Here is a 55,706-nt window from a genome sequence, read left to right on the forward strand (position 1 = left end):
TTCTCCGACTGATCAGTGAGACAAAGTACGTAGGTGAAATTGGGTTAGATGGAGGGGCTGCATCGGCTGCTCATATGGATCTACAGAAAGAAGTTTTCGAGCAGATCCTGAAGGGGTGTCGCAGTGCCGGAGGACGTGTAATGTCCATACACAGCCGTCACGCTAGCAGCGATGTAATTGATGCGCTTTCACATCACCGAGACGCAGGAATCCCGATACTTCACTGGTTCTCCGGATCCGATGCGAACGCTAGAAGGGCAGTCGATCTCGGGGCATGGTTCTCAGTCGGCCTGCCAATGCTGAAAAGCCGACGCGCTTCTAGCCTAATTTCGATACTGCCGCGCGATCGAATACTTACAGAAACTGATGCTCCATTCGCTGCGACCGGAGATGCGCACTACCCCGCGAAGGCGCTGGCTGAAACTGTGAGAAGGTTGGCGATACTATGGAAGTGTGAAGAGGCCGAGGTGAATCTACAATTGAAGCGCAACCTCAGAACGCTTGGAGCGCGAGTGGCAAGATTTAATTGAGAGCTGAAAACGGCACATTTTCAATCGCGGCCTCTCAGTCAAATGCATTAAATTAGTGTCGCATCCATGCATCAAATTAGTGCGCGAAACTTGCAGGATTAGTCACAGGGAAGGATTGACCAAGCCTGGCTACCTCGAGCAGATCATGCGTGGCTGGCTCGCCATCAACCCTCGAGCGTCCGACAGGCGGCACGTCGATGTGGCTTAGAGCACGGTCTACTGGAATTTCATACACGAGTATCTGAGCGATCTGCGTCTTGATATCACGAACGGTCCCTCAGATCGTCCCGCTTCGCCTTCAATCTATTTGCAACGTCCATCCTCGGTGATCCCCTGCAACCAGACCGCAGGGGCTAACAGATCAGGCGTTGAAGGTCTGGTGGCGGTTGCTGTCTAATGGCAGCTGGCTCCGGCCTCACATGGCAAAAGTAGAAAGCTTTAATTGTGAAGTTGCCGATATGACGGCTCCACAACCAGGAGAAATTCGGGCATGGTTCTGAGTATGGGGCAAATAATTCGCTGGATTTTGCTGTCTCTTTTGGGGCTCGTTCTCACAGCGCTCTTTGAGCCGCCGGTCATGGCCTTCTTCGATAATCTCGGATGGCACGACGCTCCTGTTCGAATGCCGGGCGACGTCATGAATTGGATTGTCGGCATCGTTGGCGAGGAAGCCCTCCCCTGGGTCGCGGGTGGCATAATCGGTGCAGCCATGGGCGTATGGCTTCATTGGGCCGCGGTTCGCTATGATAGGAAAACGGATCGGCCGTTAAGCCAAAAGGAAAAGAAGAAGCGAGTAGACACGTGGTTGGGAGAATTAGTCGATCACATTGGAGTGATAAAGGCGTACTATTGGACACCAGAGCAGAATGATGCCTATGCAGCCATTTCACGAGCGCAGAGTGCGCTGTTAGTCGCCGTCAACGCATTTGATAGCCTACAGGAAATACAAAATATGATGCGATGGCTTCGAAAGCCAAACGAACATAAGGATGAAGTGCTCTCTTTTGTAAGCGATGGATCCTCACAAAGACAGGCTCTACTTTCCCTTTGCAGCGAAGCAGAAGCTTCCATACAAAAAGTACGCGATCAGGTGCAAACTACAGCCGTATCTCAATTGCCCCGATCGCTCTTAGACACTGCAATAGGAAAGCAGCACTGAATTTTCTCCGTGAGAACCCCAAAGCGCTCCTTATTGGTGCGTGTTTTGGCTTCGTGGGTTTGAATTAGGCTGTTGATTATGCGTCCTCTTTTTGGGGACGAGCTAGAATACGAACCGACATCGCATCTTTAGATACCTTGGTGGAAGTATCTGACAAATTGCCTCGGCTGCTCAATCGCAAGCTCATTTCGGGCCTAATACCGACAGTTGACCGGTTTGATCAGCACCTTGCCTTAGGCGCTTTGACACTTCCATCTCTGCTTCTAGCTTCTGGAGAAGTATCAAACAATCCTGCTCTCGCTTTCCCAACCTCGAGCGCAATTCAGAGATTTCAGCCTTTAGTCGTGCTATTTCACTCTTCCGAGACTGAGTTCGGACCGAGCGAGGCGCAGGCCTCCGCATAAGGGAACCCACCCGTGTGAGCTCGTGCTTGAGCGTTTCGAGTAAATCACGATGGGTCTTGTAGAGCGTATCGGTTCCCATCCGGTGAAAAGAAAGGAAGCCTGCGACGGTGAAGGTGTCGAACCCATCAAGTAAGTGAAGGTCAGCAGAGCTTTTGACAGCCCGAAGGCGTGCAATGAAGCTCTCAATGGTCCTACGACAGTTAAGAGCGCGCTTACGAGCAACTGCTGGCGTATTGGGCGACAGTGCTTTTACGCTCCTGGATCGTCGCTGCGACATTTGCCTTCTTCCTTGATGCTAAGCTCGGCTGCCATCCGGTTCGCTGTTTGTAATCCTTCTGCAGCCGCTTGCTTCAACATTTCCGGAATATCCTCACGGGCTGCTATGGCTTCATGGCGCGTTTGTGCGTCCGCCCAGAAACCAGCGAAGACTTTTGTTACCATGCAGTTGATGCAGCCACTGCAGAGCTGAGCAGATTTAGGCCCCTCTGGACGTGATCGTATGCCGTGTCGGTCTGCTGGCTCTAAACATTTGGCATAGGCTGCTGCGTTACGCCACCAGGTGCAATAGCCCCACGGCTGTGGGTACAACAATACGTCCTTTTGTTCGATAATTTCCGAAATTATCTCTCCGACCTCATCCGGCGGCACCGCTTCAACCTGTATGCGCGCGGCAATTCTTTGCCACCTTTTCCCGAATGGGCCGACGATATCCAAGCCCTCGTATATTGATCGCTCGAGAATTGAAGCCGTTAGTTCACGCTGTTCTTCGGTCGCGAGCGCATCGCTAGTTTCATCTAAGCAATATCGCAGCGACATCGAAATATCCTCGTGCCGCAGATGCTGCCGCAGAGCATCCAAGCCTGGGCCAATTTCGAAGTACCAAACCCACGCGCTCGGTAGAAACCTACGGAGTTGGTGCGGAGCAAGTCGCCATTCTTTTCCGTCCTCGGATTTTGGCGCTCCAACATCGCGGCAGAAATCCGCGACATATTTTTGCACCGTACTTTGGTTCAGAACGCTTTTGCCCAAGCGGTTGCTAAACGCGAACAAGCGCTTCGTGTTAACTGCAGCTCTAGCGTCTCGCCCCAACCGTTCCGCGACTTCAACAGCTTTCACAACGATCTCAGGGCACGGCCTGAGATTTGCTTGACCGATTTGCGCATTCGTTTGCTTGTGAAAGGTGCTATTAAAGTAATATCCGTCCACACCTTCAGATATGCAATCAACAGTAAGTCCAAGACACTCGCCCAATCGATCTGACATGAACATGTCGATAACGATGAATATCGAGGTCCACAGAGTGGCTAGTGCCTTCTCGAGACTATTCCCCTCAGTCCTCCTCCGAGAGGCATACACGGTTGTGATCGGCCAAGGAGCGGCGCTGCCTCTTTTGCCGACAAACGGTAATCCTAAAGCATCGAAGTTGCCTTTGCGGGGGTAGCACAGGTCGCGTTTAACTGGTTCGGCCGTGGCGACCTTATGTAGACGATGCACGAGTTCTTCGGAGCGAGCGCTATCTCTTCTTGCCTGCTCGAACTCCGTTATGAGAGTTGGAAGATCGCGCTTATATAACTGCGTTACATGCAACCCTAGTTCTCGAGCAAACTCCGAACGTTGCACTATCCCATTCCGAACTGGAACTACCGGTTTCCCCTTCATATGATCCAGTAGGGCCTTCATGACGACACGATCAGCCTCTCCTGGAGCCCGACGCGATCGTTCTTTGATCGGGGGGATAGCCGTCACTTGCTGATGTAGGTTTATTAGATCGTCTGAGTAGTAAACGATGTACTGAATGGCTGCATCTAGGCAGTGCAATGCAATGGCAGAAGGAATGATTGGTGTAGTACCAGTTGAACGTCCTAGCCTGCGAGCAAGCTCTGCTGGTGAATTGCCCGCCGGGAAGGGATCAAACTCGAAGCCATCGAGCAAAAGGTATCCATTTTCGGTCGGATAAGCGTAGAGAAGATGTAGCGACTGTGCTACGCGAAATATTTCTAGTATGCGGCCGTCGGTGATACGCTTTTCGCGAGGTGCGCCTAAGCCTTTCGCGAAGTTCAGGCCGAAGGGCAGCTTGCCACAGAAATCTTCCCAGTCTGCACGAGTTACTTCGGAAAGGCTTCGATAACCGAGGCCTACAGTCCACTCAATGATTGAAAGTAGAGTAATCGAGCGTGCGATCGCAGTCTCGTGGGCCTCGATAGCGAATTCGGCCCGTGGATCATCGATTAAAACAGCAAGGAAACGCCGCGCATTCTCTAATAGTGAAGCGTGATGATCGTCCGTAAGTAATGCGCTATCCGGTAGATTTCTATCCCATCTGATGGCGTGCAATCCTGAGGCCTTCATTGTGTTGAAGCGCCATACGGCATCGCTCCAACCTGACTGCAAATCCGATGGAATTGCTAGAGGAGCTAAACGCTTGGTAGGTTCGCTGCTTGCGGTGGAGCAACTGTGGACGTTAGCCTCTGACTCTTTACGTGAAACTACTGTCGCTGAACGACTTGCGGTCATCTAGTCCAGCTCCATGTATAGCACCTGTAGTTGTCCCGCGAGCTCCTCGCCTTCTTCTTTTATGTCCGGGGGGATGGCCTCCCACGCTGCATTCAAAAACAGGAGGACGGGTCCCCATACTTCTGTCCATGAAGCAGGATAACGGCGGGCATGAGATCGCTCGCGGAGGTGTCTGCGGAACGCGAAGATTTCAGCAGCAACCTGTGGCTCTGCGAGAAGGATTTTTGTCCCGCTAGTAATCCACGACACCAAAACGTTTTCAGCTTCTGTCGTATCTGAACCTTTTTCCGCTGGCTTAGCTGACCACTCACCGAAACCCTTGCGGCGAGCTTTAGATATGATCGCCTTAGCTCGCTCCGGAGTGCCTACAAAGCGCTCTCTGAGGTCCGGAAGCCGCTCGGTGGCGTGGGCAAATACGAAGTCTTGCACTTCGCGCACTTGCTGGTGATTCAAGGAGGTGGCGGCGACTTTTCGTAGATAATGGACGGTTGTCTGGTAATTCTTGTGTTTCGCGCGTGCGTTGACTTGGACCAGATTATTCTCGGAGTTGAGCGCCTCCATAAATAGAACGCTGCTTCGAATTTGGTCTAAACTGATTGGGAAGGCGGAGAGAACTGGGTCCGCGTGGCGGATCCGGTGCCAAGCTCGGTTCTGTACCAACTCGTTCAGTACGCCAACGCGGTATGCTCCTCGAGATCCTCTCGGACCATAAAGATTGCTTACCAGGAACAGATGGTCTTGCTCGGATTCGATCGCGGACCGCGAAAGCCGCTGCTGCAATCTTATTAAACATTCAATGACATTTACGAGGCTGATGTGCTTGCTGCTTGATAGAGAAAGCGCAGAGTCATCGCCTCTTCTAAAAAGGTCATGAAGAGGTTCATTGCCAGATCTATGTTTGTGCCAATGCAAACGGTAGAGGTCTTCCTCGTTTACCTTTACGAGAGCTGAGGTAGTGAGCGACAACGCACTCGACACATTCATCGCAGTCTCCATGAGCACGATGATGAGGTAGTAGATTGAATCATCGCCCGTCAGGTGCAGCCGACGATCGAGAGCTCGGTAGCTAAAGCGGTTATAAATTAGCCTTGTCAGTTGCGGGTCGTCGTTGGTAGTCGGAAGGATGCCACCGCGAGCGTACTCTATATAGGAGAGTAGGCTGATCTCCGTCTCGAACGCAGAAACACTTCCTTTGCCAAATCCGGCGGCGCGGCTAAGCCGGCCATTGCTAGCACTTAGGAATGCTTCAACTTTTTCAAACTCAGACCGACTGATAGCTGCCATAGTCTGTTGGTGAGACGTCCAGTGTCGGCGTATACCTTGCTCTGCTAGCCGCCTAAGGTGGCGCAGCATTGTAGAGAGGCGAGCCTTCATCACTTCAGGGTCTGTGACATTTGTCAGCTGTGTTAGGAGCTCCCAGGTTTCGCGGGAATGTTTGTCGTCATTGAAAGCTGCATCCAATGCCCCGCTGTCGGCCGCCACGCGAGGCGCTAGCTGAGATATTGCTGGTTTGGGTGTGGCCGAGAGAAACGCGTTCGTTACTCCTGTAGGCAAGCGGAAGCTTGGTAAAACCCCCTCAGCTTGTAGTGAGGCGGCGAAGGCATTTGCATTAGCGATATACAGGTTGCGAGTGCCCGCCCGGAGGCTGGCATCTTCACGAACCGAACGAGCAGCCGCCTCGAAGTTCCTCTCCCAATTCGAGGGTGACCAGTCAATTTGATAAGATTTCGCGACGCTTCCAAATACACGTCGTATTGGCGTGAGGTACCCTCGAGCGGTTTTCGTCGACCGACTAGATATGAAACGCAGAAAGGCGTTGGCCATCTGGTGCGCAAGTCCGCCGAACGGCTTAAGCGCCGTAAGATCAAACCATTGCTGGTTCCTCTCTGTGCTGTGTGTTGGAGAGTGTAGAACTAGCGGAAGACGGGGGCTGATGGTGGCAGGCGCGGGGTAAAAGCCGTCCGCAAGGATGTCGACCGAGCGTGTCCGGCGATGGCGTGGCTGACCTTTAGTTGCCTGTGTCGTCTTGGTCACCGGTACCGCTCCAACATAATTAGTTTCTGGATCTCGGTATCCCGATCAAGCAATGCAGAACGCATTGCTCCAGTGGCAGCTGCAGCTTCCTCATGAGCTAGATGCAGGTAGATGGAGGCGGTAGACAATCGCTTTATGGCCGCGAAGGCCATGACTGCGATCAATGTCTCTGCCGGTGACTGTCCAGCATCTAGTCGGTATCTCGCAAAGTCTGTGATTGCTCGGTGTCTGTTATGATGAGGACGAATTTTTGCGAGTTCAGGTCGCCCGTGACGTTCTGCAGCAATATTCGCAGCTGATTTCCACCAGTTCGTTATGCTCTGTGGAAGGAGAGCTTTCCCGGTCTTCTGCGACAGAAACACGCTTTCGCAGGCGTGCTCTGAGATCCCTCTGCTAGCAAGGAACCTAGCTCTCGGGCCTTCAATAAACTTGCTAACGGCCTCCGCAAGACTTAACGGGATCTGGATATCCCTAGCCCCGGCCCTTTTCGCTCTTATGACCCTCAGCGTGATCAGCGGTAGCGCTCGCCCCTGAGCGACGGCTTCTCGATGTTCCCTGAGTTTCATTACCGAGGGGAACTGTTGCTTCTCGATTGCCACTACTTCGCTGCGCCTCAGCGATGCAATTCGCATCAGCTTTACTACAAGCAGGCGAGACTCCCGCGTAAATCGTGAATGCGACGAGCGGCTGATTTGCGCATCAACTAATGCAAAGTCTGAGTGGCTGATTAGCTTTGCCTCATTGCGTGAGGAGCGAAGCGGCTGAAGGTAATGGTTTACTCTGTTTTTCCCGTAAAGGGCCACCTTCACCCTGTAACTTGTGTCCTCACGCACTTCTCCAATAAGGCCACTAGCCCAACCCTTACGCTCTGCATAAAGAAAAAACTGAAGCACCACCCCCAGATTTCCGCGGAACGTGCTCGGAAGTACCTTCCTGCTCCCGAGCATCAGCAATTTCCAGCGAGTTAGAAAGTCGTCGTCAACTTCATCCCACTTTACAGGACGCGTGGGATTGGCTTCATCAAGTACGCACAAGAAATCAGCGATGATACGGGCGTACTGCCCCACTGTTTCGCGGCTTCGCCCAGTGCGCCTGAGAGAAAGCAAAAACGCCGTCGCCGCGAATTGCATGTGCCCCGCTGCGTCACATGGGTACCTGAAACGAGCCAGATCAAGACCACTTGGAAGTAGAGCGTCTACAGCGGCGCTTTGAAGCGTATGAAGCCGGGTGAGTCCGGATCCATCCTCAGAGAAACTCATTGCGCACACCAGGCAACCATCGTTGCTATACCGCGCACCTTCCTGAAGCTGTTATTCGTCACGATCCAGCGAAGGCTGGAGCCTTTGGGTCGAATTGATGGAGTTGGGTACTGAGGCTTGTACTTGCCACTAATCCAACACTTGCAACCACCCACCCACTTAGCCTTTCTCATATCAGTCTCCTGCACGTTGCAGCCTGAAGCTTGAGTGCGCTTTGAACGAAGCGCAAGCGCTGCAACGTTACCTACTTTTCGGCTGGCTACTCCTGTAGACCAGAAGGACAAGATCGGCAGAAGTAGAGTGATTTCAGAGCGTTAGGTTTGCTCGAGATGTAGGGCTTAAGGATTCCCTTAACCCGCCCTAAGGATCCGATTAAGAACTCGACCTCTTGATGCTCAAGGATCGTTCTTGTGGATAATGAGGAGCTCCAGCACCTTAGACGCGGGCCATGTGTCTGGGTCCCACGATCGGTGACATTCAAAGGGCGCACTGCTATGTTCCACCCATGGGGACGTGGCTATGGGAACATATTAAATCGGAGTGGGGCGTTCTGACGGCCGCCCCCGTCGCCTTCTCGACGTTGCTAGTCGGTGGTCTGCTTGTCGGCGGCAGTCTAAGCTGGTTTCTACTCGACAAAATGTATGTTCGAGAAATTGCAACTCTTAGTCGCGAGCTCGAGGTCAAAAACGGCACGATCCAAGAGTATCAGGATCGGCTTGAAGATCGAATGAACAGGATTGAGCGACGACTAGACGAGCAACAGGAAGCGGCCATTCGCAAGCAATTGAGCGGTGCGCCATCGGATGTTTCTATCGCCGTAGGCGACGGCGACGACGATCCTTTTGCATCGCAACTCATCGAGCTCTTCAAAGAAAGTGGGTGGAACGTCGATGCCAGCGTTAAACCTTCCGAATCAGATACTGTCGTGTTGCCAAAAGACCGTGAGGCAGCTGAAACCATTCAGCGCGCCTTCAGAGACGCGGGAATAGCAGTCAGTGAAGAAGCCGGTTCGGACGGCACGTTAAGCTACGGCGATTTTCTTGATCTCTTAGAACCTGAAAGAGGTGCACCTCAAAAATTTGAGCATGAGACATCTGGGACCGAAAACCAGTCTCAGAACTCGCCATCCTCGCCGCAGATGCAACCGCCACATATAAAGTACGCAAAGTAGGAATGATCTGGCTTATCTCTTTAGCGGCACTCGCAAGCGCCGCCTACGCTGTCTGGCAGCCTACACGGCGTTCATTCCTCTTGGCTGGAGTGCTGAATGCAGGGGCAGGCTTGTTGCTCTGGCAGCTCGTCTACTGACCGAAGTGATCTGATGTATTGCGAATCGGTGTGCGCTGCAGCATTCGACAGCTGCTACGAATCACGCTACTTCTGAGCAACAGTCGAGCGTGGACCTGCTTCGCTACGGCTTGGGAGGATAAGCCAGTCCCTTGATTTTAAAGGGTTTTTCTCGCGTAACTTGTGGATGCGCGCGAGGGCATTTCTTGTTGCCTTGACTCAAAACCCAGCATTCACTCATATCATCTATGACTTCGAACGAAGAAACCGCCGCCAACTCCCCAGCAGGCGACGGCTTCAAAGTTCACATCCCGCAATCATTTTAGCGATGGGCGCGGGACATGGCGATGATATGCAAGTGTGTTTTGAGTCAAAAACACGCCGTGGTCAAGCCCATCGTACATCACTTGTACGGAGACACCGACCATGAAAGACCCTTCTGCACCGAGCTACCGACTTACATTCGAAGACGCTGTCGAGGTTCACCGAATGCTATGGGAGGGCTGGCTTCAGAGCCGTATCGCTGCGCATTTCGACGTTAACCCTGGCCGCATCTCGGAAGTGAAGCATGGAACGCTGCATGAACGCAGCTACCAAGAAGCCAAGCGCCGCTACGGTGGCAGGGCGGCCTAAATAATGAAGAGTCCGTCATTACTGGCGGGCTCTTTCTCATCATTTTACGACTGCTTCTCCACCATCTTCGTCACCCTCCGAAACACGGTGGAGCGGCTGGGCGCTGATGCCCGTCTTGCTGGATCTGATCAGGTTGATGGCTTAGAGCAACTTGTGAGACAGAAGATGGCCTTCCTCAAAGATCAAGCCAGTGCCACCGGTGTACTGCTTGCCGCGAGGCAGAGCCGCTTCTAAGGCGATTGCTTCCTTTGAACTCCTAGCTTCTTTGCTGGTTTAGCAGGACGGCATGTCCAGCGAGGCTAAATCGATGAGTCCTGTCACGCAGTCGCATTTGGGGGCGGCTACGGCGTTATTTAAGGAACGCGCCGCCCCCAAACGCTTATCGGGAGAAAATCGCTTAATCGCTAGAATGTGTGAAAAGGAAGACATCAAGGAAGTCTATGCCGAGATGAAGGCCAATGGCTTCGACACCAAGGCAGTTCGCACGATCGTTCGCCTGCGCAAGAAGGAAGAAGCCGAGCGCCAGGAAGAAGAGGCGATGATCGACCTCTACAAGGCCGCACTGGGCATGCAGTAAGGCATACGGCGGCGCTGGTGATTGCCGGCGCTGCATCTGATCCAGGTCAAAGGTTTCTGTCAGAAATCTGGTGGAGCTGAGGGGAATCGAACCCCTGACCTCGTCATTGCGAACGACGCGCTCTCCCAACTGAGCTACAGCCCCATCTCGCAATGTCATGCATTTAGGAATGGGCTTCGGCAGCTGTCAAGAAGCTCTCGAAGGTGCAAGCTCTTGCTGCTTTCGCCTTCAATGGCTACATGTCGGTAGCTTTTTGAAGAACGGCCACGGAGAGACGAATGCTCGCGCTGATTCAGACCATTGTGATGGCGCTCGACATCTATTGGTGGCTCATCATCGGGTCTGCCATTTTCTCCTGGCTCTATGCGTTCAACGTGGTCAATTCCAGCAACCAGTTCGTGGGCGCGGTCGGCAATTTTCTCTACCGTGTGACGGAGCCGGCGCTGCGCCCGATCCGGCGGGTGCTGCCCGATCTTGGCGGCATCGACATTTCGCCGATCATCCTGCTTCTGATCCTGTTCTTCATTCGCCAGTTCCTGATCACGACCGTCGCGCCTGCGCTTCTTGGCTGAACAAGGCTTCTTCACCATCTGTGACGAGGGCATCCGCCTCAAGGTGCGGCTGACGCCGAAAGCTGATCGCGACGAAATCGGCGCGCTGGAGAGGATGGGCGAGGAAAGCTGGTTGAAACTGCGCGTGCGGGCCGTGCCTGAGAACGGCAAGGCGAACAAGGCGGCAGAGAAGCTGATTGCGGGGGCCTTCGGCGTGGCAAAATCCGCGGTCGTCGTCGAGACGGGGCAAACAAGCCGCCGCAAGACCCTGATCATTCGTGGTGAGGGAGAGCGGCTTGCCTGCATTTGCGATCAGCTGGCAAGGGTTGAGCCGTAAGGCTCTGCGTTTCATCGGACAGTGTGGCCGTTATGTCGCCCGCCGAGAATGATCCGGCATTACAATAATCTTTCGGATCAGCATCATATGGCGGCGCCAGACAATTATGGTTGATGCTTCATTAACGATCGCTTCGCTATGGTCCGCCGACCGGTAATTTGCAGCAGCAGAAGGCTCTTGATGAGCGTCGCGTCTTCCAGGCTCCGTTCTTGTTTGCGGCCCCTCGCTGCCGGGGTGCTGGCGGTCAGCCTTGTCTGGTCGGTGGGGCTCAGTGCGCAGACGGTGGATTTCCTCGAACAGCAACGCATCGAGCGTGAGCAGGAGTTCGAGCGGGTGACGCGGGAACTTGAAGCTTCCCAGCAACGCCAACTGGAACTGGCCAACGAGATCGACAAGGTTCGCGATGACAGGGCAGCGGTAACCGCAGCACTCATTCAGGCGGCCAAGACCGAGCGCAAGCTTTCGGAAGATATCGCGGACATCGAGACCAGACTGGAAAGCCTCCTGCTGCGAAGGGAAGATATCCAGACCTCACTGCGCGCAAGGCGCGGCACGCTGGCCGAGGTTCTGGGCGCATTGCAGCGCATGGGGCTCAATCCGCCACCAGCGATTCTGGTGCGGCCGGAAGATGCACTTGCTTCGGTGCGCAGCGCGATCCTGCTGGGCGCGGTTGTTCCGGAGCTACGCAGCGAGACGGAGATGCTGGCGACCGATCTCCGCGAACTATCGCGCGTGGTGGCTTCCATCAATGACGAGCAGGAACGGCTGACGGAAAAGATAACCGCCCAGGCAAAGGAAAAGCAGCGCCTGGAAGCGCTTCTTGAAGAGCAGCAGCGTATGCAGGCGGAAGCCGAAGGACAAATGCGCGAGGAGCTTGAGCAGGCCGAGGCGCTTGCCATGGAGGCGGACAGCCTGCAGGCGCTGATCGGTGCGCTTCAATCGAAGATTGCCAGCCTGAGTTCGAGGCTGGAAGAACAGCGCGAGAATGCGCGTGAAGGAACGGGCCTTGAGGAACTGGTGCCTTTTTCGGAGCGCCGCGGCATGGTTCCGCTGCCGGTTTCGGGTAGTTTCACATCACGCTTTGGTGAGGAAGACAGCACCGGAGCGGCACTCAAAGGCGACATTCTAAGGACACAATCGGGCGCAATCGTTACCTCTCCGGCGGATGGCACGGTGCTTTATGCGGGGCCTTTCCGCTCTTACGGTCAGCTATTGATACTGGACCCGGGCGATGACTATCATATCGTATTGGCTGGAATGGACCGGTTGAATGTCAAGCTTGGTCAGAGAGTGCTGGCGGGAGAGCCGGTCGGCCTGATGGGCGAGGCGCGGCTGGCGAGTATTGCGGCAGGGCCCATGGATGGTTCTGAGCGCGAGCTCTATGTAGAATTCAGAAAAGACGGAACACCCGTCGATCCCAGGCGCTGGTGGGCGCGGGAAACACCTGGAAGGATGGGAAATGATACGTAAGCTGTCCATGTTGTTCGCTGGAGCCCTGCTCGGCGCGACCGCGGTTACGGTGGTCAATGGCGCGAACGGTGTTTCGGCGAATGCGGCAGGCACGGACACCTATCGTCAGCTCGCCATTTTCGGCGACATTTTCGAGCGCGTGCGGGCGCAATATGTGACGCCGCCGGACGACAAGGAGCTGGTGGAGAGCGCCATCAATGGCATGCTCACCTCGCTCGATCCGCATTCGTCCTATCTCAATGCGGAAGCCGCACAGGACATGCGAGTGCAGACCAAGGGCGAATTTGGCGGTCTTGGCATCGAAGTCACCATGGAAAATGAGCTGGTGAAGGTCGTCGCACCAATCGACGACACGCCAGCCGCACGCGCTGGCATTCTTTCGGGCGATCTCATCGAGAAGATCGACGGTGAGGAAGTGCGCGGCATGACACTGAGCGATGCTGTCGACCTCATGCGCGGCCCGGTCAATACGCCGATCGAGCTTTCCATTCTTCGTGAAGGCGTGGCCAAGCCGCTTGAGATCACAATCATTCGCGATATCGTGAAGGTGAAAGCGGTCAAGTATCGTGTTGAGGAAGATGTCGGCTACCTGAAGATCACTTCCTTCACCGAGAAGACGACAAACGACCTCAAGGAAGCCATCAAGGCCATCAAGGAGGAAGTTTCGGAGGAGGATCTGAAGGGCTTCGTGCTTGATCTCCGGCTCAATCCGGGTGGTCTGCTCGATCAGGCCGTCAATGTCTCCGACGCGTTTCTTGAGCGCGGTGAGATCGTCTCGACCCGCGGTCGGGAAGCCGAAGACATTTCACGCTACGATTCGCGTGCAGGCGACCTTGTTGACGGCAAGCCGCTGATCGTTCTGATCAATGGCGGTTCGGCCAGTGCTTCGGAAATCGTTGCCGGCGCGCTGCAGGATCATCGTCGCGCGACAGTTGTCGGCACGCAGTCCTTCGGCAAGGGGTCGGTACAGACGATCATCCCGCTGGGTGAAAACGGCGCGCTGCGCCTGACCACGGCCCTCTACTACACGCCGTCGGGCCAGTCGATCCAGGGCAAGGGCATCACGCCCGACATCAAGGTGGAGCAGCCTCTGCCGGATGACCTTGCCGGACGTGACCTGACACGCGGCGAATCGGATCTTCGCGGCCATATCCAGGGCGAGGAAGAGAGCGAGGAGGGCTCCGGCTCCATCGCCTATGTTCCACAGGACCCGGAAGAGGACGAGCAGCTGCGCTTTGCGCTGGAGCTTCTGCGAGGCGAGAAGACCGACCCGGCCTTTCCGCCCAATCCGGACAAGGCCGTGATGAACCAGTAAAGTTTGAGAGACACCCGCCAGATCGGCGGGTGTTTTTCTTTGTGCGGTTTGATCTCTCCCTCGCATCAACTAGCTTACGGCCACCCAAAGCGAATATGGTTGCAATTTGAAGCGTAAGGGATTCTGTTGCTAATCAGCCACGCTTGGAAAAGATTGATTTGCGGCCATATTCGGCCCCGTTTCCTGAGTCATCCCGAACTGCATGAAAAGCTCACAGAACAGGCTCGACACGCCACTTGGACAATCGGGAAAGCCGCGCAAGCCATGTACCTGGTGGAGCGTATCGGCCGGCGATGTGGTTCTTTCGGCGCTGGCGCTTGTCATCCTCGCAGGCTCCGCGGCAATCGCCCTGCGCGACAAGGGGTATGACGGCACGGGCAATGGAGCGATTGAACAGGCTGCGGCGCCTGTAGCGCAGCAGGTGGCAGGGGAGGGCAAACCTTCTGAGGCAAAGCAGGTTGCTGCCACCGAGAGCGAGGGCTCAGGCGCGCAGGGCAAGCCTCAGATCATCAAGGTGCCTCGCCCAGAGCAGGCAAGCGAACGCATCGAGCGCATTGTCATCCGCGACCCCTCCTCCATTGGACCTGACAGCCGCGTTGCGCATCTGCCTGACCGGGCGCTGCTGGAGGAATCGGAGGCAGGTGTGCTGCCGGTGCGGGATGCGACCGGTCGGCGGCCCTTTGATGCCTATGCGCGACCATGGTCTGGGGCAGGAGGCGCAAAGGTCGCCATTGTGATCGGCGGGCTGGGCATATCGCAGACGGGCACCCAGGCGGCCATTCAGGCGCTGCCGGGAGAAATTACGCTAGCCTTCGCGCCACATGGCAACAGCCTTGGCCGATGGATGCAGGAGGCACGACGCGACGGGCACGAAATTCTTCTCCAGGTGCCACTGGAGCCTTTCGACTATCCGCGCGCCAATCCAGGACGGCATACGCTGCTCGTTTCGGCAAACGACACGCAGAAGCAACATGACCTGCATTGGGTGCTGGGACGCATGACAAACTATGTCGGCGTGATGAACTATATGGGAGCGCGTTTCACCGCAGACGAAGCTGCCATGGAGATGCTGATGGACGAGCTGGCTGAGCGGGGCCTCGGCTATCTGGATGACGGAAGTTCGGCGCGCAGTCTGGCGCGTGATGTGGCGCAGCGCAAAGGCGTTCCCTTTGCCGCAAGCGACGTCGTTATCGATGCCAGCGGGAAGCGCGGGGACATCATGTCAAAACTGGATGAACTGGAGCGCACTGCGCGCGCCAAGGGAACTGCGGTAGGCTACGGTTCTGCGCTGGAAGGTACCGTCGAGGCTGTCGGTGCCTGGGCCCGCGAAGTGCGCAAGCGGGGGATAGAGCTTGTCCCGGTGACAGCCGTTTCCTTCGACCCGGAACGCTGATAATCCGACTGTTCAAACGGCAGGGGCGTAAGAGCATGGGCAAGACCATCAAGGCAGAAGATCTACCGTACCGAAAATGCGTTGGCGTGATGGTCCTCAACAGGCAGGGTCTTGTCTGGGCGGGCCGGCGCATTGTCGAGCCAAAGGGCGAACTTGAGGGCGTCCCGCAGCTCTGGCAGATGCCGCAGGGCGGCATAGACAAGGGCGAGGACGCGCTGGAGGCCGCACGGCGTGAGCTCTACGAGGAAACGGGCATGCGCAGCGTCTCCCTGCTTGCAGAAGCGCCTGAGTGGATCAATTACGACCTTCCGGACCATCTGGTCGGCGTCGCTCTTAAAGGGCGCTACAGGGGGCAGACACAGCGCTGGTTCGCGTTCCGCTTCGAGGGTGATGATAGCGAGATAGCAATCAATCCGCCGCCCGGTGGACATACGGCCGAATTCGATGCCTGGGACTGGAAGCCCATGGACGAACTTCCGGGGCTGATCGTGCCCTTCAAGCGCGAAGTTTATGAGAAGGTGGTGGAGGCTTTCCGGCATCTGGTGCCGGAAAGCGCCAAGGCATCAAGCTGAAGTCTATTCGATAACACCGCAGGCAATCCGATCTCCGGCATCGCCTGACGGCTGGCTGGCATAGTCATCGGCACCCGAATGTACGACGACTGCAGAGCCGTCATCGTCACGCAGCGGGTTTTCTCCATCTGCCGATAGGCTGAGACGGTCGGTAAAGAACTCGACCTTCAATACGCCATCCTGGCCCACATTCACATTCGGGAAATCGCCGGGGTGAGGACCACCTTCGGCTTCGATCCCGTGATCCTTTTCGCCTGCATAATGTCCCCCTGCGGATTTGAAGCCGTCAGCGGGGTCACATTCGCCTGTTTCATGCACGTGGAATCCATGTGGCCCGGGTGCCAGATCGGTCATCTCCACGATCACGTGGACCATCCCCGATGCGGTCTGGTTGAATGTCACGGTGCCGACGGACTGTTCGTCGGTATTGATCATGTTGGCGGACGCCTGATCCTGTGCCTGCGCCATACCGGCGGTCAGAGCGGTTGCCAAAGCCGTATAGATGAGTTGACGCATATCCGTCCTCCCTTCTCTCCTCGTGCGCCCTGAGGGCGCCATGGGCCTCGGCAGAGGGCCGGGCCTTCTGCTTTCCGAACAGGTGAGTGGGGAATATGTTTCCTTTGCTTATAAGACGAAAAAGGCCGGCGCTGAGGCCGGCCTTTTGATAATTCGCTATTCGAACAGATCAGGCGGGGATGATCGCGCCCTGGAGGGTCGTCAGCTGGGACAGGTAAAGCTCTGCCTTGGAGCGAGCCTCGTGATCCTTGGCTTCTTCCATCTCGGAACGGACGGCTTCGATGCGCTGCTCCAGATCTTCACGGCTCAGATCCGCCAGGCGTACCGCAGATTCGGCCAGAAGCGTGCACTGATCTGGAAGGATGTCGGCAAAGCCGCCAAAAACGGCAAACTGTTCCTTCTCACCACCCTGCGAGGTAACGGAAACCACACCGGGATTGATGCTGGTCATGGTTGGCGCATGATTGGCCATGACCGTCATTTCACCCTCGGTGCCGGGGATCACGACCTCGGTGGCCTCTTCGGAGAAAAGGAGGCGCTCAGGCGAAACCAGTTCGAACTTGAAAGCTTGGGCCATGATTTCCTACCGCTTGAAAAAGAGCCGGGGCGGTGATGTCCGCCGCCGGCTGTCGTGCATTCGCGCCTTATCAGGCAGCTTCAGCTGCCAGCTTCTCGGCCTTCTCGATCGCGTCCTCGATGGTGCCGACCATGTAGAAGGCAGCTTCGGGAAGGTGATCGTATTCGCCGTTGACGAGGCCCTTGAAGCCCTTGATCGTATCCTGAAGGTCGACAAGCTTGCCCGGCGAACCGGTGAAGACCTCAGCCACGAAGAACGGCTGCGACAGGAAGCGCTCGATCTTGCGTGCGCGGGCAACGGTGAGCTTGTCCTCTTCGGAAAGCTCGTCCATGCCGAGGATGGCGATAATGTCCTGAAGCGACTTGTAGCGCTGCAGGGTCTGCTGAACCGCACGAGCAACCTCGTAGTGCTCTTCACCGACGATCATCGGGTCAAGCATGCGCGAGGTGGAGTCCAGCGGATCCACGGCCGGGTAAATGCCCTTTTCGGAGATGGCGCGGTTGAGAACCGTCGTTGCATCAAGGTGTGCAAAGGACGTTGCCGGTGCAGGGTCGGTCAAGTCATCGGCGGGCACGTAGATGGCCTGCACCGAGGTGATCGAGCCCTTGGTGGTGGTGGTGATGCGTTCCTGCAGGGCGCCCATGTCGGTTGCCAGCGTCGGCTGATAACCCACGGCGGACGGGATACGACCCAGAAGTGCGGACACCTCGGAACCGGCCTGCGTGAAGCGGAAGATGTTGTCCACGAAGAACAGAACGTCCTGGCCCTGGTCGCGGAAATATTCAGCAACGGTCAGACCGGTCAGGCCAACGCGTGCGCGTGCACCGGGCGGCTCGTTCATCTGGCCGTAAACCAGAGCGGCCTTGGAGCCTTCGCCACCGCCCTTCTTGTTCACGCCGGAGTCGATGAACTCGTGGTAGAGGTCGTTGCCCTCACGGGTACGCTCGCCAACGCCAGCGAACACGGAGTAACCACCATGCGCCTTTGCGACGTTGTTGATGAGCTCCTGGATCAGAACCGTCTTGCCGACGCCTGCGCCGCCAAACAGGCCGATCTTGCCGCCCTTTGCGTAAGGAGCGAGAAGGTCGAGAACCTTGATGCCGGTGACGAGGATTTCGGCTTCCGTGGACTGCTCGATATATTCGGGAGCAGGCTGGTGGATCGCGCGCATCTCGGTTGCTTCGATCGGACCAGCTTCGTCAATCGGCTCGCCGGTGACGTTGATGATGCGACCCAGCATTTCGGGGCCAACCGGCACGGAGATCGGAGCACCGGTGTCGGTTACGGACTGGCCGCGAACCAGACCTTCGGTGGAGTCCATGGAGATGGTGCGAACGGTGTTTTCGCCGAGGTGCTGTGCAACCTCGAGAACCAGACGCTGGCCATTATTGTCGGTTTCCAGCGCGTTCATGATCGCGGGAAGGTGGTCGGTGAACTGAACGTCCACGACGGCGCCGATCACCTGGCGGATCGTGCCGGTGGCGCCGCCTGCGCCTGCCGCACCGCTCTTCGCGGCAGCGGCTTTCTTAGCGGTCGCCGAAGTCTTCGGAGTCGCTGCTCTAGCCATGATAATTAACCTCTTCGGTCCGTTAGAGCGCTTCCGCGCCCGAAATAATCTCGATGAGTTCCTTGGTGATCTGCGCCTGACGCTGGCGGTTGTAGGTGATCGACAGCTTGTCGATCATCTCGCCGGCATTGCGGGTCGCATTGTCCATGGCGGTCATCTTGGCACCCATCTCGCCGGCCGCATTTTCAAGGAGCGCCCTGAAAATCTGGACCGAGATGTTGCGGGGGATGAGATCCGCGAGAATGGAGGCTGCGTCCGGCTCATATTCGTAGATCGCTTCGGGACCATTTGCCTGAGCATCATCCGCTTCCGGCATTGCGGCCGGGATGATCTGCAGTGCGGTTGGTACCTGGCTGATAACGGAGCGGAACTCCGAATAGATCAGCGTTGCGACGTCAAACTGACCGTCCTCGAACAGACCAATCACCTTGCGGGCGATGTCGTTCGCGTTGACGAAGCCGATATTCTTCACCTCACGCAGGTCGATGCGGTCGATGATCAGAGAGCCGTATTCACGGCGAAGGATGTCGTAACCCTTCTTGCCGATGCACAGGATCTTGACCGTCTTGCCAGCGTCGAGAAGTCCGCGGACGTGATCGCGCGCCTTGCGCGCGATCTGGCTGTTGAAGCCGCCGCAAAGACCACGCTCGGCCGTCGCGACGATCAGGAGATGCGTGTCGTCGCGTCCGGTCCCTGCCATCAGCGGCGGAGCGTCGGCACCGGAGACGGTGCTCGACACGTTGGCCAGTACGGTGCTCATACGCTGGGCGTATGGCCGTGCGGCTTCCGCTGCCTCCTGCGCACGACGCAGCTTCGCCGCGGCGACCATCTGCATCGCCTTGGTGATCTTCTGCGTCGCCTTGACCGAGGCGATCCGGTTGCGAAGGTCCTTCAGTGAAGCCATGCTTTTTCAGCCTCAGGCAAAGTTCTTGGCGAAGGTGTCGATCTCGGCCTTGAGTTTTGCACGCAGATCGTCGGAGAGAGCCTTCTCCTTGCGGATGGTCTCAAGAACGTCCTTGCCGGTCGAGCGCATGTGAGCCAGCAGGCCCTGCTCGAAGCGACCGACATCCTTGATGGCCAGCTTGTCGAGATAGCCCTGCACACCGGCAAAGATCACGGCAACCTGCTCTTCCGTCTTGAGCGGCGAGAACTGCGGCTGCTTGAGCAGCTCGGTCAGGCGCGCACCACGGTTGAGAAGGCGCTGGGTTGCAGCATCCAGATCCGAGCCGAACTGCGCGAAGGCAGCCATTTCGCGATACTGGGCAAGCTCACCCTTAATGGAGCCTGCAACCTGCTTCATGGCCTTGACCTGAGCGGCCGAACCCACGCGGGACACCGACAGACCGACGTTAACGGCCGGACGGACACCCTGGAAGAACAGGTTGGTCTCGAGGAAGATCTGGCCGTCGGTGATCGAGATCACATTGGTCGGAATATAGGCCGAAACGTCGTTCGCCTGCGTTTCGATGATCGGCAGAGCCGTCAGCGAACCCGAACCATTGTCCTCGTTGAGCTTTGCAGCGCGCTCGAGAAGGCGGGAATGCAGGTAGAAAACGTCACCCGGGTAAGCTTCACGACCGGGCGGACGACGAAGCAGGAGCGACATCTGACGGTAGGCAACGGCCTGCTTGGACAGATCGTCATAGGCAATCACGGCATGCTGGCCGTTGTCGCGGAAATATTCACCCATCGCGCAGCCGGCAAATGGTGCCAGGAACTGCATCGGAGCCGGATCGGAGGCGGTTGCCGCGATCACGATGGAGTATTCAAGAGCGCCGCGCTCTTCCAGAACCTTCACGAACTGGGCAACGGTGGAGCGCTTCTGGCCGACAGCGACATAGACGCAGTAAAGCTTCTGGTCGTCGGCGGCGTTGTCGTTGATACCCTTCTGGTTAAGGAAGGTGTCGAGAACAATGGCGGTCTTGCCGGTCTGACGGTCACCAATGATCAGCTCGCGCTGGCCACGGCCAACGGGGATCAGGGCGTCAATCGCCTTGAGGCCGGTGGACATCGGCTCGTGCACCGACTTGCGGGGGATGATGCCGGGAGCCTTGACGTCAACGCGGCGGCGCTCTGCTGCCTCGATCGGGCCCTTGCCGTCCAGCGCGTTGCCGAGCGGATCAACCACGCGGCCAAGCAGGCCCGGGCCAACCGGCACGTCCACGATGGCGCCGGTGCGCTTGACGGTGTCGCCTTCCTTGATGTCACGGTCGGCGCCGAAGATAACGACACCAACATTGTCGACTTCAAGGTTCAGTGCCATGCCGCGAATTCCGCCCGGGAATTCGACCATCTCACCGGCCTGAACATTGTCGAGGCCATAGACGCGGGCAATACCGTCACCGACGGAGAGAACCTGACCGACCTCGGAAACCTCGGCCTCTTTGCCGAAATTCTTGATCTGGTCCTTTAGAATTGCGGAAATTTCCGCCGCGCGGATATCCATCAGCCGACCTCTTTCAGTGCAAGCTTGAGCGAATTGAGTTTGGTTTTAAGCGAAGTGTCGATCTGGCGCGACCCCAGCTTGACGACAAGGCCGCCGAGAAGGGAGGGATCGACCGTGACGTCTATATTGACGTCCTTGCCGGCCACTTCCTTCAGCGTTGCCTTAAGCTCCTTCTCCTGCTCGGCGCTCAGCGCATGAGCAGCGGTCACTTCTGCCGCGACTTCGCCACGCGCTTCTGCAGCGACCTGGCGGAAAGCGCGGATCATCTGCGGAACGGCGAAGAGGCGGCGGTTTTGCGCCACAACACGAAGGAAATTACCGACCAGGCCAGAAACGCCAGCCTTGTCGAGCACCGCACCAAGGGCGCGGGTCTGATCATCGGAGGAAAAGACCGGGCTGTTCACCAGCCTCTGCAGGTCTTCGCTCTCGCGCAAAATCTTGTCGAAATCGTTGAGATCCTGCTCGACTTTGGCGACAGAGTCGGATTCCTGGGCAAGTTCGAAGAGCGACCGCGCATAGCGCCCTGCCACTCCGGAGATCATCGAGCCAGATTCTGCCACGGGATGGTCTCTTCTCACAGCTTGCGGTCACATATTTCGACACAGGAGCCGGATAGCTCGGGTCTAACATGCTGACCTTGTTGATAGTTTATCGGCTGAGGAGAATGTACGGCATTACCCCCCTGCCGAAAGCCGATTGCCGTCTAGCACAGGCCTTGAGCAGGCGCAACACGGCGGAAAGACTGAATCCGCGCTGTTTGGCCAAGACTCGTACCGAATCGTTGCCTCAGCTAATGAATCCCAGCGTGAATGCCAGTGGAAGCGCGGCCAGCAGAGCGTTAAGCACAAGTGCAATCCAGTTGTGCAGCGTGTTTGCGCGGTCGGACATCATCGAGACGATGCGGCCAAAGAGCGCAATCGCCCATGCCAGCCCAAGGGCAAGGTAGATGAGCGGCTGCGCGAACAGAATCGCTGCCACGCCAATACCGATATAGAATCCGCCAAGCTGCGCGCGCACCGTGCTCAGGCCCGAATTGCGCATGGGCGGGTTGTCGAGACGCAGGAGCCGCAGCGTGGTTCCCGGAGCGAACATGGCGATAAAGCCAAAGAAGATGGTGGCTGCCGCCGATGACCAGGCCAGCCATTCACCGTCACTGGTTGGCCAGGGTAGTGCGAATTCCATCGAAAATGCTCCGTCCTAGTCGTGCAGGCCGAATCAGAATGGCTCAGCCGTGCGGAAGCTGCGCATATATCCTGTTTCCAGCTTAAGCAAAGCCATCACGCGATATGTACGTTATAGGAAGCTCTGCGGATCTATGTCCACCTGAACGCGTATCGACCCCCTTGGCCGCGGAGCCGAGGCAATCATCTGGCGCAGATATGCCTGGATGTCGGCGCGGCGTGTACCGTGTACGAGAAGGCGGAAGCGATGTCTGCCTGCCAGAAGCGAGAGCGGGGCTTCTGCGGGGCCGAGCGTTTCCAGAACATCGGATGCCGGGGCTGCCAGTCTGAGCGCGCGCGCGTGGCTTTCGGCCTCCGCGCGTTCATTGGCGCTGACGATGATCGCGGCAAGTCTTCCGAACGGAGGGAGCGACGAACTTTCTCGCGCCGCAATCTCGCGCTCGTAGAAGGCCTCCGAATCGCCGGAAATGATGGCACGCATCACCGGATGTTCGGGCTGGTAGGTCTGGATCAGGCCCAGGCTCTTGCGCCCGGAACGTCCTGCGCGGCCAGTTACCTGGCTCAGGAGCTGGAAGGTTCGTTCGGCAGCACGCGGGTCACCATTGGACAGGCCGATATCGGCATCGACGACGCCGACCAAAGTCATCGCAGGGAAATTGTGGCCCTTGGCGACGAGCTGGGTGCCGACGACTATGTCGGCCTCACCATCCGCAATGGCTTCGAGTTCCAGGCGCAGACGCTTCACGCCCCCCAACATGTCGGAAGAAAGGACGATGGTGCGCGCATCGGGGAAGTGCCGGTCGACCTCCTCGGCAATGCGTTCCACGCCGGGGCCGCAGGCAACCAGATGGTCGAGCGTTCCGCATTCCGGGCAGGCCTCGGGGACCGGGCGATTATGTCCGCAATGGTGGCAGATGAGCTGTTTGCGGAAGCGGTGTTCCACCAGCCAGCTTGAGCAATCGGGGCACTGGAAGCGGTGGCCGCAGACACGACAGAGCGTGAGTGGCGCATAGCCGCGGCGGTTGAGGAAGAGCAGCGACTGCTCCTTGCGTGCCAGTGTCTGGCTTATCGCCTGAATGAGCACAGGCGAGAGGAAGCCACCGCGTTCCGGCGGGGACCTGCGCATGTCGATGGCCTTCAGGTCCGGCAGGGCTGCGTCTGCGTAGCGGCTTGAAAGCACGATGCGCTCATAGCGACCACTTTGAGCGTTCACGCGGCTTTCGATGGAAGGCGTGGCTGATGCCAGCACGACCGGAAAGCCGCCCAGATGTCCACGCTTCACGGCCATGTCGCGGGCGTTATAGAAGACGCGATCTTCCTGCTTGTAGGCCGGGTCGTGCTCTTCATCCACGACGATGAGCCCCAAATCCCTAAAAGGCAGGAACAGAGCCGAACGCGCACCAGCGACCACGCGAACCTGACCTTCTGCCACCTGCCGCCAGATGCGTTCGCGCTTCTTCGGCGCAAGATCGGAATGCCAGTCGGCAGGCTTGGATCCGAAGCGGTCATGAAAGCGATCCAGAAAGGCCTGGGTCAGTGCGATTTCGGGAATGAGAATCAGCACCTGCTTCCCGCGCTCGAGTGCAGCGGCGACTGCTTCGAAGTAGACTTCGGTCTTGCCCGAGCCGGTGACGCCGTCGAGCAGCGTAACGGAGAAGCCTTCACGTGCTGCCTGTTCGCGCAGATGTTCCGCGGCCTCCGCCTGCCCATCAGAAAGTTCCGGCTGGCCATAAAGCGGGTCTGGTGGGGCGACAACGGGCTGTGGTGGCAGTTCGACGGTTTCGAATACGCCCTGCTTTGCCAGCCCGTCGATCACGCTTAGCGAAATGCCAGCGGCATGGGCGAGGCCGGAGCGAGTCCAGGCCTGGCCGTCGCGCGCCAGTTCCAGGGCACGCTCGCGCGCGGTGGTCATACGGTCAGGACGGTTGTCTGTCAGGCGCAGACCCTGTTGCGGAGGCTCCGGATCAAAGGCGCCCGGCGCGCGCAGCAGCATTCGTGCCACCATTCCCGGTGGGGAGAGCGTGTAGGCGCTGATCCACTCGACAAAGCGCCGCATTTCCTCGCTAATGGGAGGGCAGTCAAACACAGCCTCAATGGGGCGCAGTTTCTTCGGGTCGACGGTTCCGCCATCACCGTCCCAGGCGATGCCTGCAACCTGTCGCGGCCCGAGCGGAACGCGAACGATGCTTCCCGGAGCCACGGCCATGCCCTCTGGAACCGCGTAGCTATAGGGTCGTTCCGCCGGCATAGGCACCATGACGGGAATCACGCGCGATGTGCCCGAATCTTTCTCCATGAGGCGTGACCTTGCCGTTTAAATTGTTTAAAGCAACCCACGATGCGTGTGTGCGCTTGCCTTTGCTGTTCGAAAATCCAGGGAGATGTCCATGAAATTCTTCGTCGATACCGCCGATGTAAATGAAATCAAAGAACTCAACGAGCTGGGTCTCCTGGATGGCGTGACGACCAATCCCTCGCTTATCATGAAAGCGGGTCGGGACATCACCGAAGTGACGAAGGAAATCTGTGATCTGGTGGACGGACCGGTCTCGGCTGAGGTCACCGCCACGGATTTCGACGGCATGATGCGCGAAGCTGAGGTTCTGTCGAAGATCGCCGACAATGTGTGCATCAAGGTGCCGCTGACCTTTGACGGTCTGAAGGCGTGCAAGAAGATCACCGAGAGCGGTCGTCAGGTTAATGTGACGCTCTGCTTCTCCGCCAATCAGGCGCTGCTGGCGGCCAAGGCCGGCGCGACCTTTATCTCGCCCTTCATCGGCCGCCTTGACGACATGGCCATCGACGGCATGGACCTCATCGCCGAGATCCGTACGATCTATGACAATTACGGCTTCGGCACGGAAATCCTCGCAGCGTCCATTCGCACGGTAAACCATGTGAAGCAGGCGGCCCTGATCGGCGCGGATGTCGCGACCGTTCCGCCAGCAACGCTGAAGGCGCTGGTCAAGCATCCGCTGACCGACAAGGGGCTCGAAGCCTTCCTCGCCGACTGGGAAAAGACCGGTCAGAAGATCGGCTGATCTCGTTCAATCAGTGAAGTTTAAGCCCCGGCCATTGTGCCGGGGTTTTTTCATGGCTTGAAGACCGCGTCGCGATCCTTTGCCAAAGCGTGCACCGCATGTTCCTGCAGGCGCTCCGCAAGCTCGGATGGTTCGCCATCCTGCAAGGTTTCATGCGGAATTGGGCGCCCGATGATCATGGAGATGGCGCGGCCCTTCTTGTTCAGAAGCTCGTGGAACAGGGTCATGTCGCGCAGTTCGTTCGAATATTTCGAGAGCAGGTAGAACAGGCCGGAATTGCGCGCGGTGATGTTCATGGGGATCACCGGAACCTCGTAGCGCCGCGCCAGAGCCACGACTGATGGCTGCCAAGGGCGTTCGGTCAGCTTGTCTTCGTTCCAGTAGGCTATGCGACCGGACGGGAAGAGCACGACCGCACGCTCTTCGTTGAAGGCCTTGGCCGTCATGGCCAGGGTATCGCGGCTCTTCGCATGCGATTTTTCGGCAGCTCGCCACTCCACAGGGATAACCAATTCGCGGAATTGCGGATTGACCCGGAGCGCATCGCGGTTGGCAAAGAAGGCCATGTCCGGCCTGATCTCCTTGAGAAGATCGAAAACGGCAATGCCGTCGGCGATGCCGGTTGGATGCGTCGGGGCAAGGATGAAGCCACCCTTTTTGGGAATGTTATCCAAACCGGTAGAGGAAATCTCAAGCGAGAGAAGCTGGCTGATATAGGTGAAGGCATCCCAGCCCGACATTGCGGCCACTTCGTCGGCCATGGCAACGGCCTGGCGATAGTGGAAATAACGATAGAGCAGGGGCTTTGCGACAGGCCAGAAGAAGGTCTGCGACAGATGGGTTGTGCGCTCCGCGATGAGCTGGTCCACGACGTGGTCTGCCGTATCGGGGGCCACTGCCTCACGCTTCAAGAGCTTGCTTCCGAATACGCCAGCGACAGACATCATCGTGGTATGAAATCCCATTAGCGAAGCACTCCAATGGCGGCTGTTTCACCGATATCCATGACGTCGCAATGACAACCGGGCCAAAAGCCTTGTGCGAAGCCCCTCTCGCACCTCCGATATCACCGCTCATCCTTATAGCATAATCCCGCTTCAGATGCCCGGGGAAGCCGCAAGGTTCTGCGCGACGGAAAGCCGGATGACTTCGGCAAGTTCCCGTGCAGCGCGATTCTGTGCATCTCGCTCGGCACGCAGCACGGCATATTCCTGACGCGGGCGGTCAAAGGCGGAAGAGACTTCGCGCGTACCCTGACCGAGGACGGCACCGTTTGCTGCATCGGTCAGAGTATAGCTGCCCTTCATGCGGACCGTGCCTGCGGTAGGCTCATCAATGCCAGCGCGCTGGATCGTTGCCGCCGATGCCGTGACCGACGTCACCGACAGGTCGAGCTTGTAGCGTGGGGTTGCAGGTGGCGTGGCGCCTCCATGCAGCAGGAACATGAGGTGATTGCGCACCTCAAGACCGTAGCGCGTGTTCTGCTCAGACACAGCGACCGAAGCGAGTGCAGCGGCTGTGCCGCCGCTGAAATCGGCATCGGACGTCGCATAAAGCGGCTTCACGGTGCAGGCAGAGACAGCGCTTAGGGCTGCCAGAAGCCCGCACATGACCAAGGCTTTGAAAACGGACTTCAAGGCTGGCTCCTCCGCTCAGGCCACCACATTGACGATGCGCTGCGGCACGACGATGACCTTGCGCGGCTCGGCGCCATTCAGCGCCTTCTGCACGAAGTCGAGCTCAAGTACCGCCTGCTCGATGGAAGACTTGTCCGCGTCGCGCGCGATTGTCAAATCCCCGCGCTTCTTGCCGTTGATCTGGACCGGCAGAACGATCTCGTTGTCGACCACCAGTGTGGGATCGTAGTCCGGCCAGGAGCGCGCTGCCACAAGGTCGGTGCCGCCGATTTCGTGCCAGCATTCCTCGGCCAGGTGCGGCATGAAAGGGGCGATCGCGTGGATCAGGATTTCCAGCGCATCACGCACCGCCGCCTTTTCCTCGGTCGATGCATCCGCACCCAGTTGGCCTATCGCGCCGTGCAGCTCGTTGACGAGCTCGTGCATGCGCGCAATGGCGCGGTTGAAGGCGAGGCGCTCAATGTCTTCGCCAACAGCCTTCAGGGCCTTGTGTGCCGGCTTGGAGATGGCTGCCGCATTGCCTTCGCGGGCGGGCTTGCCTTCAATGCCGTCGATCAATGCCTTGTTATCGACCACAAGGCGCCAGACACGCTGCAGGAAGCGGTGGCTGCCGGCCGCGCCGTCGTCGGTCCATTCCACGTCGCGATCGGGCGGCGAATCGGAAAGCGTGAACCAGCGCGCCGTGTCGGCACCGAAGGAGCCGGTGATCTCTTCCGGGCTCACCGTGTTCTTCTTCGACTTCGACATCTTCTCAAGCTGGCCGATCGTGACCGGCTTGCCGGTCTCGATTTCGAATGCCTTGCGATCTGCGCCTGAACCTTCGATCCGCACCTCGGTCGGCGCGAGCCAGCGGCCGTCCTCGGCCTTGAAGGTTTCGTGGACGACCATGCCCTGCGTGAAGAGGCCCTTGAAGGGCTCGTCGAGATCGAGATGGCCGGCCTTGCGCATCGCGCGGGTGAAGAAGCGCGAATAGAGCAGGTGCAGGATCGCATGCTCCACGCCCCCGATATACTGGTCCACCGGCAGCCAGCGATTGGCGATATCGGGAATCGTCGGCGTGTCGGCATCCGGTGCGGTGAAGCGGGCGAAATACCAGGACGAGTCCACGAAAGTGTCCATCGTATCGGTCTCGCGGCGCGCATCGCTCCCGCATTTCGGGCACTTCACATGCTTCCAGGTGGGGTGACGGTCGAGCGGGTTGCCCGGCGTATCGAAGTCCACATCGTCAGGCAGGACGACCGGCAGATCTTCCTTGGGCACCGGCACGACGCCACAGCTTTCGCAATGGATCATCGGGATCGGGCAGCCCCAGTAACGCTGGCGAGAAATGCCCCAGTCGCGCAGGCGGTAATTGACCTTGCGCTTTGCCACCGGCTGGCCGTTCAGCTCGGCCTTCTCAAGGCGCGAGGCCACTTCCTCGAAAGCCTTGTCGGTCGGCATTCCGTCGAGGAAGCGCGAATTGATCATTACGCCGTCGTCGGTATAGGCCTCGTCGGTGATCTTGAAGTTCTCGGGATCAGCACCTTCCGGCAGTACGACAGGTGTGACGGGCAAGCCATATTTGTTGGCGAAGTCCAGATCGCGCTGGTCGCCCGACGGGCAGCCGAAGATCGCGCCCGTGCCGTAATCCATGAGGACGAAATTGGCGACATAGACCGGCAGCGTCCAGTCGGGATCGAAGGGGTGCTTCACGCGGATGCCGGTGTCGAAGCCGCGCTTTTCCGCGGTTTCGAGAGCTGCGGCGGATGTGCCCATGCGACGGCATTCTTCGCAGAATGCAGCCAGTTCCGCGTTTTCGGTTGCCGCCTTGCGTGCGAGCGGATGATCGGCGGCAATTGCCATGAAGGAAGCGCCGAAAAGGGTATCGGGCCGGGTCGTATAGACCTGCAATTCGCTCTCGCCGTCGGGTGCGGTGTCCGCGTCGAGTTCCCAGCGAACCAGCAAGCCTTCGGAACGGCCGATCCAGTTGCGCTGCATCAGGCGAACCTTCTCCGGCCAGTTGTCGAGCGTGTCGATGGCCTCAAGCAGCTCGTCGGAGAAGTCGGTGATCTTGAAGAACCACTGCGCCAGCTCGCGCTGCTCGACCTCGGCACCGGAGCGCCAGCCCTTGCCGTCGATCACCTGTTCGTTGGCGAGAACCGTCTGGTCCACCGGGTCCCAATTCACCTTGGAGGTTTTGCGGGTAATCAGGTCGTTTTCGTAGAAGTCCACGAAAAGCATCTGCTGGCGGTGGTAGTAATCCACATCGCAGGTCGCGAATTCGCGGCTCCAGTCCAGCGACAGGCCGAAGGTCTTGAGCTGGCCGCGCATGGTGGCGATGTTCTGGTAGGTCCACTCTTTCGGGTGCACCTTGTTTTGCATGGCCGCGTTTTCGGCCGGCATGCCGAATGCGTCCCAACCCATCGGGTGCAGCACGTTGAAGCCCTTGGCGCGCTTGTAGCGGGCCACCACGTCACCCATCGTGTAGTTGCGGGTGTGGCCGATATGGATGCGTCCCGACGGATAGGGGAACATCTCCAGCACGTAATAGGTCGGGCGCCCGTCATCATTGCGGGTCTCGAAGAGTTTTGCTTCTTCCCAGGCCTTCTGCCACTTGGGTTCGGACGTGCGCGGATTATATCGTTCGGTTGCCATGCCGGTTTTTTCACATAGAAAGGTGCCAGAAACAGTCGGCGGACCTTCACCATGCTTTGTGACGAGCGTCAACAGCATGGGGCTAATGAAGCATGGTCCAGATGAAGCAGTTCAGGGCGGAAAGACGATAAATGGCTGACGCAACGCGCAATCTGGTTGAGATTCGGGAGAGAATTGCCAAGGCAGCGGCTGAGGCCGGTCGAAGCGCGGAAGATGTTGCGCTGGTTGCTGTTTCCAAGACCTTCGATGGTGACGCAATCAGGCCCGTCCTCGAAGCAGGGCAGCGCGTATACGGCGAAAACCGCGTTCAGGAAGCGCAGGGCAAGTGGCCGCAGCTGCGCGAAACGTTTTCCGACATCGAACTTCACCTCATCGGTCCACTGCAGTCCAACAAAGCGAAGGAAGCGGTGGCGCTTTTTGACGTGATCGAGAGCGTCGACCGGGAAAAGATTGCCAAGGCGCTTGCGGACGAGATGGAAAAGCAGGGGCGAAAACTTCCCTGCTATGTGCAGGTGAATACCGGTCTGGAACCACAGAAGGCCGGTATTGATCCGCGTGAGACGGTTGAATTCGTGAAGCGATGCCGCGAGGTGCATGGGCTGGATGTCATCGGCCTCATGTGCATTCCGCCGCTGGAAGAAAATCCCGGTCCGCATTTCGCGCTTCTGGAAAAGCTTGGCCGCGAGGCAGGTGTTGCGCAGCTTTCCATGGGCATGTCGGGAGATTTCGAGACGGCGATCGGTTTTGGTGCAACGAGTGTGCGGGTCGGCTCGGCCATTTTCGGCGCACGTTGAAGCCTCAGTCGATTTTCACTCGTTCGACCAGAAAATCGATGAATGCGCGCACGCGGGCGGGCAGATAACGGCCCTGGCCTACATAGACAGCATAGACACCGTCCCGATCGCCGGGATTGCAATTCTCAAGAACCGGGACAAGGCGCCCCGCGGCAATGTCGTTTTGTACATGCCAGCGGGAGAGCCGGGCGATCCCGGTGCCGGCAATGGCCATGAGCCGCATGGTCTCGCCATCGCCTGCCAGATTGCGGCTTTGTGGCAGGACGGTAATCTCCTCGCCATCCACGGTGCGAAATGGCCAGGTTTCGTTGATGCGGCGGAAGCTGAAGCCCAGCAACTCATGGCAGTTCAGATCGTCGGGGTGCTCGGGTGTACCTTTTCGCGCCAGATAGCCGGGTGAGGCCACCAACACCATGGGGGAGTCGCAAAGCCTGCGGGCAATGAGCGAGGATTCGGCTAGCGTGCCGGCGCGGATCGCCAGATCCGTCTGCTCCTCCATCAGGTCCACGACCCGGTCGGACAGCGAAAGCTCAAGGCTGATTTCAGGATAAAGCCGCAGAAATTCGGGAATGAGCGGCGTCAGGTAATGGGTGCCGAAGCCAACATTACAGTCGACTTTCAGCTTGCCGCGCGGCACGGCACCGGCTGCAGCTTCACGCTCGGCGGCTTCCATGTCGGCGAGGATGCGAAGGCAGTTCTCGTAGAATGCCTGGCCTTCGGCGGTAACCTGCAGTCTCCGCGTCGAGCGGCGCACCAGAGCGGTGCCAAGACGTGTTTCAAGGCGTGCCACGAGTTTGCTGACGGCGGAGGGCGTCATACGCAATTCGCGCGCGGCGGCGGAGAAGCTTCCTGCCTCCACAACCTGGGCGAAGACTTCCATCTCGCCGGATCGGTTGATCTCGCTGCGCGCCATTCATGAACTCATTTCACAGCAGATGATAATTCCAGCAATCTAATTCTTGGATGGCGAAAGGTCTAGCTATCCCGCACCGGCCTGTGAGGCCGTCCTTCCATCGAGAACGAAGAGCTGGATCATGCCTTTCGCAGTTTACGCATTGACGATTGGTGCCTTTGGCATCGGCGTCACGGAATTTGTCATCATGGGCCTGCTTCTGGAGGTGAGCGCCGATCTTGGCGTGACCATTTCTGCGGCAGGTCTTCTCATCACCGGTTATGCGCTCGGCGTTGTGGTCGGCGCGCCGATACTCGGGTCTCTCACCGCCGGCTGGCCGCGCAAGAAGTTGCTCATGGCCCTGATGGTCGTGTTCACCATCGGCAATCTCGCCTGCGCACTGGCACCGGACTACTGGACGTTGATGGGTGCGCGTGTCCTGACCTCCTTCGCCCATGCCTCGTTCTTCGGCGTCGGCTCGATGGTCGCCACGGGGCTGGTGGCCGAAGACAAGAAGGCTTCTGCCATAGCCGTCATGTTCACGGGGCTGACGGTTGCCAACATTCTTGGCGTGCCCTTCGGCACCTGGCTGGGGCAGGCGTATGGCTGGCGCGCGACATTTCTCGCTGTGGCGGCAATCGGTATTGCGGCATTTGCGGTCATTGCGTTGTTCGTCCCCCGCGACGAAGCTGCTTCAGTCACGCAGGAAGAGGGTGGTGCGCTCGAAGTTCTCTCGCGCCCGCAGGTTCTCTTCGGGCTCTCGATTACCGTCCTGGCCTGGGTGGGGTGTTTTGCGGGCTTTACCTATATCGCGCCGATCCTGACGCAGATTACCGGGTTTTCGGATGCTGCGGTCTCGCCGATCCTGCTCGTGTTTGGCGGCGGGCTGATTGTCGGCAATCTCGTGGGTGGCAAGCTTGCCGACCGCTACCTGCGTGCGACAGTGGTGGGAAGCCTTCTGGCGCTGACGGTCTCGCTGCTGATCATGCATTTCGCCATTCATGACAAGGTCGCGGCTGTCATTGCCATCGCGGTCTTCGGTGCCGCCGCATTCTCGACCGTCGCACCACTTCAGATGTGGGTGCTGAGCGAGGCGAAGGGGGCGGGGCAGAGCCTGGCCTCATCTTTCAATATCGCGGCCTTCAATCTGGGCAATGCCATGGGAGCATGGCTTGGTGGAATGGTCATCGACCATGGCCCGGGTCTGGGCGGCATCATGTGGATCGCAGCACTTGTTCCGCTCGGCGCCTTCATGGTCGCATTGCTGGCGCAGCATGTGCATCGGCGGGTCTCTGCCGCACAGCCTGCCTGATGGTAGAGCGCAGCCGCTTTGCGAAGTGGCTGCGCTTATCTTCACTATTGCAGGACGAGCTCGCCGCTTACATTGCGCCACTCGGTCGGGCTGATCAGTTTCTGATGCGTGTAGGAAACCGAGTGCAGCGGGCCGTCTAGCTTTTCCTTCCAGAAGTCGATGAAACGATAAAGCGCCGGAAACTTCGGTGCGAGATCATAGGTCTGCCACACGAAGCTCTGCAGGAGATGCGGGTGGTCCGGCATGTGGTAGATGAACTCGGCTGTGGTCAGGCCATAGCCCTTGAGCATCAGTTCGGTTTCATTCGTCCTCATTTGCGTCCTTTCCTCATCACGCCGACATAATGCGGCATCCACGGTTGACGTGGAATGCAAATGATGATGAATGGCGCGTGAAAAATCAATTAATACAATATGTTAGCAGCACAGCTTGGTGGCTGCTACCATTTCTGCCTCCGCTGGTCCAAGCGGGCAAGTGTCATCCAATGTCTAATGTTGAAGTCGCGCCCAGAATGGTAACAATGCGCGCGACACGAGGTGCATGGTCTCATGCGCCAGGCCATTCGGCCGAAAATGACCGGTTATTGTGGAGGAGGTACCATGTCCGAGGTGCATGTTCATCGAGTGAAAGATGAATGGAAGAAGGACGCGCTGATTGATGCCGCGACCTATGAGAAGTGGTACCAGGACAGCATTACCGATCCGGAAGGTTTCTGGCGCGAGCACGGCAAGCGCATCGACTGGTTCACGCCCTACACCAAGGTGAAGAACACATCCTATGAAGGCGATGTCTCGATCAGGTGGTTCGAGGATGGTGTCACCAATGTCTGCTACAATTGCGTGGACCGGCATCTGGAAAAGCGCGGTGACCAGACCGCGATCATCTGGGAAGGGGATGATCCGGCTGACGACAAGAAGATCACCTATCGCGAGTTGCATGAACAGGTCTCCAAGCTTGGCAATGTTCTGAAATCGAACGGCGTCAAGAAAGGCGACCGCGTCACCATCTATATGCCGATGATCCCGGAGGCAGCCTATGCGATGCTGGCCTGCGCGCGCATCGGTGCGGTGCATTCGGTCGTGTTCGGCGGATTCTCGCCGGATTCGCTTGCCGGGCGTATCGAGGATTGCAAATCCGATTTTGTCATCACCGCCGATGAAGGTCTGCGTGGTGGCAAGAAGGTTCCGCTGAAGGTCAATACGGACAAGGCCATCGAGATCGCCGAAAAGGCAGGCGCGAAGGTGCGCAACGTGCTGGTGGTCAAGCGCACCGGTGCGGATGTGAACTGGGTGGATGGCCGCGATCTCGCCTATGAGGCGGAGATGGAAAAGGCGTCCGCCGAATGCGAGCCGGAGAAGATGAATGCGGAAGATCCGCTCTTCATTCTCTACACGTCAGGTTCGACCGGAAAGCCCAAGGGCGTGCTCCACACCACCGGCGGCTATCTCGTCTATGCGTCCATGACGCATCAGTATGTGTTCGATTATCACGAGGGTGATGTCTACTGGTGCACGGCTGATGTGGGCTGGGTCACGGGCCACAGCTATATCGTCTACGGGCCGCTCGCCAATGGCGCCATCACGCTAATGTTCGAGGGTGTGCCGAACTATCCCGATGCAGGCCGCTGCTGGGATGTGGTCGACAAGCACAAGGTCAACATCTTCTATACGGCCCCAACCGCCATCCGCGCTCTGATGGGCGCGGGCGACGACTATGTGAAGCGCGCGTCACGTTCATCGCTGCGCGTGCTCGGTTCGGTCGGCGAGCCGATCAATCCGGAAGCCTGGGAGTGGTACTACAAGGTCGTTGGCGACGAGAAGTCGCCCATCGTCGACACCTGGTGGCAGACGGAAACCGGCGGCATTCTGATCACACCGCTGCCCGGCGCCATCGACCTCAAGGCCGGCTCGGCGACCAAACCCTTCTTCGGCGTTCAGCCGCAGCTCGTCGACAATGAGGGCGGGGTTCTCGAAGGCGCTGCCAGCGGCAATCTTTGCATTGTCGATTCCTGGCCTGGCCAGATGCGCACGGTCTATGGCGATCACGACCGTTTCGTGCAGACCTATTTCTCCACCTACAAGGGCAAATATTTCACCGGTGACGGCTGCCGCCGCGACGAGGACGGCTATTACTGGATCACGGGTCGCGTCGATGACGTGCTGAATGTTTCGGGACACCGCATGGGCACGGCGGAAGTGGAATCGGCACTCGTTGCCCATCCAAAGGTCTCGGAAGCCGCCGTGGTAGGCTATCCGCATGACGTGAAAGGGCAGGGCATTTATTGCTATGTCACGCTCATGGCCGGTGAAGAAGGTTCCGAGGAGCTCAAGAAGGAGCTGGTTGCCCATGTACGCTCCGAGATCGGCCCGATCGCATCACCGGACAAGATCCAGTTCGCCCCCGGCCTGCCGAAGACACGTTCGGGTAAGATCATGCGCCGCATCCTGCGCAAGATCGCGGAGGATGATCCCAAGGCCCTGGGTGATACGTCCACGCTGGCCGACCCGGCTGTGGTCGATGATCTGGTGAACAACCGTCAGAACAAAAAGGCTTGAGCGGGTCTTGCAGTGCTCACGCGTTGCCTCCACATTGGGAGCAACGTCAACGAAGTGGAAGGAGGTGATCCAATGTCGAGTGGTTATCGTTTCAACGTGGTCTCGATGGATTGCCTTTGCGGGGAGCAGTCTTCCCGCTAGTGCGCATGACACGCGGCCGCTTTCGGGCCAAGACCGCGTGAGAACGTTGAACACGGAAAGGGCTGCCTCCATGTGGGGCAGCCCTTTTTTATGTGTCGTCGATTTCGCATGTGCAGACCGAGCCGAAGCTTACTTGTTCAACTGTAGCTCCTGACGCCTGCGACGCAGTTTGCCTTGTTGTTCGTGAACTCGAACACATGGCAGAAACGCCGCCTATTGCCATCTGGAAAAGTGACCTCGCCGCACGCGGCACCAACCTTGCCATGCGAAACTGCGTGAGAAATCGTAATGGTGGCCGGTTTCGGACGTGCGGAAAGACCCGCAAGGAGAACTTTCTTTCCCTGCATCTGCGAAGCTGAGGATTGCTCCCATATCACCTTTTCGTCGAAGGCCTCTGGTATGGGATTCCCGCATTCCATGGAAACGGCGAGATCCTGAACGAACCTGTTCTTGGGAGAATTGCCGCAGTCGCGGCTGCCTAGAATCTTGGTCAAATTGGCCTCCGCTGGAGGCTTCCCCGTGCCGTCCAATGACATTACCGCCCGGGCTGCCCTTCTGCGGACAGCCCCATTTTAGTGTCGAAATACTCTCAGGCGACTGCGCGCTGCTGTTCGCATTGGGCTTCGCTGTCCTGCGTCTTGGCGCAAGTCCCCTGAAGTTCGAACATGCGGTAAAAGTCCGTCAGGCGCTTGCCCGGCTCCGGGCGGAAGATGCGACCGACATGCTCCATCGCACTGATGCGGTCGAGCCGGAATGCACGGAAATCGTTGCGCAGTTCGCACCAGGCAACCAGCGTCCACACCTTGCCCCAGAACCATAGCCCCAGAGGACGAACCTCACGCACCGAATTACGGTTGTTCTCGTCACGGTAGTTCAGGCGCAGGACATCGCGTGTCTCGACCGCCTTCTCAAGCTCGTCAATGATCAGGCGCTCGGCGTCGGAAATAACCCAGTTCGGGGTGTAAATTTCGGTGCGTGCGATACGATGGCGGTCCTGCTCGGGCAGAACGCTGCGTATCTTCATCAAGGCTTCTTCGGCCGCGCCGGCCATTGTGGCTCCGCCGAAGGCCCGCACCATTCGCGCACCCGCCACCAGCGCCACGATTTCATCGCGGTTGAACATCATGGGCGGAAGCTCGAAGCCCTCGCGCATGAGGTAGCCGACACCAGCCTCCCCGTCGATCGGCACGCCCGATGACTGAAGATCGGCAATGTCGCGGTAGATGGTGCGTTCGGAAACTTCCAGCCGCTCGGAAAGCATGCGAGCGGTTACAAGCCGCCCTCCACGCAGATGCTGGACGATCTGAAATAGTCGGTCTGCTCTTCTCATGAGGTCAGTCCTCATTTGCAGCGAGTGCTGCCTGCACCAGGGGAATGGTGCCGGAAAGGCGCAATATGGCGGTATTTAAATCCATACGCAAATCAACTGAAGTTCATTCGCGCTGAGATTGCTCCAATTGCCACGTCTCCCTCGTTGACGCAGCGTCACAATTGCACAGGGCTCCTGACAACATTGCGTCAGGAGCCTTGGCGGCAGCATTGAAAAGACAGCAGGGTGCTCTAGTCGTCCGTTTCCCGCACATCGACGGTGTAGTTGAGCGGCAAACGGCCTCCGTCGGCGTAGATGGTCTGCCCCGTGACGTAGCTTGCATCATCGGATGCCAGGAATGCCGCGATGGATGCTATCTCCTTGGGCTCGCCGATACGGCCAAGCGGCGTGCGCGAGAGGATGCGCTTCTTGGCTGCAGGGTCCGCGTTCACGCTTGCCAGCATCTCGGTCATGATCGAGCCCGGACCGATTGCATTGACGCGAATGCCGTATGGCGCCAGTGACAGCGACATGACCTTGGTCAGCTGGTTCATGCCGCCCTTGGAAACTGAATATGGAACCTGGTTGGCGATGGCGAAGACCGCATTCACAGACGACATGTTGATGATCGCGCCGGCCGCGCCGCCGCCTTTTACCTTCTCCACCATGTAGCGGGCCACGGCCTGCCCGACGAGGAAGGCACCTTTCAGGTTCACGCCGATCACGCGATCAAAGTCTTCTTCCTTCAGGTCGAGGAAATCCGCGCCATGCACGATGCCGGCATTGTTGACGAGGATATCGATGTCGCCCAGTGCGTCGATGGTGGATGCCACCAGGTTGTGCACGTCGAGGCTTTTGGAGACATCCGTCTTTACGAAGCGAACTTCGCCGAGCTTCTCGAGGTCTTCGACCGCCTGTGCACCCTTCTCCGCATCGATATCCGCGAGAACAACGCGAACACCCTCGCGCAACAGTCGTTCGGCGATAGCGTAGCCGATGCCGCTTGCTGCACCCGTCACGATCGCTGTCTTGCCGTCCAGTGCCATGTCTCACCTCATTGCATATGTCGGAGGCGAAACTGGTCTTTCGCCGCTGCAAGGTCAAGCCGCAAGGTGCTTCCCCATTGGGCCACGGATAAGCCGAGCATTTTGACAGCGTGAACGAGGCAGGGCACAAGTCCGGTGTAACTGCACCGGGGGAGCTGCACCCATATGACCAAGATCCTGTCGCTTCTGGTGATTGCCATGATGGTGCTTCATCTCATTCGGCCTCTCGGCCTGCCGGGGCTGAAGAAGCGAAAGGATTTCTGGAAGCTGGCAATAGTCGCCATCGGAGCGATCATGCTCACGGTCGCTGTCAGCCACGGATAGATCAGGCGACAAGCCGCCCCGGGCGATCCACCTGACGGCGTTCCTCCATGTAGTGCAGCAGATGTTCCGCCCAGGCGCGGTAGCCTGCAGCCGAAGCGTGAAAGCCGTCTTCGGCAAAGCCTTGCTCGGGATCATCAATGGGGAGCGGTAGGGCCGGAACCACGCCGCGCTCCTGACAAAGCAGCGTCCCCTTGCGGTTCACAAGCTCGGCTCGGATGGCGAGAATCTTTCCCAGAAGCGGCGGAAGCGCGGGCATCTGGCGCATGTTGACGATGGGCGACCAGACGATCAGCGCTTCCGGCCATTTGGCTCGCAATGCGTAAAGCAGCCCGCCGAATTCGCGCTTGAAGCGGGGAATCGTGTGGTAGTTCTTCGCGTCATTCGTGCCGACGACCAGCACGATATGCGTCCAGTTTTCATCCGCCAGATTGGGAATGACGTGATCGCGCAACTGGCCGGACGTGGCTGAATTAAATCCCGCGGCACGCCAGGTGACGGCGCGGTCATGACGAAGCGCGATCAGGCGCGCAAGTTGCGATGGAAGCCCGTGGCTGTTGTCTGCAATGCCCACACCCGCGGCAGAAGAATCACCGATGACGAGCAGCCGCACGGCCGGGTCCTTGCCTTCGATGCGATGGCGGACAGGGCCTTGGGGCGGCAGCATGCGCGGTGTTCTGAGACGGACACCGATGCCCTGCCAGGCATAGACGGGGAAGGCGATCCAGGAGAGGGCGGCTTTGAGTGCGTTCATGGCCAAGCCTTAGCAAAGGCAGTTGCCGACGTGAACTCACATTCGCTTCATGGGGGAAATGTGGTGCGGCGGACAGACCGGATGCGTCCGCCGCACTGTCCGTCATGCGGCCTGTTCGAGGTCCTGCTTCCAGCTGCCGCTGGCTGCAAGGCCGTTCATACGGGCACGGTGGGTGAAGGCGCGCTGGCCTGCAGCCACGTTTTCCGCCTTGCCGCCCCATGCTTTCAGGGCCGCTGCCTGCAGCGCACGGCCATAGGAGAAGGTCAGTTTCCAGGGCATGTCATAGGTCGCATTCATGATCGACAAATGCGCGGTTGCCTCTTCATCCGACTGGCCGCCGGAGAGGAAGGCAATGCCGGGAACGGCGGCTGGCACGGTCGCCTTCAGGCAGCGCACGGTCTGCTCTGCAACCTGCTCGCGGCTGGCAGTACGTACATTCTTGCCGTCAATGATCATGTTGGGCTTGAGGATCATGCCTTCAAGCTTCACGCGGGCGTCGAAGAGCTCGTCAAATACGGTTTTGAGAACCCACTCCGTCACTTCGTAGCAGCGCTCGATCTTGTGGGTGCCGGGATTGCCATCCATGAGCACTTCCGGCTCGACGATCGGGACGATACCAGCTTCCTGGCAAAGGGCAGCGTAACGGGCCAGCGCCTGTGCGTTCTGCTTCACCGCACCCCAGGTCGGCAGACCATCGGCAATAGAGATGACACCGCGCCATTTGGCAAAGCGTGCGCCAAGCTCATGATATTCGTTGAGACGTTCACGCAAACCATCAAGGCCCTCGGTGATGGTCTCGCCTTCGAAGCCTGCAAGCGGCTTGGCGCCCTTGTCGACCTTGATGCCGGGAACCGCACCGGCGTCAGCGATCATCTGCGCGAGCGGGGTGCCGTCCTTCGCCTTCTGACGAAGGGTTTCATCGTAGAGGATGACGCCGGAGATATAGTTCTTCATCGCTTCGTCAGCGGAGAACAGCATCTCGCGATAGTCGCGGCGGTTCTCTTCGGTCGACTCAAGGCCGATCGTGTCGAAACGCTTCTTGATGGTGCCGGTGCTCTCGTCTGCGGCGAGGATGCCCTTGCCCTCAGCCACCATTTTGGCGGCGATATCTTCAAGACGTTCGCTCATTCTCGTGCCTCCTTTAAAGCCTGTGTGAGGCGATTAGCAGAAGGCACGAGAAAACGGAATGTGGGTTGAAGAACCCTAATCGATTGAAAGGAAAGGATTTTACGTTAATTGCTTAACGCAGCCACGCCCGGCAGTTCCTTGCCTTCCATCCATTCGAGAAATGCACCGCCTGCGGTGGAGATATAAGTGAAGTCTTCGGCGACACCGGCCTGGTTGAGTGCTGCCACGGTATCGCCGCCGCCTGCGACCGAAACGAGCAGGCCTTCCCGAGTGCGCTGGGCCGCATAGCGAGCCGCTTCCATGGTCGCGGTGTCGAAGGGCTCGATCTCGAATGCGCCGAGCGGTCCGTTCCAGACCACAGTGTCTGCGCGCTCAAGCCATTCCTTGACCTTCTCGATGGATTTCGGGCCAACATCGAGGATCATGGCATCAGCGGGGACCGAATCAACATCGACAACTTCGGAAGCCGCACCAGCCTTGAATTCGCGCGCGACAACCGCATCGACAGGCAGGATGATGGCGCAACCGGCAGACGCTGCATCGATCATGATCTGCTTTGCCGTTTCCGCCAGGTCATGCTCGCAAAGCGACTTGCCGACATCGCTGCCGCGGGCAGCGAGGAAGGTGTTGGCCATGCCGCCACCAATGACCAGTGCGTCGACCTTCTTCACGAGATTGAGCAGGAGATCGATCTTGGTGGAGACCTTGGCACCGCCGACAACTGCCAGAACAGGGCGGTCGGGATTGCCGAGGCCCTTTTCCAGCGCCTCGAGTTCGGCCTGCATGGTGCGACCGGCATAGGCGGGAAGAAGGCGGGCGAGACCCTCGGTTGAAGCATGTGCGCGGTGTGCCGCGGAGAAGGCGTCGTTCACATAGATGTCGCCGTTCTCGGCCAGCGCCTTGGCGAAGTCCGGATCGTTCTTCTCTTCACCTTCGTGGAAGCGGGTGTTTTCTAGAAGCAGTATGTCGCCGCTGGTCATCTCGTCGATGGCTTCGGCGGCTTCGTCACCGATGCAATCGGATGCGAAGTGGACACGGCGATCGAGTGTGGTCTCCACGGCATAGGCAATGGGCCCAAGCGAATCTGCTTCGGACCGCTTGCCCTTCGGACGACCGAAATGGGCGAGCATGATGACCTTCGCGCCCTTGTCGGAAAGTTCCGTGATGGTCGGCGCGATGCGCTCGATACGGGTGGTGTCGGTCACGCTCCCGTCCTTGACGGGCACATTCAGGTCCACGCGCACAAGCACGCGCTTGCCGGATACATCCTCCAGATCGTCAAGGGTCTTGAAACCAGCCATCTACCCGCCACTCCTTATTGAAAGGCAATATGCAATCGGGCTGGAACATACATTGAGGCCTGCTTCTTGCAAGGTGTTCAGGCGGAGCCTGTGTCCTTATTTTCCTCTTGTGCAGAAAACCGGCCCTGCCTGCCCTGCCTCACCATTGCCCACAGCCGCCGCAGAAGCTCGCCAAGACTGATGAAAGCCGGAACCTGGGGCGGAGGTGCGGGTGGCTCGACCGACAGGCCGATGGAGGTAATGCGGTCTTCCTCATCCACATCACGCACGATCAGCTCGATATTTCCGAGCGCCACACGGTCAGCATATTCGGCGCGCCCGCCCAGGCGTGCCGCAACAAGCTCGGCGATGGTCATTTCGAGCTCTTTTTCCTTTAGACCGGGGGCGTAGGCCTGCTCGAGTTCCATGGCGGGGCGATCGGGATCGACGGCGAATGCGCCGAAGAATTCCGCGTCTTCCGGATCCACTTCGGCCGGGCTTGCAAAGAGGCGGTCGAGCAGGCGCGGATAGCGGTCGGGCACGAAAATATAGACGCGGTCACCGGCCATCAGACGGCCAGCATATTGATAGGTCATGGAACGACCGTCCCGCAGCACGAGCGAGGGTCTCGCCCAGCGTGGAATACGTGCGCCACGCTCCACCGGACTGCCGGCGACGATGCGATAGGCCAGCAGTTCGTGGTGCGCCGAACCGGGCAGCTCCAGTTCAACCTTGTTCAGCGGTCCAAGCCTAGGTGGCACGACCATGCCCAGGCGGCGGGCAAGCGGGCCAACGGTCCAACCCTGTATCATCAGCGAGACGAGAACGATGATGAAGACCGTGTTGAAGAGCGCGCGCCCGCCGTCGATATTGTCGATGACAGGCGTGATGGCCAGCAGGATCGACACCGCGCCACGCAGACCTACCCAGGAGATGAAGGCTGTTTCTTCGCGTGTGAAGCGGAAAGGCAGGAGACATAGCGCCACGGCCAAAGGGCGGGCGACGAAGATCAGGAACAGGCCAAGGACAAGCGCAGGGAGCGCGATCTCGGGAAATTGCGACGGTGTGGCGAAGAGGCCGAGAACCAGGAACATGATGATCTGCGCCAGCCAGGTCATGCCGTCCTGAAAACGCTTCACCTGGTCCGTCGCGCGCAAGCGGCTGTTGCCGGCCACGAGGCCTGCAATATAGACCGCGAGAAAGCCTGAGCCGCCGAATGCGCCGGTAATCGAGAAAACCAGCAGCGAGAGCGCCAGTACAAAGATCGGGACCAATCCCTGGTCGAGGCGCAGGCGGATGACCAGGCGCACGATCAGATAGCCGCCGACCAGTCCCGCGATAAGGCCGATGCCCATCTGCTGGAGAAAACCGACGGCAATGTCGAGTGCAAGCTTCTGCGGTTCTGCCGCTGCGCCGGTGGCGATAAGGCTGACAAGCGAGAGCGTGAGGAAGATGGCGATGGGATCGTTCGATCCCGATTCCACTTCCAGCGTCGAGCGCACGCGGTCGCGCACGGAGATGTTGCCCACGCGCAGGAGGAAGAACACTGCTGCTGCATCAGTGGAAGCGACTGTCGCGCCCAGGAGCATCGAGGGCAGCCAGCCCAGATCTGTAAGGAAGTGTGCAGCGAGGCCCACAATGCCTGCTGTGAGAAGAACGCCAAGTGTTGCAAGCGTTATCGCCGGGGCGGCGGCGGCGCGAAAGGAAGCAAGCGAGGTGCCGAAGCCGGAGTCGAACAGAATGATTGCAAGGGCCAGTGAACCCACGAAATAGGCCGCGGTGGCGTTGTCGAAATCCAGCCCCATGCCGTCAGTGCCGGCGGCCAGACCAATGCCAAGGAAGATGAGAAGGAGGGGCGCGCCGAAGCGTCGGGCGATCAGGCTTGAGAAAGCTGCGAGTAGCACCAAGGCAGTGCCGATCAAGATGATTACGTAAATGCCCTGATCCATCGCCCTCGCTGCCTGCTTTTTGTCACTCTACAACATGAGGCCGGTTAACAACCTCATCAACAGCCAACATAAAAAAACGCCCGGTTGATGGCCGGGCGTTTTGTCACAGCAGAAATTTTGGCGCGTCGATCAGAGGGTCTTCGCGATTGCCGTTGCGGTATCGGCCATGCGGTTGGAGAAGCCCCACTCATTGTCATACCAGGACATGACACGCACGAGGTCGCCGTCGATCACCTTGGTCTGGTCGAGAGCAAAGGTGGAGGAGGCGGGGTTGTGGTTCATGTCGATGGAGACAAGCGGCTCGTCGGTGAATGCAAGGATGCCGTTCAGCGAACCATTGGCTGCGTCGACAAGGGCCTTGTTGACCTCTTCGACCGTGACCTTGGTTTTCGGTACAAACTTGAAATCAACGACCGAGACATTCGGGGTCGGAACACGGATGGCCACGCCGTCAAGCTTGCCCTGAAGCTCTGGCAGAACCAGACCCACGGCTTTTGCAGCGCCGGTCGAGGTCGGGATCATGGACATGGCTGCCGCGCGGGCGCGGTAGAGATCCTTGTGCATCGTGTCCAGCGTCGGCTGGTCGCCAGTATAGGCGTGAACCGTGGTCATGAAGCCTTTTTCGATGCCGAAAGCATCGTTGAGGACCTTGGCAACCGGTGCCAGGCAGTTCGTGGTGCAGGATGCGTTGGAGATGATCGTGTGGTCGGCCGTGATCTTGTCGTGGTTGACGCCATAGACGACGGTGATGTCTGCGCCGGAAGCTGGAGCGGAGACGAGGACGCGCTTTGCGCCTGCCTCCAGATGCATGGACGCCTTCTCCTTGGAGGTGAAGATGCCGGTGCATTCCATCACGATGTCCACGCCAAGGTCACCCCAGGGCAGCTTTGACGGGTCGCGCTCGGCGAACACCTTGAAGCTGTCGTCGCCGATGCGGATCGTGTCGCCGTCGACCTTCACTTCGCTCGGGAAGCGGCCATGGACGCTATCGTAGCGCAGCAGATGTGCGTTGGTCTCGGCAGGGCCAAGATCGTTGATGGCAACGATATCGATGTCCTTGCGGCCGGATTCGTAGATTGCGCGGGCCACATTGCGGCCGATGCGGCCAAAACCGTTAATGGCGACTTTCACTGTCATGGACTTCCTCCGGAACATGGAGCCTTGGAAAAGGCGTGAGGGAACGCGATCTATCTAGCTTTCAAAGCCAGTGTTTCAAAGCGGCAACCCGGCATCTGGCTTGAGCCAGTGCCGGGTTGCGATTTCCGGATCAACCGGCCTTTGCCAGTCGGCCTTCCGCGGCCTGAACCGCGGCTTCTGCCGTGATGCCGAAATGCTTGTAGAGCTCAGGCGCCGGCGCGCTGGCACCGAAGCCCTTCATGCCGATGAATACACCATCATCACCGATGAAGCGTTCCCAGCCCATCGAGATGCCGGCTTCAATGGCAATGCGAACCGTGTTTGCGCCAAGAAGCATGTCCTTGTACTCGTCGGACTGAGCCTCGAAGAGTTCGAAGCAAGGCACGGAGACGACACGGGTTGGCACGCCGCGGCTCTCAAGCTGGTTGCGCGCCTCGACCGCGATTTCGACCTCGGAGCCGCTGGCAAAGATCGTGACCTTCGCTTCGTCGCTTGCAGCGACCAGCTCATAGGCGCCGCGGGCGCACAGATTGTCGGCCTTGTACTCGTTGCGGACCGGCTCCAGCTTCTGGCGGGTAAGCGCCAGCGTCGAGGGAGCATCCTTGGTTTCCAGCGCAACCTGCCAGCACTCGGCCGTCTCGACCGGATCGGCCGGGCGGAAGACAAGGTGGTTGGGGATCGCACGCAGTGCTGCCAGATGCTCCACCGGCTGGTGGGTCGGGCCGTCTTCGCCAAGGCCGATGGAATCATGCGTCATCACGAAGATGGAGCGGATGCCCATGAGTGATGCCAGGCGCATGGCCGGACGTGCGTAATCGGAGAAGGTGAGGAAGGTGCCGCCATAGGGGATCACGCCGCCATGCAGCGCCATGCCGTTCATGGCCGCAGCCATGGCATGTTCGCGGATGCCGTAATGGATGTAGCGGCCGGAGAACTCACCCGGCTTCACCGCGCCAAGCTGGCTGGTGCGGGTATTGTTGGAGCCGGTCAGGTCGGCAGAACCGCCAATGGTCTCGGTGAGTGCATCATTGATGACTTCGAGCGCATTTTCCGAGGCCGCGCGGGTGGCGAGCTTCGGATTTTCCTCGGCCAGCTTCTTCTTGTAGTCGTCGATGGCGGTGGCGAAGCTCTCGGGCAGGTCGCCGCGCATGCGGCGCTCAAACTCAGCGCGAACTTCCGCGCTGACCGCAGCCAGACGCTTCTCCCACTCCTTGCGCTCCTTGGCAGAGCGGAGACCGGCCAGACGCCAGTCGTCCAGAATGTCGGAAGGAACCACGAATGGCTCGGCATCCCAGCCCAGTTCCTTGCGGGCAGCCGCGATTTCCTCGGCACCCAGCGGGGAGCCGTGAACCTTGTTGGTGCCAGCCTTGTTGGGCGAGCCGTAGCCGATGGTGGTGCGGAAAGCGATGAGCGTCGGCAGGTCGGATTCGCGAGCCGCCTCGATTGCAGAAGCGATGGCTTCCGGATCGTGCCCGTCGGCGCGGATCGTGTTCCAGCCCGAGGCTGCGAAGCGTGCGCACTGGTCGGTGCTGTCGGAAAGGGACACAGGACCGTCGATGGAAATCTGGTTGTCGTCCCACATCACGATGAGCTTGTTCAGCTTCAGGTGGCCGGCAAGCGCGATCGCTTCCTGGCTGATGCCTTCCATGAGGCAGCCGTCGCCCGCCAGCACATAGGTGTAGTGGTTGACCAGCTCGTCGCCGTAGCGCGCATTGAGCAGGCGCTCAGCGAGTGCCATGCCGACAGAGTTTGCCAGACCCTGGCCCAGCGGGCCTGTTGTCGTCTCGATGCCGGCCGCATAGCCATATTCGGGATGGCCGGCGGTGCGGGAGCCGAGCTGGCGGAAATTCTTGATCTCGTCGATCGTGATGTCCTCATAGCCCAGCAGGTAAAGCAGGGAATAGAGAAGCATCGAGCCGTGACCGGCTGAAAGCACGAAACGGTCGCGGTCGGCCCAGTCCGGCTTCTTCGGGTCATGGGTCATGAAGCGCGTATAGAGGACAGTTGCTATGTCCGCTGCGCCCATGGGCAGGCCAGGATGGCCGGACTTCGCCTGTTCGACGGCGTCCATAGAGAGAAAGCGGATCGCATTCGCCATCCGGTCGTGTTTGTCGCGTGAGATCATTGGTGCTCGCAGGTCGGGTGCCAGGTTGTGATCGAGCTTGAGGCCGGCGGCCCCAAAAAAGCAGGCGAGACATAGCAGGTAGGGGCTTTAAGTCAATAAACAGCCTGATTCGCTGCAAGGGTAATGCGCGAACACCGGGTCGACTGTACTAGAGAATTGCACTGCTTCAATTTGGGGGATAGATGGTGCGGTTTGTTGACGACGGGTTCATCCGGCGCATAATCTTTCAGAACTAAAACATTCAGATTCCGCATATTTTGCAGGCGGGCGGCTGGGAAAGATGTCCATGAACATCCAAAATTCCGGCGATACCACGCTCCGGGAGGCCCTGGGGCGCCTTGGAAAAGCCATCGAGACGCTTGAGGCGTCGGTCGATGCACGCCTGGAAAAAGAGCATGACTATGCCGAAGCCGAAGCGGAAGTGCAGCGGATGGGCGCAGATCGTGCCCGCTTGGCCCAGGAGCTAGACAAATCCGAAGCCCGCGCCGAGCGGCTGGCGGATGTGAATCGCGAAGTGTCGCGCCGGCTGGTCACGGCGATGGAAACCATACGCGCCGTTCTTGACCGGTAGGCGCAACGAGGCACCCGATGGCACAAGTCACGGTCACCATTGATGGCAAGGCCTATCGCATGGCATGCGACGAGGGGCAGGAAGAGCACCTCATCAGCCTTGCCGAGCGCTTTGACCGCTATGTCGGTCATCTGAAGGATTCCTTCGGCGAAATTGGCGATCAGCGCATTACCGTCATGGCTGGCATCATGGTGATGGACGAGCTTGTCGAATTGCAGAAGCGCATCAAGGGCATGGAGACCGAGGTCGCGACCCTGCGAAAGACCCGGGACGAGGCGCTCCTGAAGGCGGACAAGCAGGATTCGGCGCTGACCGGGGTGATCCTTGAGCTTGCCGAGCGTATCGAAGCCGTGGCAGTGAAAATCTCCAATGGTGACAGTTCAGACCAGGCACCGTCCGGCTGATCTGTCCGAGAGCGACCGCCATCCTGTGCGGCTTTGAAATTTAAGACTGAGGTGATGATGGCAGTGCTTCGCGACCCCGTGCAGCTTGGCGTGGTGGGGGCTCCCCACGGCATTCGCGGCGAGGTGCGGGTCAAGAGTTTCACGCAGGATCCGCTCGCCATCGGTGATTACGGTCCGCTCTACACCGAAGACGGGCGTGAGTTGCTGGTTCAAAAAGCGCGACCGGCGAAGAACGTTCTGGTGGTCACTTTTGCTGGTGTGAATGACAGGACGGGCGCCGAGGCACTGGCTGGCACGAAGCTTTTCGTCGAGCGTTCGGCGCTGCCGCAGGATCTGGACGAGGAAGAATTCTATCATGCCGATCTTATCGGACTTTTGGTGCGCGACGAGACAGGGGACGAGTTCGGCAAGGTCATCGCCGTTCATGATTTCGGGGCGGGTGACATTCTGGAAGTGAAACCGTCTACGGGACGCAGTGTCATGGTGCCGTTCACACGGGAAGCAGTGCCGGAGGTAAAGCCAACGGCAGGCTTTGTTGTCGTGGATCCGGTCGCAGCCGGTCTGATTGCGGATGAAGATGACAGCGACGGAGCCGAAGAAGGCGAGACACAGTCATGACCTTTCGCGCCAGCATCCTGACACTTTATCCCGAAATGTTTCCCGGTCCGCTTGAAACCTCGCTTGCGGGGAAAGCGCGCGAGGCGGGAACCTGGGAACTAGAGACGGTTCAGATCAGGGACTTTGCCACAGACAAGCATCGCAGCGTTGATGATACCCCTGCCGGCGGAGGTGCTGGCATGGTGATGCGGCCGGACATCCTTGCCAAGGCCGTCGATCACGTCGCGCCCGCCGATGATCCGCGCCCGAAGCTTCTGATGAGCCCGCGCGGACGCCCTCTCAACCAGAAGCGCGTGCGCGAGCTGGCAGAAGGGCCGGGGGCTGTCATTCTTTGCGGGCGCTTCGAAGGTGTGGACCAGCGCCTGATAGAAGCGCGGGATTTCGAGGAAGTCTCGATCGGCGACTATATTCTTTCCGGTGGCGAGCCCGCCGCCATTGTGCTCCTCGATGCGGTCATCAGGCTGTTGCCGGGCGTGATGGGAAACCAGCATTCGGGCGAAGAGGAAAGCTTCGAGAGCGGACTTCTGGAGCATCCGCAATATACCCGCCCTCGCGAGTTCGAGGGCATGCCCATCCCTGAAGTGCTTGCTTCGGGCAATCATGCCAGGATTGCAGAATGGCGCTACGAGCGGGCGGTGGAACTGACCAAGAAGCGCCGCCCCGATCTCTGGGCTGCCTATTGCCGTGAAGGGAGGGCGCAGCGATGAGTGGCGAGACTTCATTCAGGCGTATCGGCAGTTGCCATTGCGGCAGCGTGAAATTTGCCGTGCGGCTTGTCGATGACCTTGACCGGCCACGACGCTGCACTTGCTCCTTTTGCCGGATGCGCGGGGCGGTGACCGTGTCTGCGCGCCTTGATGATCTGGAAATCCTGAAGGGGCAGGACGCGCTGACGCTCTACGCTTTCAATACAGGTACGGCGAAGCACTATTTCTGCTCGCGTTGTGGCATCTATACCCATCACCAGAGGCGTTCCAATCCGGAAGAATACGGCGTCAACACCGCATGCCTTGAAGGGGTGAGCCCGTTTGACTTCGAAGCGGTACCTGTGACGGATGGCATCAATCACCCTTCGGATGGGAACAGCAGCGGCATTGTCGGCGTGCTGAAATACGAGTGTGATTGACCGCGCCTGTTGATTTCCCCCATGCTTTGAGGTATGTGCGCGTACCGCTGCCATGGGAGGTCCATGGCCGTGACCAATCAATGAAGGTGAATTCGCTCCTGCCGCGTTCGCGAGAACGGGCACTCCTCAGGCGGTCAGAGACTGTCGGCGAGATGAGCGCTCTGGCACTTCGCAAAGAACAAGAGGTGTGACGATGGACCTTATCCGTCAGCTTGAGGCCGAGCAGGCCGAGAAGATTACTGCACAGCGCAAGCTTCCCGAATTCTCCGCAGGTGACACGGTTCGCGTACAGGTGCGCGTTACCGAAGGTACGCGTACCCGCGTGCAGGCTTTCGAGGGCGTTTGCATTGCGCGTTCGGGCTCCGGCTTCCAGGAGAACTTCACGGTTCGCAAGATCTCCTATGGTGAAGGCGTTGAGCGCGTGTTCCCGGTCTACTCCCCGCTGGTCGAGGGTGTTGAGGTTGTTCGCCGCGGTAAGGTACGCCGCGCCAAGCTCTATTACCTGCGCGACCGTCGCGGCAAGTCTGCCCGCATCACCGAGAACACCGGCGTTCGCGCCCGCAAGCTCAATGATGCCGAGCGTCAGGCCGTTGCAGACGAGAAGGCACGCATCGAGGCCGAGAAGGTCGCAGCTGCAGAGGCTCTCGCACAGCAGAAGGCCGCAGAGGAAGCAGCACAGAACGAGGCTGCAAACAACGAGAGCCAGGGCTAAGTCCCAGCGTTGGGCGGTTCGCTTACACCGCTTCTGACGAAGAATCGTGAAAGGCCGGTGCATTTGCGCCGGCCTTTTTCGTTTCAGAGCCAGTGCATCTCGCCGCGCTGGAACTTCTGGCAGCATCTTCCGTTTTTCGAAGATGGACGCGCTGGCTCAGGAATTCGACTTCAAGACGGTACTTCCGATACAGATCATCGCGCTGCGCCTGATCGCAGCCATCGTGCTTGGTGGCGTTCTGGGGTTCGAGCGGGAACTCGCCGACCGACCCGCCGGCTTGCGCACGCATATGCTCGTCTGTCTGGCCTCAGCAGCCTTTGCCATCATTGCCATCGAGATCGTCGCCATGCCTGTATTCGGCGCCGATTCGGTGCGAAGTGACCCTATCCGCCTTGTCGAGGCAATCACCTCGGGCGTTGCTTTCCTGGCGGCTGGTTTCATACTCTTCAAGGGTGGTGAGGTGAAGGGACTGACCACCGGAGCCGGCATGTGGATAGCGGCATCCACGGGGCTTGCTCTTGGGCTTGGCCTCTGGATCGTTGCAATTCTCGGCTGTTTGCTCGGCACGCTGGTTCTTGCCGTCATTCGACGGGTGGAGACACGACTTGATCTAAAGGAGCCACGCGCGGAAGAATAGCGCGCCTCCCGTAATTGCCGATCTCGCAAAAGCTTGGTAAAAGCGCGTCCATGGAGCGAATGGACGGCACAAGCGCATATCGAATGATTGTCCTGCAGGATGCAAAACGCCTGCCGGGGCGCTTCTATGCGCATCTGACCGGTGCGGTCAGCTGCCGACTTCGCTAGGCGGACCAGCCAGGCGCTGCAACAGGCGCGCCCTCAGCCAATCAGTTTCAAAGCTCCGCCAGGAATAGTGACATGACCAAACCACGCACCCTTTACGACAAGGTTTTCGACGATCATCTGGTTGACAGCCAGGACGACGGCACCTGTCTCCTCTATATCGATCGCCATCTCGTCCACGAAGTGACCAGCCCGCAGGCTTTCGAGGGGCTGCGCATGGCAAGCCGCCAGGTGCGCCATCCGGAAAAGACACTCGCCGTTGTTGACCACAATGTGCCAACCTCGCCGGATCGCAAATTCGGCATCAAGAACGAGGAAAGCCGCATTCAGGTCGAGGCGCTTGCGAAGAACGCGGCCGAATTCGGCATCGAATATTACAACGAAGCCGATCAGCGTCAGGGCATCGTGCATATCGTCGGGCCGGAGCAGGGATTCACCTTGCCGGGCATGACCATTGTCTGCGGCGACAGCCACACCTCCACCCATGGTGCATTCGGTGCGCTGGCACACGGCATCGGCACCTCCGAGGTCGAGCATGTGCTGGCCACGCAGACGCTGATCCAGCGTCGCGCGAAGAACATGCTCATCCAGGTGGATGGCAAGCTGCCGGAAGGCGTGACTGCAAAGGACATCATCCTCGCCATCATTGGCGAGATCGGCACTGCCGGCGGCACCGGTCACGTGATGGAATATGCAGGCGAGGCAATCCGCGCGCTGTCCATGGAAGGCCGCATGACGGTCTGCAACATGTCCATCGAAGGCGGTGCACGTGCGGGCATGATCGCGCCTGATGAGACGACCTTCGAATATATCAAGGATCGGCCGCGCGCGCCAAAAGGCAAGGCCTGGGACATGGCGCGTGCCTATTGGGAGACGCTCAAGACCGACGAAGGTGCCCATTTCGACCGCGTCGTAAAGCTGGACGCGGCCAATCTGCCGCCCATCGTCACCTGGGGTTCCTCACCTGAGGATGTGGTTTCCATCACCGGTGTCGTGCCGAACCCGGACGACATTGCGGACGAGAACAAGCGTCAGTCCAAGCGTCGCGCGCTTGAATATATGGGCCTGACACCCGGCACCAAGATCACCGATATCGAAGTCGACCGTGTCTTTATCGGCTCCTGCACCAATGGCCGCATCGAGGATCTGCGCGAAGCAGCCAAGATTGCCGAAGGCCAGAAGGTGAAGGAAGGTCTGGACGCGATGATCGTTCCGGGCTCCGGCCTGGTGAAGGCGCAGGCCGAGGCCGAAGGGCTCGACAAGATCTTCAAGGCCGCCGGTTTCGACTGGCGCGAGCCGGGTTGCTCCATGTGCCTTGCCATGAATGACGACCGCCTGAAGCCGGGCGAGCGCTGCGCCTCGACCTCCAACCGCAATTTCGAGGGCCGTCAGGGCTTCAAGGGCCGGACGCATCTGGTGTCGCCTTCCATGGCCGCCGCAGCAGCCATCGCCGGGCGTTTCGTGGATATTCGCGAGTGGCCAAAGGTCTAGGCCTCATCATCTGAAACAGGAAAAGGCGGCTTTTGGGCCGCCTTTTTTCGTTTGCGAGAGCTGATGTTCAGCGCCGTATGATCTCGTGGAATTCGTCGCGCTGGCCGGGCACGTCGACACTGACCACCAAGGCCAGTTCGCGCTTTTCGAACTCCTCGAACCACTCGTCCCATTCGACGATCTGATTGCCGCCAATGTGGTCGGCGCCTTCATCCGTATCCTGATAGGCATGTTGCCCGAAAGCGATGCGCAGAACCGGGCGACCTTCGTCCATGCCCGGTGCGGGGTCGCTGATGACGGGTTTGCCCGCCCGTGCGGCTGCCCAGTCGCGGATCTCGTCGTGATCGGTAAGTGTTCTTGTCTCTGCCATCCGGGAAGCTCCTTTGTCTGCTTCCCAACGCGTCCGACTTCCAGCGGTTCCCCGTCGATCCCGACCCTAGCTGCGGGCGAGGCGCTGAGGCTCGGTGACGAGCCCGTATTCGAGAAGCTGGTCCGGCGAGAAATAATAGAGTGCACGCGGCGGCGTATCGAGGGCGTGGAGCCAGAGTGCGGGATCAATGCCCATCTCGTCCAGATGGCGCGAGATGCGCGCGGTGGTCATCTGCGCATCGGCCATGGCCTGTGCAGCAGAGGTGATGCTGTCGGTCGCGGCATAGAACTGGTGCACGCCGATGGCTGCCTTCTCGTCGATCTGGCGGTTGATGCCGCCGGCAAAGAACAGCGGGCAGGAGGAGGCGCAGATGGCACCTTCCTCGACAACTGTTGCCAGTTCGCGCTCACGCACCATACGCGCCATGGCAATGGCATCATCCAGCGAACCGCCGGGCGAGTTCAGGCTGATGCGCGTGACATATTCACCGCGCGCCTCAAGCTCTGCGCGCAAACGATCGGCAGAGCCGGGGTCGATGGCACCCGTGGCCCGCAGGATGCCGCCTGCTTCCAGAGCAAAGGTCATTGGCTGGCTCAGCAAATCGCGACCGCCTTCGACATGATGGCGCGGATCATTGGGCTGTGCGTCCGCGGACGGGGCTGCGACCACGGCAGGCGGAAGAACACGAAATTCGCGCGTGAGCTGCTGGCTGTTGTCGCCCCACAGACCGCCATTCCGGTCGACCATTTCGCGCAGGTCCATGCCGAGCAGTGCCGCAGTCCCCAGAAGGACACCCACAAAGGCCCAGCGCACCACCGATCCTTCGTCAAACCGGCTGATATAGCGGACGAAAGCGTTCTGGCGCTTGGGCTGGAGGGTTGTTTGCAGGTTCTGGCTCATGGCTCTTGCCGCTTGCGTTCTGTCAGTGAGAGAGGGGTGACGTTCTGGCCGGGAGAAGGTTCCTCCGCAGGACTGTCAGGCTGCGGTACAGGCTCGGGCATATCCGTACGGGCGTTCTCCTGTCGTGCCACGAGTGCGCGCTGAACGTCGAGCGAGCGAAGTAGATCTGCCGCGGTCAGGCGTTCAGCGTCGCTCATGACGACTTCATCACGGCGGATGGAGGCGTAGACTACGCTCATGATACCCACGAGCACGGCTGGCAGGAGATCAATCGAAATTGCTCCGGCCCAGCTTGGCAGAAAGCTTGAGGCATAGCGAAGTACCGCCTCGGCCGCCGACAGCGGCACATAGCGCCGCTCCGCGACCTGGGGCTGGGCCATGATTTCTTCGGCAGCGATACGGAGCGCGCGGGACTGCGCTGCGACCGATTCACGGACGGTCGCCATCACCTGGTCCTGGCGTCCGGCGAGTTCGGCATTGCTGCCATCGGCGACAGGAGCGATGAAGCCTGCCGAGAGATCGGATGCCGCGCGCGCAACGGATGGTGCGATCGATGTCTGCTCAAGCGAGGCAATTACTCCGGCAAGGGCAACAGCCTCTTCAGCGAAGCGATCCGAGCGCGGCTGCACGGGACCGGGTGCGGAAACGAGACCGCGCATTGTCGCCAGATGCTGCTGGCCTTCCTCGAACAATGTCGAAACCGTATCCCGCGAATTGAGGATAGTTGCGTGCAGCTCATCCATCTGGGCCGACATCTGGGTGAGAAGCTGGACCACGCTGCCGGAACCGGATGTTCCCGTTAGTGCGCCGGACTGGCGTTCGTCATCCGCAAGTCTTGCGAAGCGGTCGGAGGCGCGTTGGATGTCGGGCAGAAGCGAGAGGGCGCCAAGCGCATTACCGTGCGCCTGGTCCAGATCGCCAGTATAATCTTCAAGCGTTTCGGCCAGATGCTGCTCGACCGCTGCAGAGCCTGCCAGTGCGGCGGCATTCAACCATGAGGACATGGCCACGATCATCAGGCAGCCAAGCGCCATGACGCCCATGAGCACCAGTCGTGAAGCCGCATCGCGCATCTCGGGCACGAAGCGGATCAGGTAGCTCCAGAATCCGTATATGCCGACGGATACTGCCGCGGAATATATGATGGCGGAGAAGAAGACGAGCGTAGCAGAGCCGTCAAGCAGGCTGCGCACGCCCAGATAGGTGTAGACACCGCTGGCCACGGCCAAAGTGGCCAGCACGAATCGGGTCATTGGCTGTATCTGGTCAATTTGCGCACGAAGATTTCGCGCGGCTGACGCATTACTCATTACTGGTTCCCGGCCTGCTGATGATGCAGGTGTTCGATTTGGTTTTCCTATTCCGGTCGCGGATCAGGGACAGGTCGCGCGAAGAACGGGCAATGCATTGTCAGGCAGCCCGTACATATAGGAGCGACCCTTCACGAGGACCCCGAATGGGCAACGCCGGGTGTGCGGCCGGTCGGCGGCGGAGGCTTCGTCGAACATGACAACCTCCGGCTCGTCAGCCTGATGAGGCGTAACCGCATCCAGGCGATGGCCCTCACCCACGATGATCCGCTTGAAGCCGGATGCCGCGTGAATGACGAGATTGCCGTAGCGATCCGCATAGACAAAAGCATCCGTGCGGTCGCCAGCCACACCGGAAGCGCTTGTCGAGAAGAGTGCAGCCAGTGCAAGTGCGCCAGCCGCAAGTGTTTTTCCGTTCCAAGGCATCGCGCACTCCATGTCTGTCGCGGCCTCCTCGCAATTTAAATTAATGCTTTCTTAACTGTTGTCCATTGCGAGTGGGGCGATCCGATGACGCAATTGACAGCTGTGGTTAATTTGACGAACTGTGCGCAATGAGTGCTTCGCGGCGCAAAACCGACCAGGACTTTTCATGACGGACACGCCTCAGATCGATATCGGTCTCCTGCGGCTGAAGGATGCGCACAGTCTCGCGCCGCTTCTTGCCGCCCATACGCAATCATTGAAGCGCGGCGCGCCTCGGCGTCCCGACGAGTTCTATGCCGAGACCTTGCTGCAGGACCGCGTGGCGGAAGTGCTCGGCGCACATCTTGATGGGGCGCTGGTGGGCTTTGCCGTCTTTTATGACCTTCCGGACCCGCTATCGGGGCTGCGCTACGGTCTGGCCGAGCATCTCTATGTGCATCACGATCATCGCGGGAAAGGCATCGCCAAGGCGCTGGTGGATGTGCTTGGCGACAGCGCGGAAGAGCGCGGCTGGACGCGGCTGGTGCTGAACGCGCCGCGCGGTTCGGTCGAAGGCCGACGCCTCTATGAAAAGATCGCCGGCCCTGCCGACTGGACAAG

The 55,706-nt window shown here is 59.0% G+C and carries 54 protein-coding genes, 1 tRNA gene and 1 pseudogene (2 of these 56 cut by a window edge); 25 read left to right on the plus strand and 31 right to left on the minus strand.

All coding sequences use genetic code 11. The features are described 5' to 3' along the window. Positions 1 to 530 carry the 3' portion of a Qat anti-phage system TatD family nuclease QatD gene (gene qatD / locus WA367_RS18145; RefSeq protein ID WP_442935517.1) on the plus strand. The gene continues 214 nt to the left of window position 1, outside the view, so only the last 530 of its 744 coding nucleotides appear in the window; its start codon lies off the left edge, out of view; its stop codon occupies positions 528 to 530. 1,097 nt (positions 531 to 1,627) lie between these two features. On the opposite strand, the gene WA367_RS18150 is transcribed toward qatD, so the two are convergent. The 4 genes from WA367_RS18150 to WA367_RS02505 all read right to left on the minus strand — a co-directional run bounded on the left by WA367_RS18150 (position 1,628) and on the right by WA367_RS02505 (position 7,771). After that, positions 1,628 to 1,711 (minus strand): DUF6471 domain-containing protein, encoded by an 84-nt coding sequence (locus tag WA367_RS18150; protein WP_442935530.1) that lies wholly within the window; start codon positions 1,709 to 1,711, stop codon positions 1,628 to 1,630. A gap of 631 nt (positions 1,712 to 2,342) precedes the next feature. Further along, positions 2,343 to 4,607 carry a hypothetical protein gene (locus WA367_RS02495; protein WP_336055218.1) on the minus strand — a complete coding sequence of 755 codons (2,265 nt, stop codon included), beginning with the start codon at positions 4,605 to 4,607 and terminating at the stop codon, positions 2,343 to 2,345. Next, a complete protein-coding gene (locus tag WA367_RS02500; protein WP_336055219.1) occupies positions 4,608 to 6,641 on the minus strand; it encodes a hypothetical protein in 2,034 nt (677 codons plus the stop codon). Next, on the minus strand, positions 6,638 to 7,771 hold the full coding sequence (locus tag WA367_RS02505; protein WP_336055220.1) for a hypothetical protein: 1,134 nt from the start codon (positions 7,769 to 7,771) through the stop codon (positions 6,638 to 6,640). Before WA367_RS02505 ends, WA367_RS02500 begins: the two co-directional genes overlap by 4 nt. A 634-nt stretch (positions 7,772 to 8,405) precedes the next feature. Here WA367_RS02505 and WA367_RS02510 point away from each other — a divergent pair. The 4 genes and pseudogenes from WA367_RS02510 to WA367_RS02525 all read left to right on the plus strand — a co-directional run. Further along, positions 8,406 to 9,071, plus strand: a complete 666-nt coding sequence (locus WA367_RS02510) for a hypothetical protein (RefSeq protein ID WP_336055221.1) — start codon at positions 8,406 to 8,408, stop codon at positions 9,069 to 9,071. Between the two features lie 542 nt (positions 9,072 to 9,613). Next, the gene (locus WA367_RS02515) at positions 9,614 to 9,820 is read left to right on the plus strand and encodes a hypothetical protein (RefSeq protein ID WP_336055222.1); all 207 of its coding nucleotides are present in this window, start codon (positions 9,614 to 9,616) and stop codon (positions 9,818 to 9,820) included. A 3-nt stretch (positions 9,821 to 9,823) separates the two neighbouring features. Continuing rightward, positions 9,824 to 10,054 (plus strand): hypothetical protein, encoded by a 231-nt coding sequence (locus WA367_RS02520; protein ID WP_336055223.1) that lies wholly within the window; start codon positions 9,824 to 9,826, stop codon positions 10,052 to 10,054. Positions 10,055 to 10,241: 187 nt separating this feature from the next. After that, a pseudogene (locus tag WA367_RS02525) lies at positions 10,242 to 10,397 on the plus strand (DUF2312 domain-containing protein); the annotation flags it as partial. A gap of 68 nt (positions 10,398 to 10,465) precedes the next feature. Here the strand turns inward: WA367_RS02525 and WA367_RS02530 are convergent. Then, positions 10,466 to 10,541, minus strand: a tRNA-Ala gene (locus WA367_RS02530). A 134-nt stretch (positions 10,542 to 10,675) separates the two neighbouring features. On the opposite strand from WA367_RS02530, the gene WA367_RS02535 reads away from it, so the two are divergent. The 6 genes from WA367_RS02535 to WA367_RS02560 all read left to right on the plus strand — a co-directional run bounded on the left by WA367_RS02535 (position 10,676) and on the right by WA367_RS02560 (position 16,035). Beyond that, complete coding sequence (locus WA367_RS02535) at positions 10,676 to 10,969, plus strand: YggT family protein (RefSeq protein ID WP_336055224.1); 294 nt, start codon at positions 10,676 to 10,678, stop codon at positions 10,967 to 10,969. Then, positions 10,962 to 11,285: a DUF167 family protein gene (locus tag WA367_RS02540; RefSeq protein WP_336055225.1), complete on the plus strand. Its 324-nt coding sequence runs from the start codon at positions 10,962 to 10,964 to the stop codon at positions 11,283 to 11,285. Before WA367_RS02535 ends, WA367_RS02540 begins: the two co-directional genes overlap by 8 nt. Positions 11,286 to 11,465: 180 nt before the next feature. Next, complete coding sequence (locus WA367_RS02545; protein WP_336055226.1) at positions 11,466 to 12,755, plus strand: murein hydrolase activator EnvC family protein; 1,290 nt, start codon at positions 11,466 to 11,468, stop codon at positions 12,753 to 12,755. Next, complete coding sequence (locus WA367_RS02550; RefSeq protein WP_336055227.1) at positions 12,745 to 14,070, plus strand: S41 family peptidase; 1,326 nt, start codon at positions 12,745 to 12,747, stop codon at positions 14,068 to 14,070. The genes WA367_RS02545 and WA367_RS02550 overlap by 11 nt, the downstream gene beginning before the upstream one ends. 202 nt (positions 14,071 to 14,272) lie before the next feature. Continuing rightward, positions 14,273 to 15,463: a divergent polysaccharide deacetylase family protein gene (locus tag WA367_RS02555; RefSeq protein ID WP_336055228.1), complete on the plus strand. Its 1,191-nt coding sequence runs from the start codon at positions 14,273 to 14,275 to the stop codon at positions 15,461 to 15,463. Between the two features lie 35 nt (positions 15,464 to 15,498). Next, positions 15,499 to 16,035 (plus strand): RNA pyrophosphohydrolase, encoded by a 537-nt coding sequence (locus WA367_RS02560; protein WP_336055229.1) that lies wholly within the window; start codon positions 15,499 to 15,501, stop codon positions 16,033 to 16,035. A gap of 3 nt (positions 16,036 to 16,038) precedes the next feature. On the opposite strand, the gene WA367_RS02565 is transcribed toward WA367_RS02560, so the two are convergent. From WA367_RS02565 to WA367_RS02600, 8 genes are all read right to left on the minus strand, one after another. Then, the gene (locus tag WA367_RS02565) at positions 16,039 to 16,551 is read right to left on the minus strand and encodes a superoxide dismutase family protein (RefSeq protein WP_336055230.1); all 513 of its coding nucleotides are present in this window, start codon (positions 16,549 to 16,551) and stop codon (positions 16,039 to 16,041) included. A 169-nt stretch (positions 16,552 to 16,720) separates the two neighbouring features. Continuing rightward, complete coding sequence (locus WA367_RS02570; protein WP_336055231.1) at positions 16,721 to 17,128, minus strand: F0F1 ATP synthase subunit epsilon; 408 nt, start codon at positions 17,126 to 17,128, stop codon at positions 16,721 to 16,723. Between the two features lie 70 nt (positions 17,129 to 17,198). After that, positions 17,199 to 18,695 (minus strand): F0F1 ATP synthase subunit beta, encoded by a 1,497-nt coding sequence (gene atpD, locus WA367_RS02575; protein WP_336055232.1) that lies wholly within the window; start codon positions 18,693 to 18,695, stop codon positions 17,199 to 17,201. Between the two features lie 22 nt (positions 18,696 to 18,717). Beyond that, positions 18,718 to 19,599: a F0F1 ATP synthase subunit gamma gene (locus WA367_RS02580; RefSeq protein WP_336055233.1), complete on the minus strand. Its 882-nt coding sequence runs from the start codon at positions 19,597 to 19,599 to the stop codon at positions 18,718 to 18,720. A gap of 12 nt (positions 19,600 to 19,611) precedes the next feature. Next, positions 19,612 to 21,141 carry a F0F1 ATP synthase subunit alpha gene (gene atpA, locus WA367_RS02585; RefSeq protein WP_336055234.1) on the minus strand — a complete coding sequence of 510 codons (1,530 nt, stop codon included), beginning with the start codon at positions 21,139 to 21,141 and terminating at the stop codon, positions 19,612 to 19,614. Then, entirely contained in the window at positions 21,141 to 21,701 is a 561-nt protein-coding gene (locus WA367_RS02590; protein ID WP_336055235.1) for a F0F1 ATP synthase subunit delta, read from the minus strand. Before WA367_RS02590 ends, atpA begins: the two co-directional genes overlap by 1 nt. A gap of 226 nt (positions 21,702 to 21,927) precedes the next feature. Next, positions 21,928 to 22,323, minus strand: a complete 396-nt coding sequence (locus WA367_RS02595; RefSeq protein ID WP_336055236.1) for an AGROH133_08824 family phage infection protein — start codon at positions 22,321 to 22,323, stop codon at positions 21,928 to 21,930. 111 nt (positions 22,324 to 22,434) lie between these two features. Beyond that, positions 22,435 to 24,618 carry a primosomal protein N' gene (locus WA367_RS02600; protein ID WP_336055237.1) on the minus strand — a complete coding sequence of 728 codons (2,184 nt, stop codon included), beginning with the start codon at positions 24,616 to 24,618 and terminating at the stop codon, positions 22,435 to 22,437. Between the two features lie 91 nt (positions 24,619 to 24,709). Here WA367_RS02600 and fsa point away from each other — a divergent pair, with 91 nt between their 5' ends. After that, a complete protein-coding gene (gene fsa / locus WA367_RS02605) occupies positions 24,710 to 25,363 on the plus strand; it encodes a fructose-6-phosphate aldolase (RefSeq protein WP_036485720.1) in 654 nt (217 codons plus the stop codon). Positions 25,364 to 25,413: 50 nt separating this feature from the next. On the opposite strand, the gene WA367_RS02610 is transcribed toward fsa, so the two are convergent. The 3 genes from WA367_RS02610 to leuS all read right to left on the minus strand — a co-directional run bounded on the left by WA367_RS02610 (position 25,414) and on the right by leuS (position 29,634). Continuing rightward, positions 25,414 to 26,310: a 1-acyl-sn-glycerol-3-phosphate acyltransferase gene (locus tag WA367_RS02610; protein ID WP_336055238.1), complete on the minus strand. Its 897-nt coding sequence runs from the start codon at positions 26,308 to 26,310 to the stop codon at positions 25,414 to 25,416. 150 nt (positions 26,311 to 26,460) lie between these two features. Then, on the minus strand, positions 26,461 to 27,000 hold the full coding sequence (gene lptE, locus WA367_RS02615) for an LPS assembly lipoprotein LptE (protein WP_336055239.1): 540 nt from the start codon (positions 26,998 to 27,000) through the stop codon (positions 26,461 to 26,463). Between the two features lie 15 nt (positions 27,001 to 27,015). Further along, on the minus strand, positions 27,016 to 29,634 hold the full coding sequence (leuS, locus tag WA367_RS02620) for a leucine--tRNA ligase (protein WP_336055240.1): 2,619 nt from the start codon (positions 29,632 to 29,634) through the stop codon (positions 27,016 to 27,018). A gap of 131 nt (positions 29,635 to 29,765) precedes the next feature. Between leuS and WA367_RS02625 the strand changes: the two genes are divergently transcribed. Beyond that, a complete protein-coding gene (locus tag WA367_RS02625) occupies positions 29,766 to 30,428 on the plus strand; it encodes a YggS family pyridoxal phosphate-dependent enzyme (protein ID WP_336055241.1) in 663 nt (220 codons plus the stop codon). A gap of 4 nt (positions 30,429 to 30,432) precedes the next feature. Here the strand turns inward: WA367_RS02625 and WA367_RS02630 are convergent, their stop codons facing one another. After that, positions 30,433 to 31,341: a LysR family transcriptional regulator gene (locus WA367_RS02630; RefSeq protein ID WP_336055242.1), complete on the minus strand. Its 909-nt coding sequence runs from the start codon at positions 31,339 to 31,341 to the stop codon at positions 30,433 to 30,435. Between the two features lie 121 nt (positions 31,342 to 31,462). Between WA367_RS02630 and WA367_RS02635 the strand changes: the two genes are divergently transcribed. Then, a complete protein-coding gene (locus WA367_RS02635; protein ID WP_336055243.1) occupies positions 31,463 to 32,632 on the plus strand; it encodes an MFS transporter in 1,170 nt (389 codons plus the stop codon). 44 nt (positions 32,633 to 32,676) lie between these two features. Here the strand turns inward: WA367_RS02635 and WA367_RS02640 are convergent, their stop codons facing one another. Next, positions 32,677 to 32,946 carry an usg protein gene (locus WA367_RS02640; RefSeq protein WP_036485734.1) on the minus strand — a complete coding sequence of 90 codons (270 nt, stop codon included), beginning with the start codon at positions 32,944 to 32,946 and terminating at the stop codon, positions 32,677 to 32,679. Between the two features lie 285 nt (positions 32,947 to 33,231). Between WA367_RS02640 and acs the strand changes: the two genes are divergently transcribed. Continuing rightward, positions 33,232 to 35,187, plus strand: coding sequence for an acetate--CoA ligase (acs, locus tag WA367_RS02645; protein WP_336055244.1), 1,956 nt, complete (start codon positions 33,232 to 33,234; stop codon positions 35,185 to 35,187). 278 nt (positions 35,188 to 35,465) lie between these two features. Here acs and WA367_RS02650 read toward each other — a convergent pair whose 3' ends face one another. From WA367_RS02650 to WA367_RS02660, 3 genes are all read right to left on the minus strand, one after another. Continuing rightward, complete coding sequence (locus WA367_RS02650) at positions 35,466 to 35,864, minus strand: hypothetical protein (protein ID WP_336055245.1); 399 nt, start codon at positions 35,862 to 35,864, stop codon at positions 35,466 to 35,468. 53 nt (positions 35,865 to 35,917) lie between these two features. Further along, positions 35,918 to 36,658 (minus strand): helix-turn-helix transcriptional regulator, encoded by a 741-nt coding sequence (locus WA367_RS02655; protein ID WP_336055246.1) that lies wholly within the window; start codon positions 36,656 to 36,658, stop codon positions 35,918 to 35,920. A 230-nt stretch (positions 36,659 to 36,888) separates the two neighbouring features. After that, positions 36,889 to 37,683 (minus strand): SDR family NAD(P)-dependent oxidoreductase, encoded by a 795-nt coding sequence (locus WA367_RS02660; RefSeq protein ID WP_336055247.1) that lies wholly within the window; start codon positions 37,681 to 37,683, stop codon positions 36,889 to 36,891. Positions 37,684 to 37,848: 165 nt separating this feature from the next. Here WA367_RS02660 and WA367_RS02665 point away from each other — a divergent pair, with 165 nt between their 5' ends. Continuing rightward, positions 37,849 to 38,007, plus strand: coding sequence for a hypothetical protein (locus tag WA367_RS02665; protein WP_336055248.1), 159 nt, complete (start codon positions 37,849 to 37,851; stop codon positions 38,005 to 38,007). A gap of 1 nt (position 38,008) precedes the next feature. On the opposite strand, the gene WA367_RS02670 is transcribed toward WA367_RS02665, so the two are convergent. The 6 genes from WA367_RS02670 to tkt form a co-directional block, all read right to left on the minus strand. Then, positions 38,009 to 38,758 (minus strand): SGNH/GDSL hydrolase family protein, encoded by a 750-nt coding sequence (locus tag WA367_RS02670; RefSeq protein WP_336055249.1) that lies wholly within the window; start codon positions 38,756 to 38,758, stop codon positions 38,009 to 38,011. A gap of 102 nt (positions 38,759 to 38,860) precedes the next feature. After that, a complete protein-coding gene (locus WA367_RS02675) occupies positions 38,861 to 39,886 on the minus strand; it encodes a class I fructose-bisphosphate aldolase (RefSeq protein ID WP_336055250.1) in 1,026 nt (341 codons plus the stop codon). 104 nt (positions 39,887 to 39,990) lie between these two features. After that, entirely contained in the window at positions 39,991 to 41,187 is a 1,197-nt protein-coding gene (locus tag WA367_RS02680) for a phosphoglycerate kinase (RefSeq protein WP_336055251.1), read from the minus strand. A 77-nt stretch (positions 41,188 to 41,264) separates the two neighbouring features. After that, a complete protein-coding gene (locus WA367_RS02685) occupies positions 41,265 to 43,115 on the minus strand; it encodes a potassium/proton antiporter (RefSeq protein ID WP_336055252.1) in 1,851 nt (616 codons plus the stop codon). Between the two features lie 129 nt (positions 43,116 to 43,244). Further along, complete coding sequence (gene gap, locus WA367_RS02690) at positions 43,245 to 44,252, minus strand: type I glyceraldehyde-3-phosphate dehydrogenase (protein WP_336055253.1); 1,008 nt, start codon at positions 44,250 to 44,252, stop codon at positions 43,245 to 43,247. A gap of 130 nt (positions 44,253 to 44,382) precedes the next feature. Continuing rightward, positions 44,383 to 46,377 (minus strand): transketolase, encoded by a 1,995-nt coding sequence (tkt, locus tag WA367_RS02695; RefSeq protein ID WP_336055254.1) that lies wholly within the window; start codon positions 46,375 to 46,377, stop codon positions 44,383 to 44,385. A gap of 286 nt (positions 46,378 to 46,663) precedes the next feature. Here tkt and WA367_RS02700 point away from each other — a divergent pair, with 286 nt between their 5' ends. The 8 genes from WA367_RS02700 to leuC all read left to right on the plus strand — a co-directional run bounded on the left by WA367_RS02700 (position 46,664) and on the right by leuC (position 52,100). Then, positions 46,664 to 46,948, plus strand: a complete 285-nt coding sequence (locus tag WA367_RS02700) for a DUF4164 domain-containing protein (protein WP_036485752.1) — start codon at positions 46,664 to 46,666, stop codon at positions 46,946 to 46,948. Between the two features lie 17 nt (positions 46,949 to 46,965). Next, the gene (locus WA367_RS02705; protein ID WP_336055255.1) at positions 46,966 to 47,352 is read left to right on the plus strand and encodes a cell division protein ZapA; all 387 of its coding nucleotides are present in this window, start codon (positions 46,966 to 46,968) and stop codon (positions 47,350 to 47,352) included. A 57-nt stretch (positions 47,353 to 47,409) separates the two neighbouring features. Next, a complete protein-coding gene (rimM, locus tag WA367_RS02710) occupies positions 47,410 to 47,970 on the plus strand; it encodes a ribosome maturation factor RimM (RefSeq protein WP_442935531.1) in 561 nt (186 codons plus the stop codon). Further along, on the plus strand, positions 47,967 to 48,677 hold the full coding sequence (gene trmD / locus WA367_RS02715) for a tRNA (guanosine(37)-N1)-methyltransferase TrmD (protein WP_336055257.1): 711 nt from the start codon (positions 47,967 to 47,969) through the stop codon (positions 48,675 to 48,677). Before rimM ends, trmD begins: the two co-directional genes overlap by 4 nt. Beyond that, on the plus strand, positions 48,674 to 49,096 hold the full coding sequence (locus tag WA367_RS02720; RefSeq protein WP_336055258.1) for a GFA family protein: 423 nt from the start codon (positions 48,674 to 48,676) through the stop codon (positions 49,094 to 49,096). Before trmD ends, WA367_RS02720 begins: the two co-directional genes overlap by 4 nt. A 193-nt stretch (positions 49,097 to 49,289) precedes the next feature. Then, entirely contained in the window at positions 49,290 to 49,808 is a 519-nt protein-coding gene (gene rplS / locus WA367_RS02725) for a 50S ribosomal protein L19 (protein ID WP_336055259.1), read from the plus strand. 142 nt (positions 49,809 to 49,950) lie between these two features. Beyond that, a complete protein-coding gene (locus WA367_RS02730) occupies positions 49,951 to 50,445 on the plus strand; it encodes an MgtC/SapB family protein (RefSeq protein ID WP_336055260.1) in 495 nt (164 codons plus the stop codon). A gap of 239 nt (positions 50,446 to 50,684) precedes the next feature. Continuing rightward, positions 50,685 to 52,100: a 3-isopropylmalate dehydratase large subunit gene (gene leuC / locus WA367_RS02735; RefSeq protein WP_336055261.1), complete on the plus strand. Its 1,416-nt coding sequence runs from the start codon at positions 50,685 to 50,687 to the stop codon at positions 52,098 to 52,100. A 67-nt stretch (positions 52,101 to 52,167) separates the two neighbouring features. Here leuC and WA367_RS02740 read toward each other — a convergent pair whose 3' ends face one another. From WA367_RS02740 to WA367_RS02755, 4 genes are all read right to left on the minus strand, one after another. Then, positions 52,168 to 52,470 (minus strand): hypothetical protein, encoded by a 303-nt coding sequence (locus WA367_RS02740; protein WP_036485769.1) that lies wholly within the window; start codon positions 52,468 to 52,470, stop codon positions 52,168 to 52,170. A gap of 66 nt (positions 52,471 to 52,536) precedes the next feature. Continuing rightward, the gene (locus WA367_RS02745; RefSeq protein ID WP_336055262.1) at positions 52,537 to 53,370 is read right to left on the minus strand and encodes a hypothetical protein; all 834 of its coding nucleotides are present in this window, start codon (positions 53,368 to 53,370) and stop codon (positions 52,537 to 52,539) included. Then, positions 53,367 to 54,680, minus strand: coding sequence for a hypothetical protein (locus WA367_RS02750; RefSeq protein WP_336055263.1), 1,314 nt, complete (start codon positions 54,678 to 54,680; stop codon positions 53,367 to 53,369). Before WA367_RS02750 ends, WA367_RS02745 begins: the two co-directional genes overlap by 4 nt. Before the next feature lie 63 nt (positions 54,681 to 54,743). After that, on the minus strand, positions 54,744 to 55,106 hold the full coding sequence (locus tag WA367_RS02755; RefSeq protein WP_336055264.1) for a hypothetical protein: 363 nt from the start codon (positions 55,104 to 55,106) through the stop codon (positions 54,744 to 54,746). A gap of 166 nt (positions 55,107 to 55,272) precedes the next feature. Here WA367_RS02755 and WA367_RS02760 point away from each other — a divergent pair, with 166 nt between their 5' ends. Beyond that, on the plus strand, positions 55,273 to 55,706 hold the 5' portion of the coding sequence (locus WA367_RS02760; RefSeq protein ID WP_036485773.1) for a GNAT family N-acetyltransferase. It continues 28 nt past the right edge of the window; only the first 434 of its 462 coding nucleotides appear in the window; its start codon is at positions 55,273 to 55,275; its stop codon lies off the right edge, out of view.

Origin of the sequence: Nitratireductor sp. CH_MIT9313-5 (genome assembly GCF_037029545.1) — a bacterium.
Taxonomy (GTDB): Bacteria; Pseudomonadota; Alphaproteobacteria; order Rhizobiales; family Rhizobiaceae; genus Chelativorans.

Excerpts from the sequence above, each read along its gene's own strand:
- WA367_RS02495 (WP_336055218.1), bottom strand. The coding sequence starts at position 4,607 with ATGACCGCAAGTCGTTCAGCGACAGTAGTTTCACGTAAAGAGTCAGAG.
- WA367_RS02505 (WP_336055220.1), bottom strand. The coding sequence starts at position 7,771 with ATGCAATTCGCGGCGACGGCGTTTTTGCTTTCTCTCAGGCGCACTGGG.
- WA367_RS02510 (WP_336055221.1), top strand. The coding sequence starts at position 8,406 with ATGGGGACGTGGCTATGGGAACATATTAAATCGGAGTGGGGCGTTCTG.
- WA367_RS02515 (WP_336055222.1), top strand. The coding sequence starts at position 9,614 with ATGAAAGACCCTTCTGCACCGAGCTACCGACTTACATTCGAAGACGCT.
- WA367_RS02520 (WP_336055223.1), top strand. The coding sequence starts at position 9,824 with ATGAAGAGTCCGTCATTACTGGCGGGCTCTTTCTCATCATTTTACGAC.
- WA367_RS02535 (WP_336055224.1), top strand. The coding sequence starts at position 10,676 with ATGCTCGCGCTGATTCAGACCATTGTGATGGCGCTCGACATCTATTGG.
- WA367_RS02545 (WP_336055226.1), top strand. The coding sequence starts at position 11,466 with ATGAGCGTCGCGTCTTCCAGGCTCCGTTCTTGTTTGCGGCCCCTCGCT.
- WA367_RS02550 (WP_336055227.1), top strand. The coding sequence starts at position 12,745 with ATGATACGTAAGCTGTCCATGTTGTTCGCTGGAGCCCTGCTCGGCGCG.
- WA367_RS02555 (WP_336055228.1), top strand. The coding sequence starts at position 14,273 with ATGAAAAGCTCACAGAACAGGCTCGACACGCCACTTGGACAATCGGGA.
- WA367_RS02560 (WP_336055229.1), top strand. The coding sequence starts at position 15,499 with ATGGGCAAGACCATCAAGGCAGAAGATCTACCGTACCGAAAATGCGTT.
- WA367_RS02565 (WP_336055230.1), bottom strand. The coding sequence starts at position 16,551 with ATGCGTCAACTCATCTATACGGCTTTGGCAACCGCTCTGACCGCCGGT.
- WA367_RS02570 (WP_336055231.1), bottom strand. The coding sequence starts at position 17,128 with ATGGCCCAAGCTTTCAAGTTCGAACTGGTTTCGCCTGAGCGCCTCCTT.
- atpD (WP_336055232.1), bottom strand. The coding sequence starts at position 18,695 with ATGGCTAGAGCAGCGACTCCGAAGACTTCGGCGACCGCTAAGAAAGCC.
- WA367_RS02580 (WP_336055233.1), bottom strand. The coding sequence starts at position 19,599 with ATGGCTTCACTGAAGGACCTTCGCAACCGGATCGCCTCGGTCAAGGCG.
- atpA (WP_336055234.1), bottom strand. The coding sequence starts at position 21,141 with ATGGATATCCGCGCGGCGGAAATTTCCGCAATTCTAAAGGACCAGATC.
- WA367_RS02595 (WP_336055236.1), bottom strand. The coding sequence starts at position 22,323 with ATGGAATTCGCACTACCCTGGCCAACCAGTGACGGTGAATGGCTGGCC.
- WA367_RS02600 (WP_336055237.1), bottom strand. The coding sequence starts at position 24,618 with ATGGAGAAAGATTCGGGCACATCGCGCGTGATTCCCGTCATGGTGCCT.
- fsa (WP_036485720.1), top strand. The coding sequence starts at position 24,710 with ATGAAATTCTTCGTCGATACCGCCGATGTAAATGAAATCAAAGAACTC.
- WA367_RS02610 (WP_336055238.1), bottom strand. The coding sequence starts at position 26,310 with ATGATGTCTGTCGCTGGCGTATTCGGAAGCAAGCTCTTGAAGCGTGAG.
- leuS (WP_336055240.1), bottom strand. The coding sequence starts at position 29,634 with ATGGCAACCGAACGATATAATCCGCGCACGTCCGAACCCAAGTGGCAG.
- WA367_RS02625 (WP_336055241.1), top strand. The coding sequence starts at position 29,766 with ATGGCTGACGCAACGCGCAATCTGGTTGAGATTCGGGAGAGAATTGCC.
- WA367_RS02630 (WP_336055242.1), bottom strand. The coding sequence starts at position 31,341 with ATGGCGCGCAGCGAGATCAACCGATCCGGCGAGATGGAAGTCTTCGCC.
- WA367_RS02635 (WP_336055243.1), top strand. The coding sequence starts at position 31,463 with ATGCCTTTCGCAGTTTACGCATTGACGATTGGTGCCTTTGGCATCGGC.
- WA367_RS02640 (WP_036485734.1), bottom strand. The coding sequence starts at position 32,946 with ATGAGGACGAATGAAACCGAACTGATGCTCAAGGGCTATGGCCTGACC.
- acs (WP_336055244.1), top strand. The coding sequence starts at position 33,232 with ATGTCCGAGGTGCATGTTCATCGAGTGAAAGATGAATGGAAGAAGGAC.
- WA367_RS02650 (WP_336055245.1), bottom strand. The coding sequence starts at position 35,864 with ATGTCATTGGACGGCACGGGGAAGCCTCCAGCGGAGGCCAATTTGACC.
- WA367_RS02655 (WP_336055246.1), bottom strand. The coding sequence starts at position 36,658 with ATGAGAAGAGCAGACCGACTATTTCAGATCGTCCAGCATCTGCGTGGA.
- WA367_RS02660 (WP_336055247.1), bottom strand. The coding sequence starts at position 37,683 with ATGGCACTGGACGGCAAGACAGCGATCGTGACGGGTGCAGCAAGCGGC.
- WA367_RS02665 (WP_336055248.1), top strand. The coding sequence starts at position 37,849 with ATGACCAAGATCCTGTCGCTTCTGGTGATTGCCATGATGGTGCTTCAT.
- WA367_RS02670 (WP_336055249.1), bottom strand. The coding sequence starts at position 38,758 with ATGAACGCACTCAAAGCCGCCCTCTCCTGGATCGCCTTCCCCGTCTAT.
- WA367_RS02675 (WP_336055250.1), bottom strand. The coding sequence starts at position 39,886 with ATGAGCGAACGTCTTGAAGATATCGCCGCCAAAATGGTGGCTGAGGGC.
- WA367_RS02680 (WP_336055251.1), bottom strand. The coding sequence starts at position 41,187 with ATGGCTGGTTTCAAGACCCTTGACGATCTGGAGGATGTATCCGGCAAG.
- WA367_RS02685 (WP_336055252.1), bottom strand. The coding sequence starts at position 43,115 with ATGGATCAGGGCATTTACGTAATCATCTTGATCGGCACTGCCTTGGTG.
- gap (WP_336055253.1), bottom strand. The coding sequence starts at position 44,252 with ATGACAGTGAAAGTCGCCATTAACGGTTTTGGCCGCATCGGCCGCAAT.
- tkt (WP_336055254.1), bottom strand. The coding sequence starts at position 46,377 with ATGATCTCACGCGACAAACACGACCGGATGGCGAATGCGATCCGCTTT.
- WA367_RS02700 (WP_036485752.1), top strand. The coding sequence starts at position 46,664 with ATGAACATCCAAAATTCCGGCGATACCACGCTCCGGGAGGCCCTGGGG.
- WA367_RS02705 (WP_336055255.1), top strand. The coding sequence starts at position 46,966 with ATGGCACAAGTCACGGTCACCATTGATGGCAAGGCCTATCGCATGGCA.
- rimM (WP_442935531.1), top strand. The coding sequence starts at position 47,410 with ATGGCAGTGCTTCGCGACCCCGTGCAGCTTGGCGTGGTGGGGGCTCCC.
- trmD (WP_336055257.1), top strand. The coding sequence starts at position 47,967 with ATGACCTTTCGCGCCAGCATCCTGACACTTTATCCCGAAATGTTTCCC.
- WA367_RS02720 (WP_336055258.1), top strand. The coding sequence starts at position 48,674 with ATGAGTGGCGAGACTTCATTCAGGCGTATCGGCAGTTGCCATTGCGGC.
- rplS (WP_336055259.1), top strand. The coding sequence starts at position 49,290 with ATGGACCTTATCCGTCAGCTTGAGGCCGAGCAGGCCGAGAAGATTACT.
- WA367_RS02730 (WP_336055260.1), top strand. The coding sequence starts at position 49,951 with ATGGACGCGCTGGCTCAGGAATTCGACTTCAAGACGGTACTTCCGATA.
- leuC (WP_336055261.1), top strand. The coding sequence starts at position 50,685 with ATGACCAAACCACGCACCCTTTACGACAAGGTTTTCGACGATCATCTG.
- WA367_RS02740 (WP_036485769.1), bottom strand. The coding sequence starts at position 52,470 with ATGGCAGAGACAAGAACACTTACCGATCACGACGAGATCCGCGACTGG.
- WA367_RS02745 (WP_336055262.1), bottom strand. The coding sequence starts at position 53,370 with ATGAGCCAGAACCTGCAAACAACCCTCCAGCCCAAGCGCCAGAACGCT.
- WA367_RS02750 (WP_336055263.1), bottom strand. The coding sequence starts at position 54,680 with ATGAGTAATGCGTCAGCCGCGCGAAATCTTCGTGCGCAAATTGACCAG.
- WA367_RS02755 (WP_336055264.1), bottom strand. The coding sequence starts at position 55,106 with ATGCCTTGGAACGGAAAAACACTTGCGGCTGGCGCACTTGCACTGGCT.